Source organism: Pandoraea pulmonicola (genome assembly GCF_000815105.2).
Taxonomy (GTDB): Bacteria; Pseudomonadota; Gammaproteobacteria; order Burkholderiales; family Burkholderiaceae; genus Pandoraea; species Pandoraea pulmonicola.
On sequence record NZ_CP010310.2, the window covers coordinates 1,836,982 to 1,894,652 of the forward strand.

42 protein-coding genes and 1 pseudogene (2 of these 43 only partly in view) are annotated in these 57,671 nt (G+C 63.4%); 31 read left to right on the forward strand and 12 right to left on the reverse strand.

All coding sequences use genetic code 11. The features are described from left to right. The 14 genes from RO07_RS08025 to RO07_RS08090 all read left to right on the forward strand — a co-directional run. On the forward strand, nt 1–156 hold the 3' end of the coding sequence (locus RO07_RS08025; RefSeq protein WP_039414706.1) for a MurR/RpiR family transcriptional regulator. The gene continues 1,029 nt to the left of window position 1, outside the view; only the last 156 of its 1,185 coding nucleotides appear in the window; the start codon falls outside the window, past its left edge; its stop codon occupies nt 154–156. After that, complete coding sequence (locus tag RO07_RS08030) at nt 153–1,109, forward strand: isoaspartyl peptidase/L-asparaginase family protein (RefSeq protein WP_039409626.1); 957 nt, start codon at nt 153–155, stop codon at nt 1,107–1,109. Before RO07_RS08025 ends, RO07_RS08030 begins: the two co-directional genes overlap by 4 nt. A 78-nt stretch (nt 1,110–1,187) precedes the next feature. Continuing rightward, entirely contained in the window at nt 1,188–3,074 is a 1,887-nt protein-coding gene (locus RO07_RS08035) for a dipeptide ABC transporter ATP-binding protein (RefSeq protein WP_039409627.1), read from the forward strand. Between the two features lie 151 nt (nt 3,075–3,225). Beyond that, nucleotides 3,226–4,785 (forward strand): glutathione ABC transporter substrate-binding protein GsiB, encoded by a 1,560-nt coding sequence (gene gsiB / locus RO07_RS08040; protein WP_039409630.1) that lies wholly within the window; start codon nt 3,226–3,228, stop codon nt 4,783–4,785. Between the two features lie 118 nt (nt 4,786–4,903). Continuing rightward, complete coding sequence (gene gsiC, locus RO07_RS08045) at nt 4,904–5,824, forward strand: glutathione ABC transporter permease GsiC (protein WP_039414708.1); 921 nt, start codon at nt 4,904–4,906, stop codon at nt 5,822–5,824. 10 nt (nt 5,825–5,834) lie between these two features. Beyond that, nucleotides 5,835–6,743, forward strand: a complete 909-nt coding sequence (gene gsiD, locus RO07_RS08050) for a glutathione ABC transporter permease GsiD (RefSeq protein WP_039409632.1) — start codon at nt 5,835–5,837, stop codon at nt 6,741–6,743. 32 nt (nt 6,744–6,775) lie between these two features. Beyond that, a complete protein-coding gene (locus RO07_RS08055) occupies nt 6,776–7,909 on the forward strand; it encodes a DmpA family aminopeptidase (RefSeq protein ID WP_052267550.1) in 1,134 nt (377 codons plus the stop codon). A 25-nt stretch (nt 7,910–7,934) separates the two neighbouring features. Next, nucleotides 7,935–8,753, forward strand: a complete 819-nt coding sequence (locus RO07_RS08060; RefSeq protein WP_039409635.1) for a M55 family metallopeptidase — start codon at nt 7,935–7,937, stop codon at nt 8,751–8,753. Between the two features lie 348 nt (nt 8,754–9,101). Next, nucleotides 9,102–9,983 carry a DUF4118 domain-containing protein gene (locus tag RO07_RS08065; RefSeq protein ID WP_084072514.1) on the forward strand — a complete coding sequence of 294 codons (882 nt, stop codon included), beginning with the start codon at nt 9,102–9,104 and terminating at the stop codon, nt 9,981–9,983. Beyond that, nucleotides 9,983–10,858, forward strand: coding sequence for an alpha/beta hydrolase (locus tag RO07_RS08070; protein WP_039409637.1), 876 nt, complete (start codon nt 9,983–9,985; stop codon nt 10,856–10,858). The genes RO07_RS08065 and RO07_RS08070 overlap by 1 nt, the downstream gene beginning before the upstream one ends. Before the next feature lie 255 nt (nt 10,859–11,113). Next, on the forward strand, nt 11,114–12,310 hold the full coding sequence (locus tag RO07_RS08075) for an ABC transporter ATP-binding protein (protein ID WP_084072515.1): 1,197 nt from the start codon (nt 11,114–11,116) through the stop codon (nt 12,308–12,310). A 91-nt stretch (nt 12,311–12,401) separates the two neighbouring features. Then, nucleotides 12,402–13,724 carry an ABC transporter substrate-binding protein gene (locus tag RO07_RS08080; protein WP_039409640.1) on the forward strand — a complete coding sequence of 441 codons (1,323 nt, stop codon included), beginning with the start codon at nt 12,402–12,404 and terminating at the stop codon, nt 13,722–13,724. A 153-nt stretch (nt 13,725–13,877) separates the two neighbouring features. Continuing rightward, nucleotides 13,878–14,753 carry a carbohydrate ABC transporter permease gene (locus RO07_RS08085; RefSeq protein WP_039409643.1) on the forward strand — a complete coding sequence of 292 codons (876 nt, stop codon included), beginning with the start codon at nt 13,878–13,880 and terminating at the stop codon, nt 14,751–14,753. Further along, nucleotides 14,750–15,634: a carbohydrate ABC transporter permease gene (locus RO07_RS08090; RefSeq protein WP_237171400.1), complete on the forward strand. Its 885-nt coding sequence runs from the start codon at nt 14,750–14,752 to the stop codon at nt 15,632–15,634. The genes RO07_RS08085 and RO07_RS08090 overlap by 4 nt, the downstream gene beginning before the upstream one ends. A 179-nt stretch (nt 15,635–15,813) precedes the next feature. Here the strand turns inward: RO07_RS08090 and RO07_RS08095 are convergent, their stop codons facing one another. The 3 genes from RO07_RS08095 to rarD all read right to left on the reverse strand — a co-directional run bounded on the left by RO07_RS08095 (nt 15,814) and on the right by rarD (nt 17,785). Next, nucleotides 15,814–16,275 (reverse strand): universal stress protein, encoded by a 462-nt coding sequence (locus RO07_RS08095; RefSeq protein ID WP_039414722.1) that lies wholly within the window; start codon nt 16,273–16,275, stop codon nt 15,814–15,816. Between the two features lie 242 nt (nt 16,276–16,517). Next, nucleotides 16,518–16,772: a hypothetical protein gene (locus RO07_RS08100; RefSeq protein WP_052267120.1), complete on the reverse strand. Its 255-nt coding sequence runs from the start codon at nt 16,770–16,772 to the stop codon at nt 16,518–16,520. Nucleotides 16,773–16,900: 128 nt separating this feature from the next. Further along, nucleotides 16,901–17,785, reverse strand: coding sequence for an EamA family transporter RarD (rarD, locus tag RO07_RS08105; protein WP_418303706.1), 885 nt, complete (start codon nt 17,783–17,785; stop codon nt 16,901–16,903). A gap of 285 nt (nt 17,786–18,070) precedes the next feature. On the opposite strand from rarD, the gene hisN reads away from it, so the two are divergent. Beyond that, a complete protein-coding gene (gene hisN / locus RO07_RS08110) occupies nt 18,071–18,880 on the forward strand; it encodes a histidinol-phosphatase (RefSeq protein WP_039409646.1) in 810 nt (269 codons plus the stop codon). 78 nt (nt 18,881–18,958) lie between these two features. On the opposite strand, the gene RO07_RS08115 is transcribed toward hisN, so the two are convergent. Continuing rightward, entirely contained in the window at nt 18,959–20,290 is a 1,332-nt protein-coding gene (locus tag RO07_RS08115; RefSeq protein ID WP_039409649.1) for an MATE family efflux transporter, read from the reverse strand. Nucleotides 20,291–20,509: 219 nt separating this feature from the next. Here RO07_RS08115 and RO07_RS08120 point away from each other — a divergent pair, with 219 nt between their 5' ends. The 5 genes from RO07_RS08120 (at nt 20,510) to RO07_RS26765 (ending at nt 28,482) form a co-directional block, all read left to right on the forward strand. Continuing rightward, the gene (locus tag RO07_RS08120) at nt 20,510–20,890 is read left to right on the forward strand and encodes a YXWGXW repeat-containing protein (protein WP_160118055.1); all 381 of its coding nucleotides are present in this window, start codon (nt 20,510–20,512) and stop codon (nt 20,888–20,890) included. 643 nt (nt 20,891–21,533) lie between these two features. Next, nucleotides 21,534–23,222 carry an aspartate-alanine antiporter gene (gene aspT / locus RO07_RS08125; RefSeq protein ID WP_039409652.1) on the forward strand — a complete coding sequence of 563 codons (1,689 nt, stop codon included), beginning with the start codon at nt 21,534–21,536 and terminating at the stop codon, nt 23,220–23,222. Between the two features lie 69 nt (nt 23,223–23,291). Then, complete coding sequence (gene aspT, locus RO07_RS08130) at nt 23,292–24,977, forward strand: aspartate-alanine antiporter (protein WP_039409654.1); 1,686 nt, start codon at nt 23,292–23,294, stop codon at nt 24,975–24,977. A gap of 135 nt (nt 24,978–25,112) precedes the next feature. Then, a complete protein-coding gene (locus RO07_RS08135) occupies nt 25,113–26,726 on the forward strand; it encodes a bifunctional aspartate transaminase/aspartate 4-decarboxylase (RefSeq protein ID WP_039409656.1) in 1,614 nt (537 codons plus the stop codon). A 451-nt stretch (nt 26,727–27,177) separates the two neighbouring features. Next, nucleotides 27,178–28,482 (forward strand): ShlB/FhaC/HecB family hemolysin secretion/activation protein, encoded by a 1,305-nt coding sequence (locus RO07_RS26765; protein ID WP_147284530.1) that lies wholly within the window; start codon nt 27,178–27,180, stop codon nt 28,480–28,482. Here the strand turns inward: RO07_RS26765 and RO07_RS08145 are convergent. Next, nucleotides 28,466–29,005 carry an SLOG cluster 4 domain-containing protein gene (locus tag RO07_RS08145; RefSeq protein ID WP_039409662.1) on the reverse strand — a complete coding sequence of 180 codons (540 nt, stop codon included), beginning with the start codon at nt 29,003–29,005 and terminating at the stop codon, nt 28,466–28,468. The two genes, RO07_RS26765 and RO07_RS08145, sit on opposite strands and share 17 nt — an antisense overlap. A 330-nt stretch (nt 29,006–29,335) precedes the next feature. On the opposite strand from RO07_RS08145, the gene RO07_RS08150 reads away from it, so the two are divergent. Both RO07_RS08150 and RO07_RS08155 read left to right on the forward strand, forming a co-directional pair. Then, nucleotides 29,336–29,821 (forward strand): hypothetical protein, encoded by a 486-nt coding sequence (locus tag RO07_RS08150; RefSeq protein WP_052267124.1) that lies wholly within the window; start codon nt 29,336–29,338, stop codon nt 29,819–29,821. Between the two features lie 180 nt (nt 29,822–30,001). Beyond that, a complete protein-coding gene (locus RO07_RS08155) occupies nt 30,002–30,850 on the forward strand; it encodes an EamA family transporter (protein WP_039409666.1) in 849 nt (282 codons plus the stop codon). Between the two features lie 84 nt (nt 30,851–30,934). Here RO07_RS08155 and RO07_RS08160 read toward each other — a convergent pair whose 3' ends face one another. The 7 genes from RO07_RS08160 to RO07_RS08185 all read right to left on the reverse strand — a co-directional run bounded on the left by RO07_RS08160 (nt 30,935) and on the right by RO07_RS08185 (nt 39,634). Beyond that, nucleotides 30,935–31,168: a formate dehydrogenase subunit delta gene (locus RO07_RS08160; protein ID WP_039414735.1), complete on the reverse strand. Its 234-nt coding sequence runs from the start codon at nt 31,166–31,168 to the stop codon at nt 30,935–30,937. Between the two features lie 218 nt (nt 31,169–31,386). Continuing rightward, entirely contained in the window at nt 31,387–34,251 is a 2,865-nt protein-coding gene (gene fdhF, locus RO07_RS08165) for a formate dehydrogenase subunit alpha (protein WP_039409669.1), read from the reverse strand. 13 nt (nt 34,252–34,264) lie between these two features. Beyond that, nucleotides 34,265–35,863, reverse strand: a complete 1,599-nt coding sequence (locus tag RO07_RS08170) for a formate dehydrogenase beta subunit (RefSeq protein WP_052267125.1) — start codon at nt 35,861–35,863, stop codon at nt 34,265–34,267. Further along, on the reverse strand, nt 35,860–36,327 hold the full coding sequence (locus RO07_RS08175) for a formate dehydrogenase subunit gamma (protein ID WP_039409672.1): 468 nt from the start codon (nt 36,325–36,327) through the stop codon (nt 35,860–35,862). The genes RO07_RS08170 and RO07_RS08175 overlap by 4 nt, the downstream gene beginning before the upstream one ends. Before the next feature lie 670 nt (nt 36,328–36,997). After that, nucleotides 36,998–37,711: a GntR family transcriptional regulator gene (locus tag RO07_RS08180; RefSeq protein ID WP_039409675.1), complete on the reverse strand. Its 714-nt coding sequence runs from the start codon at nt 37,709–37,711 to the stop codon at nt 36,998–37,000. A gap of 29 nt (nt 37,712–37,740) precedes the next feature. Continuing rightward, nucleotides 37,741–37,959, reverse strand: a complete 219-nt coding sequence (locus RO07_RS25840) for a hypothetical protein (protein WP_039409678.1) — start codon at nt 37,957–37,959, stop codon at nt 37,741–37,743. 661 nt (nt 37,960–38,620) lie between these two features. Next, nucleotides 38,621–39,634: a 2-dehydropantoate 2-reductase gene (locus RO07_RS08185; RefSeq protein ID WP_039409680.1), complete on the reverse strand. Its 1,014-nt coding sequence runs from the start codon at nt 39,632–39,634 to the stop codon at nt 38,621–38,623. A 747-nt stretch (nt 39,635–40,381) separates the two neighbouring features. On the opposite strand from RO07_RS08185, the gene oxlT reads away from it, so the two are divergent. The 9 genes and pseudogenes from oxlT to RO07_RS08230 all read left to right on the forward strand — a co-directional run. Continuing rightward, the gene (oxlT, locus tag RO07_RS08190) at nt 40,382–41,713 is read left to right on the forward strand and encodes an oxalate/formate MFS antiporter (RefSeq protein ID WP_039409683.1); all 1,332 of its coding nucleotides are present in this window, start codon (nt 40,382–40,384) and stop codon (nt 41,711–41,713) included. Nucleotides 41,714–41,905: 192 nt separating this feature from the next. Further along, nucleotides 41,906–43,696, forward strand: a complete 1,791-nt coding sequence (gene oxc, locus RO07_RS08195) for an oxalyl-CoA decarboxylase (RefSeq protein WP_237171401.1) — start codon at nt 41,906–41,908, stop codon at nt 43,694–43,696. A 25-nt stretch (nt 43,697–43,721) separates the two neighbouring features. Beyond that, on the forward strand, nt 43,722–44,972 hold the full coding sequence (frc, locus tag RO07_RS08200; RefSeq protein WP_039409686.1) for a formyl-CoA transferase: 1,251 nt from the start codon (nt 43,722–43,724) through the stop codon (nt 44,970–44,972). 248 nt (nt 44,973–45,220) lie between these two features. After that, nucleotides 45,221–45,661, forward strand: coding sequence for a PAS domain-containing protein (locus RO07_RS08205; protein ID WP_039409689.1), 441 nt, complete (start codon nt 45,221–45,223; stop codon nt 45,659–45,661). A gap of 943 nt (nt 45,662–46,604) precedes the next feature. Continuing rightward, a complete protein-coding gene (locus RO07_RS08210) occupies nt 46,605–48,083 on the forward strand; it encodes a ShET2/EspL2 family type III secretion system effector toxin (protein ID WP_160118054.1) in 1,479 nt (492 codons plus the stop codon). A 49-nt stretch (nt 48,084–48,132) separates the two neighbouring features. Next, nucleotides 48,133–48,294: pseudogene (locus RO07_RS08215) on the forward strand (transposase); the annotation flags it as partial. Nucleotides 48,295–48,667: 373 nt separating this feature from the next. Beyond that, nucleotides 48,668–54,295, forward strand: coding sequence for an Ig-like domain-containing protein (locus RO07_RS08220; RefSeq protein ID WP_147284529.1), 5,628 nt, complete (start codon nt 48,668–48,670; stop codon nt 54,293–54,295). A 59-nt stretch (nt 54,296–54,354) separates the two neighbouring features. Further along, entirely contained in the window at nt 54,355–57,144 is a 2,790-nt protein-coding gene (locus tag RO07_RS25490; RefSeq protein ID WP_084072517.1) for an IPT/TIG domain-containing protein, read from the forward strand. Between the two features lie 182 nt (nt 57,145–57,326). Next, nucleotides 57,327–57,671: the 5' end (the start) of a trypsin-like serine peptidase gene (locus tag RO07_RS08230; protein ID WP_039409703.1), read on the forward strand. Its footprint extends 477 nt past the window's final position; 345 of the gene's 822 nt are visible here — the first part of the coding sequence; its start codon is at nt 57,327–57,329; the stop codon falls past the right edge of the window.

The window sequence follows — 57,671 nt, forward strand, 5'->3', positions numbered from 1 at the left end:
CCTGCTACAACGCCGGCAGCACTGAATAACGCGGCCGTTGCGGCGACTCCCGTTGCGCAAGGCACAACGAACCTGGGAGCACCCGCCACCCCGCGCCCCGCGCCGGGAAGTCAGGACCGAAAGGACAGAAAGGACAGAAAGGACAAAGCATCATGAGTCACCCCCAACGCGCGGTCATCGCCATCCACGGCGGCGCCGGTACGATCAGCCGCGACACGTCGCCGGAAGAGCTCAAGGCCTATCACGAAGCGCTGGCCGAGGTGCTGCGCGCCGGTCAGGCGGTGCTGGCGGCGGGTGGCTCGGCGCTTGACGCCGTGACGGAAGCGGTGCGTCTTCTCGAAGACTGCCCGCGTTTCAACGCCGGGCGCGGCGCGGTCTTCACCCACGAAGGCACGCATGAGCTCGATGCCGCCATCATGGATGGCACCACGCTCGACGCCGGCGCGATCGCCTGCGTGCACCGCCTGCGCAATCCGATTCTCGCTGCGCGCGCCGTGCTCGAACGCAGCCCGCACGTGCTGCTCGTGGGCGAGGGCGCGGAAGCTTTCGCTGCCGCCCACGGCGCGGCGCTGGTCGATCCCGACTACTTCTACACCGAAGCCCGCCACGCTCAGTGGCAGCGCGCGCTGTCCGAGGCCGCCGTCGCACTCGACCATGACTTTCCGCTCAGGAAGGAGCCGATCGATCCGGACACGAAGTTCGGCACGGTCGGCGCAGTGGCGTGCGACGTCCACGGCCACGTGGCGGCTGCCACGTCCACCGGCGGGATGACGAACAAGGCCGTCGGGCGCGTGGGGGACTCGCCGCTCATCGGCGCGGGCTGCTATGCCAACGATGCCACGGCTGCCGTGTCGGCCACGGGCACCGGCGAAGCATTCATTCGTGCGGTGGCCTGCTACGAGGTGGGCGCCCTGATGGCCTACGCCGGTCTGTCGCTGGCCGACGCCGCCGAGCGCGTGATCCGCGAGCGCCTGCCGCGCGTGCAGGGCCGGGGCGGGTTGATCGCCGTGGATGCGCAGGGCAACGTGGCGCTGCCGTTCAATACCGAAGGGATGTATCGCGGCGTGGCTCGCGTGGGCGAGACGCCCGTGACCGCCATCCACGAATGAGCACACGCGCGCTCGGGGCATTGGCCGGCAGCGCGCATCAGTACCGGATTCAGCAAGTGAAGATTAGCGAGGACAGGCGTGGCAGAGCGTAAGACAACCCCGACGATTTCGTTGCCCGACGAGCGTGTGCTCGCCGTGAGCGGCCTTACCGTGCAGTTCGCGACGTCCGAGCGCGTGGTCACGGCCGTGCGCGACCTGAGCTTCCATGTCGACCGTGGCGAAACGCTGGCCATCGTGGGCGAATCCGGCTCGGGCAAATCGGTGACCTCGCTCGCCGCGATGCGTCTGGTCGAGAACAGCGGCGGACGCATCACCCAGGGTTCGATGATCATGAGGCGCCGCAACGGCAAGCTGGTGGATCTCACGCGCGCGAGCGGCAGGACCATGCGAAGCATCCGCGGCGCGGACATGGCGATGATCTTCCAGGAGCCGATGACCTCGCTCAACCCGGTGTTCCCGGTGGGCGAGCAGATCGCCGAGTCGATTCGTCTGCACCAGGGCAAGGATGCCGCCGCCGCGCGCGCCGAAGCGCTGCGCATGCTCGAACTGGTGCGCATTCCCGAGGCGCGCCGCGTGCTTGGCCGCTTCCCGCATCAACTCTCGGGCGGGATGCGTCAGCGCGTGATGATTGCCATGGCGCTCTCTTGCAAGCCCGGCCTGCTGATCGCGGACGAGCCGACCACCGCCCTCGACGTGACGATTCAGGCGCAGATCCTGCAGTTGATCCGCGCACTGCAGGACGAAATGAAGATGGGCGTGGTGTTCATCACGCACGACATGGGCGTGGTCGCGGAAGTGGCCGATCGCGTGCTCGTGATGCACCGTGGCGACCAGATCGAGGAAGGCCCGTCGCGCGAAATCTTCGCCGCGCCGCGCGAGCGCTATACGCAGGCGCTGCTCTCGGCGGTGCCGCGTCTGGGCTCGATGCAGGGCACCGACTTGCCCGCGCGTTTCCCGCTGCTGCGCTACGACGCGCCGGCCGATGCCAAACCGATCCCCGAAACCCCGCAGCCGACCGTCAGGACCGACGCCGGTCCTATCCTGCGCGTGAAGGATCTCGTGGCGCGCTTCGACGTGCCCTCGGGCTTCCTCGGTCGCGTTAAGCAACGCGTGCATGCCGTCGAGCGCGTGAGCTTCGACCTGTACCCGGGCGAAACGCTCGGGCTGGTCGGCGAATCGGGCTGCGGCAAGTCGACGACGGGACGCGCGCTGCTGCGCCTCGTGGCGAGCCAGGGCGGCTCGATCGAATTCGGCGGCAAGCCGATTCACGATCTCGCGGGACGCGCGCTGCAGACGTTGCGTCGCGACATCCAGTTCATCTTCCAGGATCCGTTCGCGTCGCTCGATCCGCGTCTGACCGTCGGCTTCTCGATCATGGAGCCGCTGCTGGTACACGGCGTGGCGAGCGGCGCGGAGGCCGAGAAACGCGTGGCCGAACTGCTCGAACGCGTCGGTCTGCCGGCCGATTACGCGCAGCGTTATCCGCACGAATTCTCGGGCGGCCAGCGTCAGCGCATCGCGATCGCCCGCGCCCTGGCCTTGAAGCCCAAGGTCGTGATCGCCGACGAATCCGTCTCGGCGCTCGACGTTTCCGTGCAGGCGCAGATCATCAACTTGATGCTCGATCTGCAGAAGGAGTTCGGCATCGCGTTCCTGTTCATCTCGCACGACATGGCCGTAGTGGAGCGTATCAGCCATCGCGTGGCGGTGATGTATCTCGGCCAGATCGTCGAGATCGGGCCGCGCCGCGCGATCTTTGAGAACCCGCAGCACCCGTACACGAAGAAGCTGATGTCGGCGGTGCCGATTGCCGATCCGGCGCGCCGCCACGCCAGGCGCGAGCTGCTTACGGAGGAGATTCCGAGCCCGATTCGCGCGGTCGGCGACGAGCCGCAGGTGCAGCCGCTGGTGGAAGTCGGCGCAGGGCACTTCGTGGCGCGTCACCGCGTGGCGGGCGCTTACTGAGTTTGCTCCGGGGCCTCGCCCCGGATAGTTCGGTAGTTCCAGTAATTCAGGCAGTACCTCGTAGTTGTCGTGTCGTCAAAATTCCCCGCCAAGGGACGCAGTCATGTGACTCGCTCGCGGCGACCCCGTCAGACCAGAAGGAGAAAGACAGATGTCGAAAAACGCTTTGTTGAGCGCGCGCTGGAAAACCGCGTTTGCGTCCGCCGCCGTGGCCTGCGCCGTGCTCGGCGCCGCCCCGGCGTTTGCCGCCAAGGATGTCGTGATGGCCGTGCAATCGACCTTCACGACGATGGACCCGTACGATGCGAACGACACGCTGTCGCAAGCCGTCGCCAAGTCGTTCTACGAGGGCATGTTCGGTTTCGACAAGGACATGAAGCTCATCAACGTGCTGGCCGACAGCTACACGGTCTCGCCCGACGGCCTTGTCTACACGATCAAGCTCAAGTCCGGCGTGAAGTTCCAGGACGGCACGAACTTCGATGCGGCCGCCGTCAAGGCGAACTTCGACCGCGTGACCAATCCGGACAACAAGCTCAAGCGCTACAACCTGTACAAGGAAATCGCCAAGACGGAAGTGGTCGATCCGCATACGGTGAAGTTCACGCTCAAGGAGCCGTTCTCGCCGTTCATCAACACGCTGGCACACCCGTCGGCCGTGATCATCTCGCCCGAAGCGCTCAAGAAGTACGGCAAGGACATCGCCTCGCACCCGGTGGGCACGGGCCCGTTCGAGTTCGTCGAGTGGAACCGCACCGATTACGTCAAGGTGAAGAAGTTCGACGGCTACTGGAAGAAGGGCTATCCGAAGGTCGACACGATCACCTTCAAGCCGGTGGTCGACAACAACACGCGTGCGGCCGTCATGCAGACGGGCGAGGCGGGTTTCGCCTTCCCGGTGCCCTATGAGCAGGCCGATGGTCTGAAGGCCAGCGGCAAGGTCGACGTGATCGCCGGGCCGTCGATCATCCAGCGCTACGTCAGCTTCAACACGAAGCAGAAGCCGTTCGACGACGTGCGCGTGCGTCAGGCGATCAACTACGCCATCAACAAGGAAGCGCTCGTGAAGGTGGCCTTCGCCGGCTACGCCACCCCGGCCGACGGCGTGGTGCCCAAGGGCGTGGACTACGCGGCCAAGACCGGTCCGTGGCCGTACAACCCGGCCAAGGCGAAGGAACTGCTCAAGGAAGCCGGCTACCCGAACGGGTTCGAGACCACGCTGTGGTCGGCCTACACGTACACCACGGCGCAGAAGGTGATCCAGTTCGTGCAGCAGCAGTTGGCACAGGTCGGCATCAAGGCGCAGGTGCGTGCGCTCGAAGCCGGCCAGCGTGTCGAGCTGGTCGAGTCGGCGCCGGATCCCGACAAGGCCCCGGTGCGCATGTACTACGTGGGCTGGTCGTCGTCGACGGGCGAAGCCGACTGGGCGCTGCGCCCGCTGCTGTCCTCGGAATCGTTCCCGCCGAAGCTCTTCAACACCGCGTACTACAAGAACGAAGCCGTGGATGCGGACTTCAACAAGGCGCTGCTCACGACCGACCGCGCCGAGAAGACGAAGCTCTACACGGACGCTCAGCAGAAGATCTGGAACGATGCGCCGTGGGCGTTCCTCGTGACGGAAAAGCTGCTGTACGCGCGCAACAAGAACCTGTCGGGCGTGTACACGATGCCTGACGGTTCGTTCAACTTCACCGACATCTCGATGAAGTAAGCACCGCTGCACGGTGTGCAGTTCCCGCGCCGCCGCCATGAGGCGCGGCGCGGATCCCGGTGCGGCCCGATGGCCGTGCCGCAAGACTTGGTTTGGCAAGACGTTCGGCAAGATTGCGATGCTCACTTACTCTCTCAAACGCCTGCTCGGCCTGATCCCCACGTTGCTGATCGTGGCAGTGCTGGTGTTCGGCTTCGTGCACATGTTGCCGGGCGACCCCGCGCGTCTGGCCGCGGGGCCCCAGGCGGACGAGGCGACCGTGGCGCTGGTGCGTCAGGATCTCGGCCTCGACAAGCCGTTGCTCTCGCAGTTCACGCACTTCATCACGCATGCCGTGCGCGGCGACTTCGGACTGTCGATGCGCAGCAAGCAACCGGTCTCGGCGGAGATCGGCAGCCGCTTCATGCCCACGCTGTGGCTCACCGTGGTGAGCATGGTCTGGTCGGTGATCGTCGGCATGGCGCTCGGCGTGGCTTCGGCCGTGTGGCGCAACCAGTGGCCCGACCGGCTCGGCATGACGTTCGCGGTCTCGGGCATCTCGTTCCCGGCGTTCGCAATGGGCATGCTGCTCATGCAGGTCTTCTCGGTGCAGCTCGGCTGGCTGCCCACGATGGGCGCCGACTCCTGGAAGAGCTACATCCTGCCGTCGATCACGCTGGGCGCGGCAGTCGCCGCCGTGATGGCGCGCTTCACGCGTTCGGCCTTCGTCGAGGTGTTGCACGAGGACTTCGTGCGCACGGCGCGAGCGAAGGGGCTCAACGAAATGCGCGTGGTGTTCAAGCACGCACTGCGCAACGCCATGATTCCCGTCGTCACGATGATGGGGCTGCAATTCGGTTTTCTGCTCGGCGGCTCGATCGTCGTCGAGGTGGTGTTCAACTGGCCGGGCCTCGGGCGCCTGCTGGTCGATTCGGTCGAGATGCGCGACTATCCGGTGATTCAGGCGCTGGTGCTGTTGTTCTCGCTCGAGTTCATTCTGATCAACCTCGTGGTCGACGTGCTGTACGCCGTCATCAACCCGACCATTCGCTACAAGTGAGGCACGCACGATGAACGCGGGTCAACCCATCACGGCCGCCGCTGCGGCGGCCTCCGCCGGCAACCATCGCGTGCGCACGCCATGGCGCGAGTTCTGGCGCAAGTTCAAGAAGCAGCACATCGCCCTCGTCGCCGGGGTGTTCGTGCTGGCGCTGGTCGTCGTCGCGATCCTCGCGCCGCACCTCGTGCCGTTCGATCCGGAGAACTTCTTCGACTACGACGCCCTGAACGCCGGGCCGTCGGCGAAACACTGGTTCGGCGTCGATTCGCTCGGCCGCGACATCTTCAGCCGGGTGCTCGCCGGCACGCGCATTTCGCTGGCCGCCGGCTTCGGTTCGGTCGCGATCGGGGCGGTGATCGGCACCGTGCTCGGCCTGCTCGCGGGCTATTACGAAGGCTGGTGGGACCGCATCGTCATGCGCATTTCCGACGTGCTGTTCGCGTTCCCGGGCATTCTGCTGGCCATCGGTGTGGTGGCCGTGCTGGGCAACGGCATGGTCAACGTGATCGTGGCCGTGGCCATCTTCTCGATTCCGGCCTTCGCCCGGCTGGTGCGCGGCAACACGCTCGTGCTCAAGCACATGACGTATATCGAAGCGGCGCGCTCGATCGGCGCGTCGGACTGGACGATCATCATGCGGCACATCCTGCCAGGCACGGTTTCGTCGATTGTGGTGTACTTCTCCATGCGTATCGGGACGTCGATCATCACGGCCGCCAGCCTGTCGTTTCTCGGTCTGGGCGCGCAGCCGCCCACGCCGGAGTGGGGCGCCATGCTCAACGAGGCGCGCGCCGACATGGTCAACGCTCCGCATATCGCCATTTTCCCGAGCCTGGCCATCTTCCTGACCGTGCTCGCCTTCAACCTGCTGGGCGACGGCCTGCGCGACGCGCTCGATCCGAAACTCGACCGGCATTGATGGAACTGCCTGCTCTCGGGCAGACCCGCGACATGACGCCTACGTCGGACTCTCGTGAAGCCCTGTTCGGCGCCCCCTACGTAGGGCGGTTGCCCGCCGGGCCGCGTCACGCGATCTCCGACGTGCCCGGCGTGTACGTGGGCCACGCCACGCTGGCCGACGGTCCCGTACAGACCGGCGTGACGGTCGTATGTCCGACGCCGGCCGAGAGTGCCATGTCGGCGACGAACGGACAGGCCGTGCCCACCGGGCCGGCCGCCGACTGGGACCCGTTTCGCGCCAAGGTGCCGGCCGCCGCCGCCGTGATCAACGGCTTCGGCAAGAGCGTCGGTCTCATGCAGATCGACGAGCTGGGCGTCGTCGAGGCGCCCATCGCGCTCACCAACACGTTTTCCGTGAGCCACGTGGTGCTCGCCCAGTTGCGCGCGGCCATCGCGGCGAATCCCGAAATCGGACGCGCCAGCGCATCGCTCAATCCCGCCGTGTTCGAGTGCAACGACGGCTACCTCAACGACATGCAGGCGTTCGCCGTGAGCGAGGCGCATTACGCGCAGGCGCTCGCCGAGGCGTCGCCGGACTTCGCGCAGGGCGCCGTCGGCGCGGGACGCGGCATGTCGAGCTTCGGCCTCAAGGGCGGCATTGGCTCGGCGTCGCGGATCGTCGAGACGGCGGGGGCGACGTTTACCGTCGGGGTGCTGGTGCTGTCGAATTTCGGTCGACCGTCGCAACTGACCATTGCGGGACGCCACGTCGGGCCGGTGCTCGACGAGCGACTCGCGCAACCGGAGCAGAGCGCGGCGCCCGAGCGCGGCTCGATCATCATGCTGGTCGCCACCGACGCGCCGCTCGACGCGCGTCAGTTGCGCCGCGTCGCCACGCGCACCGGCGCGGGACTGGCGCGCACCGGCTCCGTCTACGGTCACGGCAGCGGCGACGTCGCGCTAGCCTTCACGACCGCCTACACGGTGTCCCACGACGCGCAGGGCCGCGTCGCGCCGGCGGCGCTCGTTCCCGACGCGCTGCTCGATCCCATTTTCCAGGCGACGGCCGACGCCACCGAGCAGGCGATCCTGCACGCGCTCTTCGCGGCCGAGTCCGTGTTGGGCCGCGACGCACACGTGCGCCGCGCGCTGGGCGACGTGTTGCCCGACTGGGCCGCGCTGTAAGCCTGTCACCGAACATACCGACATCATGCGAATCCTGATCTCCGCCGATATCGAAGGCGTGGCGGGCGTCTTCCACGCCGAACAGACCCGCGCCGGAAACGGCGAGTATGAACGTGCGCGTCGCTGGATGACGCGCGAAGCGAACGCGGCCGTCGAGGGGGCGTTCGCGGGCGGCGCCACCGAAGTGATGGTCAACGACTCGCACGGCGGCTTTCGCAATCTGCTGCCGGACGAACTCGACCCGCGTGCGCGCATCGTGCTGGGCAAGCCGCGCTATCTCGGCATGGTGTCGGGGGTGGAAGCCGGGTGCGATGCCGTCTTCATGATCGGCTACCACGGCAAGGCGCAGAGCGCGGGCATTCTCGCGCACACGATCAACAGCTTCGCCTTTGCGCGTGTGTGGCTGGGCGGCGTGGAGGCGGGCGAAGCCATGCTGTACGGGGCGCTCGCGGGCGAGCGCGGCGTGCCGGTGGTCATGGCCAGCGGCGACGACGTCTTCTGCGAGGAGACGCAACTGATCTTCCCGCACGCCCGCTTCGTGCAGACGAAGGCCGCCTGGGGGCAGGGTAGCGGCATGACGCTCAGTCCCAGCCAGTCGTGCGAGCTGATCCGCGAAGCCGCCGAGGCGTCGCTGGCGGATCCGCGCAAGTGGCATCCGTATGAGGTGCAGACGCCGGTGGAGGTGCGATTGCAGGCGCAGACGACGGCGCTGGCCGACCTGTTCTGCCAATGGCCGACGCTCGAGCGCGTGGATGGCGTGACGCTGCAGTACGAAGCGCCGAGCGTCGAGGCGGCCGTGCGCGTCCTGAATTGCCTGTCCGCCATGTCGTTCATGCTGCGCTGAGTGCAGGCTGCCGGTGCGCCGGTGAGCACCGGCACGGGATGGCAACCCGGGGATTCGACGAACCGGCATTTCGGAACGCCGCGTTTTCCTGGGGACTTACGATAACCCGTTGTATCCATGAGCACTTCAGGGTTTTGGGGCGCCGCGACAGCCACGCCGCCGGCTGGGCAGCCGCGTCAGCCTTGAATTCACCTTGCCATGTTGTTAAGAAGATACTGGGTCAGGGTTCGCCGGACCGGGAGGGCTGCGGGCGGCGTGCGATAATCCGTAATATTTCGTAATAGCTGCACCGTCCTCCAGACGGCAACCTCGGATTATTGAGCGCCGGCCAGTCCCCGGCGGGAAATCATGGAAATCAGAAACGCCCGACGTTGGGCGGAGCCCGGCGCGAAACGGTACGTCGGCGCGTTAATGGTGGTATTCGCTGCGTTCCTGCTTCGCAGCTTGATGCACCCGGTGCTGGACCATTCCATGCCGGGCGTGTTCTTCGCCTGTGCGGTCATCATCGTCGAGTTTGTCTGGGGCCTGGGGCCGGCGCTCATGGCGATGGTCATCAGCATTCCGATCTTCGATTTCTTCTTCGTGCCGCCGTTTCGCGATATCGCCATGGTCGACCGGCGCGACGTCATGATCGTGACCGGCTTCCTCTCGATCACCCCGCTCGCGGTCGTGCTGATCGAGCGGCTGCGCCGTGCGCAGTACCGCGCCGAGTTGATCGCCGAAGTCGCGCAGACGCGCTATGAAATGCTGCTGCGCGCCGAGAACGAGCGCATGGTGCTGTCCGATTCGGTACAACTCGGCAATGCGCTGATGACGTATCTGACGAAGCACCTCGATACCATTTTCTATCTGGCCAATCCGGCCACCCATTATGAGTTCGTCGACGAGCATTTCCGCCGGGCGACGGGCGTGACGCCCGAAGTCGTCAAGCGCGACGGGCTGCGCGCGTTGTTGCATCCCGAGGATGCCGCTCGTCTGGCCGGACTCTTCCGCGCGGACGGCGAGCGCCCGCAGCATGGCGCACACAACCTGCGCATGCGTACGCGCGAAGGCGGTTACGAGATGTTCCATTGCGAGTTGCAGTATTTCCGTGCGCACGTCGGCACCTATGCCATCCTGCGTTTGCATGCGGGACCGACGGTGCGCCCGGTCACGTCGCTGCATGCGCTCACGCCTGCGGCGAACGCACGTGAAGTCAGCGAGGCGCCGGTCGTCTCGGGTGGGGTTTGATGACAACGTTCCAGGAATCCATCTTCTACAAGGGCGGCTCGCACGCCGTGCTGCTGCTGCCGGGGCTGGCGAGCACGCCGCTCGAAATGCGTCCGGTGGCCAAGGCGCTGCATCGTGAGGGTTACACGGTCTGTGTGCCGCATATCGAAGGCTACGGGCTGGGAACGCCGTGCACGAACTGGCGTGCCTGGATTGCCGCCGCGCGCGCGAAGTACCGCGAACTGCGCGACACGCACGACACCGTGTCGGTGTGCGGCCTGAGCATGGGCGCGACGCTGAGCCTGGCCGTCGCACAGGAGGAACCGGACGTGACGGCGCTCTCGCTGCTGGCCGTCACGCTGGTGTACGACGGCTGGACCATCCCCTGGTATTACCCGCTCATCGATCTCGTCTACCACACGCCTTTCCGGAATCGCTATCGCTATCGGGAGAAGGCGCCGTTCGGTCTGAAGAACGAAGCACTGCGTGCGCGGGTGGCGAAATCGATGACGGAGCACGACGCCTCCGAGATCGGTGCGGCCTCGTTGCCGCTGGCGCATCTCTACAATGCGCGCCGTCTTGCGGCGCACGTGCGCGAGCAGCTCGATCGCGTGACGGCGGATTGCCTCATCGTGCATGCCGTGGATGACGACACGTCCAGCCCGCACAACGCGCGCCTGGTCTACAACGGGGTGTCGTCGGCAGTGAAGCAGAAGTGCCTGCTCGGCGAGAGTTATCACATCCTCACGATGGACAACGAACGCGAGACCGTTGCCGACGAGACGCGCCGCTTCTTCCGCGACGCCATCGCGCGCCACACCGGCGCGGCCACTTCCGAGACCCGCATCATCTCCAAGGCGCTGCTGCGCGCCAAACGCCGCCAGGCGGCTGCCTGAGGCTTGGCGCCCGGCGTCGCCTGGCGCACCGTCTTTTTCTCCAGCATCTCCAGTGGTACGCCTCCTCACGTACTTCCGCCGTCCCTCTGTTGCCCCCCGTTTCTCACCTGATGCGACCTCGGGCAGCCTGACACGACCGCGCCAGTATGAACATCGCGAGATGTCATCAAACTGCCATCGGTGGCCGGTTATGGTCGGGTTTTTCCGATTCAGCCGCTTGCGCTTATGGCGGGGCGGCGCTGCAGATCTCCGGCCATGTCATCGCTCGTCATCGATTCCGTCAGCAAGCAGTGGGGCGACACGCACGCGCTTGCCGATGTGAGTTTCTCCGCCGACGCCGGCTCGCTCGTCGTGTTGCTCGGCCCGTCGGGCTGCGGCAAGTCCACGTTGTTGCGCATGATCGCCGGACTCGAGATGCCGACGAGCGGCCGTATCTTCCTCGGCGGCACCGACGTGACCGGGCTGCCGCCCGCGCGTCGCAAGCTCTCGATGGTGTTCCAGTCGTACGCGCTGTTTCCGCATCTGTCGGTGCGCGAAAACCTGCTGTTCGGCCTGCGCGTGCGCGGCGAGCCGGCGCGCGACTATCCGCGGCGACTGGCGCGCGTCGCGTCGCTGCTCGGGCTCGAGCCTTATCTGGAGCGCAAGCCGTCGCAACTCTCGGGCGGCCAGCAGCAGCGCGTTGCGCTGGGTCGCGCCGTGATTGCCGAGACGTCGGTTTGCCTGATGGACGAACCGCTCTCGAACCTGGACGCGCAACTGCGCCAGGAGATGCGTCGCGAGATCCGTGCGCTGCAACAGCAACTCGGCATGACGCTCGTGTACGTCACGCACGATCAGACCGAGGCGATGAGCATGGCCGACCAGGTCGTGCTGCTGCGCAACGGTCGCATCGAACAATGCGGCGCACCGCACACCCTCTATGCCACGCCCGCCACGTCGTTTGCCGCGAGCTTCATCGGCACGCCGCCGATGCAGTTGCTGCGTCTGGTGCGGCATGGCGACGCTCTCGTCCCCGCGGGCCAGACCGGCCCGGCGCTCGCGAGCGCAGGCACGCGCGACACCGCGCTGCTTGGCCTGCGTCCCGAGCACGTCCGCGCGGTGCCGCCGACCTCCGTCGGCGCGGTGCTCGCCACGGTGAGTGCCGTCGAGTACCTGGGGGCCGACACCCTGGTGGCCTGCACGCTCGGCGATGCGGGGGAACTCGCCACGCGCGTGCCGGGGCATCGACCGTTCGCACCGGGCGAGGCCATCGGCCTGCAGTGGGACAGCAGCGACCAGCATCTCTTCGACGCGGCCTCCGGGTTGCGCCTGCCGACAGAGCCGGTGGCGGCCGATCCGATTGCGGCGTCGATCGCATCGGGCAGCAAGCTCGCGCCAACGCCAGAGCGCCGGCAGTACGGCGTGCCGGCGCTGCAGCCGATGGCCGCCGTCGCGCCCGAATCGCGCGCTTGAGCGGGGGGCGAGCCGCTCGTCGACCGGTCACGCAGTTCATACAGCTCACATAGCTCACACACCACCACGCTTACATGGGGAACCTAGCGACATGCGACGCACGATGATGAAAACGTTTGCGGCCGGTGCGGCCGCGCTGGCACTGAGCGGGCTGACGGGGCTCGCCGGCCTGACGGGCTCGGCGATGGCGCAGCAAAAGCCGGTCGAACTCACGTTCTACTATCCGGTGGCCGTGGGCGGCCCGGTGACCAGGATCATCAACGATCTGGTGGCGGACTTCGAGAAGGAGCATCCGGCCATCAAGGTCAAACCGGTCTATGCCGGCACCTACCAGGATTCCGTCGTCAAGGCGCTGACCGCCGCCAAGGCAGGCACGCCGCCGCAAGTCGCCGTGCTGGCTGCCGCCGACGTCTTCACGCTGATCGACGAAGACGCCGTGGTGCCCATCGACAGCATCGCCAACACGGCCGCCGACAAGCAGTGGCTCGACGGTTTCTACCCGGCGCTGATGATGAATTCGCGCATCAACGGGCATACGTGGGGGGTGCCGTTCCAGCGCTCGACCATCGTGATGTACTGGAACAAGGATCTGTTCCGCGAAGCCGGCCTCGACCCGGATCGCGCGCCCGCGAACTGGACCGAACTGGCCAGCTATGCGCAGAAGCTCACCAAGCGCGACGCCTCGGGCAACGTCACGCAGTGGGGCATCAAGGTGCCGTCCACGGGCTTCGGCTACTGGCTGTTCCAGGCGTTTACGACGCCCGCCGGCATTGAGCTGATGAATCCCGCGGGCAACAAGACGTTCCTGAATGCGCCGCAGGCGGTGGAGTCGCTGCAATTCTGGGTCGATCTCGCCACGAAGTACAAGGCCATGCCCACGGGCTCCATCGAGTGGGGCACCACGCCGAAGGACTTCCTCGAGAAGAAGGCGGCCATCATCTACACGACGACGGGCAACCTCACGAACATCCGCACCAATGCTACGTTCCCGTTCGGCGTGGGCAAGATGCCGACCAAGGTGCGCGGCGGCAGCCCGACCGGCGGCGGCAACTTCTACGTGTTCAAGAAGAGCACGCCGGAAGAAAAGCAGGCGGCCATGACGTTCATCAAGTGGGCCACCACGCCCGAACGTGCGGCGCAGTTCGGCATCGACACGGGCTACGTGGCGGTGACCCCCGCGGCCTGGGAAACGTCGGCGATGAGGCAGTACGTGCAGAAGGTGCCGGCCGCCGCCGTCGCGCGCGATCAACTCGGCAGCAGCGTGGCCGAGTTCTCCACGCACGACAACCAGCGCGTGACCAAGGCGCTCAACGACGCGCTCCAGGCGGCGCTGACCGGCACCAAGTCGCCGAAGCAGGCACTGGACGACGCGCAGCGCGAAGCGGACCGCATTTTGCGTCCCTACGCCCGTTAAGCGTCTTACGTTGCGCCTTATGTTGTGCCTCGCGATGGCGCCGATCATACTGGCCCGGCCCATCGCGCTCTGTCTTGCCGAAAGGCGGGGTCGGAATGCACCTGCCGCGACGCGGCGCGTTCCGGTCCCGAGTGTCGAATCGATGGACTATCAATGAATCGTTCCTCTTCCTCGTGGGTGCCCTGGCTGTTGCTGTTGCCGGCGCTGGTGCTGCTCATCGCGTTCACTCACTATCCCGCCGTGGCGACGCTGTGGCACAGCGCGTTCTCGAACGCGCGCGCCGGTGCGCCGTCCGTCTACGTCGGCGCCGAGAACTATCGGCTGCTCGTCGACGATCCGGTCTTCTGGCAGGCGTTGCGCAACAACGTGCTCTTCGCGCTCATCACCGTGCCGGTCGCGATCGTGCTGGCGATCGCCATGGCGTTGTGGGTACATCGTCAGGTGCCGGGCCGCGCGTTGCTGCGCCTGGCGTATTTCACGCCCGCGATTCTGCCGATGATTGCCGTGGCGAACATCTGGCTGTTTTTCTACACGCCGCAGTATGGCCTGATCGCACAGGTTTCGCAGGCTTTCGGCTGGGGGGATCACAACTGGCTGGGACAACCGGGCACGGCGCTCCCGGCGCTGATGGTCGTGACCGTCTGGAAGGAAGCCGGATTCTTCATGATCTTCTACCTGGCGGCGCTGCAACAGATATCGCCGACGCTCGCCGAAGCGGCGGCGCTCGAAGGCGCTTCGCGCTGGCAGTTCTTCCGCCGCGTGCAGTGGCCGCTGCTCATGCCCACGACGGTGTTCGTCGTCATCAATGCGCTCATCAATGCGTTCCGCCTCGTCGACCACATCGTGGTGATGACGCGCGGCGGGCCCGACAACGCGACGCAATTGCTGCTGTATTACATCTACCAGGTGGCGTTCAGCTTCTGGGATACCTCGTACGCGGCAGCGCTGACCGTGGTGCTGCTCACGCTGCTGGCCGTCGTGGCCTTCGTGAAATTCCGACTGCTCGACTCACGCACGCACTACCAATGACGATCTCCGCTCATCCGACCCCGGGCGCCGGGGCGTCCGTCGACAAACGCGCGGCGCGTGCCGCTTTCTCCGCCGCCGGACACTCGAGCGCGGTCGATGCCGCCGGTGCGTGGCTGCTCGGCCTGTTGTGGCTGCTGCCGCTGCTTTACGCCGTATGGAGCGCGTTCCATCCGTCGGCCTATGCCACGCGCTTTTCGTTGAGCGCGCCGCTCACGCTCGATAACTTCGTGCATGCGTGGCAGGCAGCACCGTTCGGACGCTATCTCGTCAATACCTTTGTCCTGGTGACGGTGATTCTCGCCGCCCAGATCGTGCTTGCGACGCTGGCGGCTTACGCCTTTGCTCGCTTCACGTTCCGCGGCAGCGAAGTGGCGTTCATGATCGTGCTGCTGCAACTGATGGTCATGCCCGACGTGCTCATCGTGGAGAACTACCGCACGATCGCGTGGATGGGGTTGCGCGACACGATTCTCGGCATTGCGCTGCCGTATTTCGCGTCGGCGTTCGGCATCTTCCTGCTGCGTCAGGCGTTCAAGACCGTGCCGAAGGAGCTCGACGATGCCGCGCGCGTGGAAGGCGCCAACGCGTGGCAGGTGCTGTGGCGCGTGTATGTACCGCTCGCGCGTCCGGTGTACGTGGCGTATGCGTTGGTGTCGATCAGTCACCACTGGAACAACTTCCTGTGGCCGCTCATCGTGACCAACTCGGTCGAGACGCGCCCGCTCACCGTCGGTCTGCAGGTATTTTCGTCGACCGATCAGGGCATCGACTGGTCGCTTATCACGGCGGCGACGCTCATGACCGCCGCGCCGTTGTTCATCGCGTTCCTGCTGTTCCAGCGGCAGTTCGTCCAGTCGTTCATGCGTGCGGGGATTCGCTGACGGAATCGCTGTGGTGTGGCGGTACGCCGCGTCGGCGCCTCACCGAAGGGGGCGCAAAGGCAAAACGGCACGCGTGGCGAGTGCCGTTTCGTTCAACGTCTGACGTAGAGACCCTTGCGACCGGCATGCCGGCCGCGTCCCGGACGTTCATCCGGTTTGGCGCGGGCTTCCCGTCCCAGTTATTTGTCCGCTGCCTTCACGAGCAGGATCGGCAGCGTCGTGATGCGCAACAGCGTTTCGGCGACGCTGCCGAGCAGCAGACGGTTCAGGCCGCGACGGCCGTGCGTGCCGAGCACGATCACGTCGGCGCTCCACTCCTGCGCGTCGCGCAGCACGGCATCGGCGATTTCGTCGGTGCCGGCTTCGAGCGAGATCATCTTCGTCTCGGCATCGACGCCGCGCTTCTTCAGATCGGCCTGCGCCTTGGCCAGAATCTCGCTGGTTTCCTTCTCGAACGATTCCTGGCTCTCCAGGGGAACGAAACCGCTGTAGGCGCCGGCGGCGTAGGCATTGGCGAGGGAGGGCACAACCGACACCAGGCGGATCTTGCCGTGGCTCAGTGCGACGAGCTTGACCGCTTCGTCGATGGCACGGTTCGACGGGGTGCTGCCGTCGATCGAAACCAGAATGCGTTCATACATGATGGCGTCCTCTTTGGGCTGGTAATGCGTAAGCGCGTGAATGCGCGCGCGCCGCGGCGTCATGCGTCGGATGCCGAGGGTTCCGCAAGCGGAGGTGGCAGGCGCGGCAATTCGTCGCGATGACTTGATTCTCGCACCGCGTGCGGCGCAAGTCATCCCGCGCAATGGCGGCAAATTGATCGCACGCAATAACGTATCGTAATGCCAACGGAGGACGGATGCACGCCAGGAGGGGGCGGGTATCAGTCCGCGTGGCAGGCAATCACGAGATTGGCAACGCCGCCGCTCACATCGCGCGTGAGCACGTCGTAGTTCTTCTGCGCACACTGGGTGCGTGCGCGCTGCTCGCAATCTCCCGCGATGGTGGCCGAGCACTGGATTTGCTGGGTCGGACGTCCATCGGAGGTGAACAGCGGGGCGGACGAGCCACAGGCGGACAGCGTGACGGTGAGAAGCCCCGAGGAAAGCAGAATGGCGATCTTGGCGAGATTTTTCATGGTAGTCGTCTTACAGGCTCACGCGAGTATAACGCGGCGTTGCGACAGTGCACGCGGGGTTGCCCAACCGCTCCACGGGCGTGGCGGATGCCTCGAATCTCCGGGGCGCCGGGGGGCCGCCAGCCGTTTCAGACGACGCCCGCGCCGTCGGGCGGGGGCGGCAGTTCGCCGGCGAGCCGCTGCCGGCGCAGTGTGCGCAGGCTGTCGAACACGATCAGCGCGACGCCGATCCAGATTGGGACATACGTCCATAGCCCGCTCTCGGTGAAGGGCTCCCCCAGCAGGAAGACGGAGACGGCAAAGAGCAGTACCGGTTCCACATAGCTCAGGATGCCGTACACGCCGATCGGCAGGATGCGCGCGGCGGCGAGCGTGCTGGCGAGGGCGCCGGCGCTGAGCAACCCGAGCGCGGGCAGCCAGAACCAGAAGCGGGGCTCGCCGGCGACCATGGCGTTTGCCGGCCATGCCTGCCACAGCACGACGGCGGCCACGGGCGTCATGGCGAGCAGTTCGAGGATGAAGCCGCTCAGTGCGTCGATGCGCAGCCGGCGGCGCAACATGAAGTAGGGCGGATAGCCGAACATGATCAGCGCCGTGACCCACGACAGTGCGCGTGTCGCCCAGAGTTCGTGGGCGACGCCCAGCGCCGCGGCGAGCACGGCTGCCGTCTGCAGTGGCGAGAGGCGTTCCTTGTACACCGTGCGTCCGGACAGCACCATGGTGAGCGGGAGCAGGAAGTAGCCGAGCGAGGCCTCGAGCATGCGTTGTTGCAGCGGCGCCCACATGAAGAGCCAGAGCTGAACGCCAAGCATCGCCGAGCAGAGCAGTACGGCGCCGAGCAGGGCGGGCCGATGCAGGACGTGGGAGAACGTACTGTTCAGCACGTTCCAGCGTCGCAGCACCGTCACGATGACGAGCGTGCCCGGCAGGGTAAGCAGGATGCGCCAGGCGAAAACATCCAGCCCGGAGAGGGGCGCCAACTGCGCAACGAGCGCGGGCATGATGGAAAACATGACCGACGCCGAGACGGATAGCATTACGCCGCGACCGGAAAGCATGGGTGTCCTGTGAGAGAAACGAAGCAACGCCACGGAGCGAAGGCGCCAGGCGCAGGCGTGCGCCCCGAAGGCAGGCCGCGAGCATAGCAAATTTGCACCAGATTCGGGCGGTGCGGGGCAATTTGTGGCGATTTACATCAGAATTTCGCACTGGACGCGTATCATCGTCATGCGCCGATTCGGGCGCCATCGGTTTTCGTGATTGCCACCCAAGGTGGCGCTTTTGCAGGAGTTTCGAGCATGTCGTCCGTCCCCGTTGTTGCCGCTGTGGCCGAGTACGCGGCGTTCGCCGCGTCGCTGGCCGATGCCGTCCGGCCGCTCTCGCTAGGCTGGTTCCGCCGCCGCCTGGCCGTCGACGACAAGGCCGACGAGAGCCCGGTCACGATCGCGGACCGCGAAGTCGAGACGGCGTTGCGCGAAGCCATTGCGGCGCGCTATCCGTCGCATGGCATCTGGGGCGAGGAGTTCGGCAAGCAGGGCGTGGACGCCGAGTTCGTCTGGTCGGTCGATCCGATCGACGGCACGCGCAGCTTCATCACGGGGCACCCGCTGTGGGGCACGTTGCTCGCCTTGCTGCACCACGGCCAGCCGATCGTCGGTGTGATCGACATCCCGGCCACCGGTGAGCGCTGGGTAGGCGTCAACGATGTGGCCCGCGGCGCGCGCGAGGCACGCTTCGGCAACGCGCCGTGCACGACCAGCCCCGTGACGGCGCTTGCGGATGCCACGGTGTACGCCACCTCGCCCGATATTTTCGATGCCGCCGAGTCCGTGCGCTTCGAGCGCCTGACGAAGGCCGTGAGCCGTCGCCGTTTCGGGGGGGATTGTTACGCCTACGGCTTGCTTGCGAGCGGCCACATCGAACTGGTGATGGAAGCCGGCCTGCAGACCTACGACTATCTCGCCGTCGCGCCGGTGGTCGAGGCGGCGGGGGGCGTGATCACCGACTGGGAGGGCAAGCCGCTCACGCTGAACTCGCAGGGGCGCGTGCTCGCCGCGGCCAACGCCGAGCTGCATGCCGCGGCGCTGGCGTGCATTCAGGACGCTTGAAGGGAAGCGGGGAGCGCGGGTGTTCGGTGAGCCAGGAGGCGACGCGGGCTCCAGTGGAGGCAGCCGCGTCCCGCTTCCTCACGCGATGCGATGGGGGATGCCGCGCCAGATTCGCGGCAGCAGCACGCCGAGCACGACGCCGCGCGTGGCGAGAAATCCCATGAGCGCTACCCACAGGCCATGATTGCCCCACGCGTCGAGCGTGAAGGGCATCACCGCGCCGAAGACCACCAGTCCGATCAGCGACGACACCAGCAGCTCACGCGTGCGCGTGGCGCCGATGAACACGCCGTCGAGCTGGAAGCACCATACGGCCACGATCGGCGAGAGCACCGCCCAAGGCAGGAATTCGCGAGCCGTCTCGCGCAGTATCGGTTGATCGGTGAGCGCGTCGATGATCGCGCCACCCGCCGCGGCATACACGAGCGCGAACGCCACGGCGCAGCCGAGCGCCCAACCGAGCGACAGTCGTATCGCGTGCAGCAACGCCTGACGCTGCCGCGCCCCCACGTAGGCGCCCACGAGCGCCTCGGCGGCGTGCGCGAAGCCGTCCAGGCCATAGGCCATGAACGTCTGGAAATTCAGGAGGAGTGCGTTGGCCGCGAGCGTCGTGTCGCCCAGCCGGGCGCCCACGCGCGCGAACCACGCGAAGGCGAGTTGCAGGAGCAGCGTGCGCAGGAAAATGTCGAGATTGAGCCGCAGCAGACGCCAGATCGCGCTTCGTTCGATCAGCGTGGCGAGACGCAGCGGCGGCAGGTCGGGGGTGCGTGCGGCCCAGAGCAGCCAGGCGCCGAGCGCGAAGCCGAGCACGTCGGCCAGGGCGGTAGCCGCCGCGATGCCGGCCACGCCCCAGTCGAAGCCTCGTACGAATACGAGCACGGCCACGATGTTGATCAGATTGATGAATACCTGCACGGTGAGGCCCTGCCGCACGCGCTGACACGCGAGCAGGTAGCCGAGCACGACGTAGTTGCCGAGCGCGAGCGGCGCCGCAAGAATGCGGATGCTCGCGTACTCGCGCCCCAGCGCCTGAACCTGTGCGCTGCCGCCCAGCCACGACACGCCCAGGGTGACCAGCGGTGCGTGGAAGAGCAGCAGGACGGCGCCGATGGCGAACGCCAGCGCCAGCGCGCGGGCGAGGGTATCGCGCAACTGGACCGCGTCACGCGCGCCGTAGGCCTGTGCCGCGAGCCCGGTCGTACCCATGCGCAGGAACGAGAAGCCCCAGAACAGCAGGTTCAACAGGAGCGCTCCGAGGGCGACGCCGCCGAGATAGGCGGGCCCCGGCAGATGGCCGGCGACCGCCGTATCGACGGCCGAGAGCAAGGGCTGGGTGAGATTGGCGAGCACGATCGGTACCGCCAGACGAAGCAATTGCCGGTGACCGGCGGCCGCAGGGGCAGGGTTCATGGATGAGAGGTGCGGCGGCCGGTCATGGCGGCGCCGTCGGTATCCGCACGCGGCGGCAGGTTGTGAGTGGGCCGATTATACGTCCCGGATGTCGCGATGGCGGACCGGCGGCGCCGCAGCGTGCGACAGGCCGCCGCCCAACTCGCCCTTGACGCCGACGAGCGCATGGGGCTCGGACGTACAATGCATGCCTTCCTCATCGTTTGCCAACGTTCGCGTATGTCCTTCCCGTCCTCCCCACGCTCGCGCTTCCCGACCCTGTTCATCGCACGTCGTCGTCATGCACTGGCCGCCTTGCTGTGTCTGGCGAGTCTGCCGGTGCTGGCCGATGTGACGCTGCAGCGCGGCCCTCCGCCGCCGCGCTACGAAGATCCGCCCGCCGCACCCAAAGGGCAATTCTGGGTGCCGGGCTACTGGCAGTGGAAGGACGGGCGCTACGAATGGGTCGACGGTCACATGGAACCGAAGCGCCCCGGCATGCGCTATACGCCGCCGCATTGGGACGAGACGGGCGACCACGAGTGGACGCTGCGTGACGGTTCGTGGGAGCGCAGCGAGTGGGGACCCGGCACGATCCATGAAATTCGGGCCCCGAAGTAAATATCGATCGAATGGTGCGCCGGCTGTTCGTCGATACGGTGTCGGCGCAACTCCTTGGATTAGTCAGTAGCCCGATACATGGAAATAGGAAACGGGAGTGACGCACCCAGGCAGGGCCCCGCTGCGTGAAACATGTTGACACTCTCGGAAGGTTGAACAACACTATGCCCACGCCACGTCGAGAGAACGTGGAATGATCGCAGATGACGTAATTTAAATTACTTGTATCGTGTAGTTGCGCGAAGTTTTGTGCGCGCGGTGTAAGTGTTCGGATGCGTTGGACGCGACAAAGCTGTACCGCCTGTGGCTTCTCGGGAGGAGGGGCGAAGTCGATTGTCGAGCTGTCTCAACATCTTGGGATCCGCTATGAGCACCGTATCCTTAGGCCCGAGTGCCACCATTGTTTCCCCGTCTTTGCCTACCCCCATTCAACCGCTCGGCAGGCACCTGCCGAGGCGGATAACGTAAGACCGGCGTTCACGGTCTGCGGTCTGCCTGAATCCCAAGTTTCGCCAACTGGACAGCATTCGTCGTCGCGACGTTCGGGGGGCGCTCGTCCTGCACCACCATCGGGCTGTCTTTCGTGAACGTTGTGCCGTGAGCGCGGTTGTCGACCGCCCATGACGTGCGCCTGGAGGCGTATATGCAGTGTTCGGTTCCTTTGTTCGACGCGGTGCCTCTGATTACCGTATTCGTGTGCGTGGTCCTGGGACAGTGGCTGGGACGTATCAAGCTCGGCCCCATCCAGCTCGGGGGCGTGTGCGGCGCGCTGCTCGTGGCGCTGCTTGTCGGGCAAACCGGCTGCATGGTGGAGGGCTCGCTCAAGGACTTCGCGTTCGCGCTCTTCATCTTCGCGATGGGTTTTTCCGCAGGGCCGCAGTTCGTGGAAAATCTCAACCTGCGCGGCTTGCGCTTCGGTGTGCTGTCGATCATCGAGGTGGTGTTCGTGTTCGCCATCGTGATGACCGCCGTGAAGGTGCTCGGTCTCGACGCCGGTACGGCCGGTGGCCTGGCGGCGGGTGCCGCGACGGAGTCGGCGATGGTGGGCACCGCCATCGAAGCGCTCAACCGGCTCGGCCTCGCGCCCGAGTCGTTCAAGGCGCTGCAAGCCAACGTGGTCACGGCCTACACGCTCACGTACGTGTTCGGCCTCATCACCATCGTCCTCTTCACCAACCTGCTCGCGCCGCGCCTGCTCGGCATCGATCTCAAGCAGGACAGCGCGCGCCTCGCTCGTGAAATGGAGGACGAAGACGGTTCGGAGATCGGCGCACCGGCGGCGCCGGATCTGGTCGGCCGCAGCTATCGGGTGGCGCAACCCGGGCTGACGGTGGCGGCGCTGGAAGCGGCTTTCGAGGGGCAGGTGGCGGTCGAGCGCGTGCGGCGCCGGTCGGCGTCGGTCGCGGTAGCGCAGACGCTTGCGCTCGAGCCGAACGACGAACTGCTGCTCGTCGGCCGTCGCGACGCCATGCTCAAGGCACACGCCCTTGTCGGCCCGGAGGTGGCGGGCACCGAGACGAACGAGATCGTGCTCGTCGAGCGCGACTTCGTCATGACCAACAGGCAGGCCGAGGGACGCACGGTGGCCGACCTGCGCCGTGAAGCGCCCGTCGAACTGCGTCACGGCGTGTTCGTGAAGTCGGTCAGGCGCATGGGCATGCAACTGCCCTCGCTCAACAAGATTCCGCTGCAGCGCGGCGACGTGGTCACGCTGCAGGGTTTGCAACGCGATGTCGACCGGGCGGGCGACGTGCTCGGCAAAGCGGTGGCCTACGGCAACAAGACGAGCCTCGTGTTCGTCGGCCTCGCGCTGATCGTCGGGCTGTGCATTGGCCATCTGTCGGCGCGTATCGGGGGTGTACCGATGACGCTCGGCTCCGGTGGCGGCGCACTGCTGTCGGGGCTGGCGAGCGGGTGGCTGCTCTCGCGCCGACCCACGTGGGGCACGTTTCCGCCCGCGGCTTACGAATTGCTCAAGGATCTCGGACTGGCTGTGTTCGTGGTGTGCGTCGGCCTCTCCGCGGGTCCGCAGGCCGCCGTGCTGCTGCGGGAGCACGGGCTGGCGTTGCCGGTCGTGGGCATTTGCGTATCGTTGATTCCGGCTTTGGTGTCGCTGTGGATCGGCCACAAGGTGCTGCGCATCGATGGCCCGATCCTCATCGGCGCGATCGCGGGGCAGCAGGCGAGCACGCCGGCGATCAGCGCCGTGGTGCAAACCGCGAACAGCGCCTTGCCGGTCGTCGGGTACACGGTGACCTACGCCCTGTCGAACGTGTTGCTGCCGCTCATGGGGCCGGCGGTGGTGTTCGTCGCTCATCAGTTTTCGCATTAGCCGTGCGTGGCGTGGGCAGGGCGTCTGTGCTGCCAGCCATCGCTTCTCCTTTTTGATGGAGGTTCTGCCGTGGAATTCGTGCATACCATTCTCAATCATGTCCCGGAGGTCGCGATCTTCCTGTCGCTCGCCCTCGGGTACGCGCTCGGGGCGATCAGGTTCGGCTCGTTCCAACTGGGCGGCGTCGGCGGCTCGCTGCTCGTAGCCGTGATCGTCTCGCAGCTCGGCATTTCCGTCGACGCCGGCGTGAAGAGCATCATGTTCGCGCTCTTCATCTACGCCGTGGGCTACGAGAGCGGCCCGCAGTTCTTCAGTTCGCTCTCGCGCAAGACGCTGCGCGAGATCGCGATGGCCGTATTCCTCGCGGCGTCGGGACTCGCCACGGTGCTCGTCTGCGCGAAGCTCTTCGGCTTCGATAAGGGGCTCGCGGCCGGCGTGGCCGGTGGGGGGCTCACGCAGTCGGCGATCATCGGCACGGCGGGCGACGCCATCGCCCGTCTCGGCCTGAGCGCCGACGAGGTCAAGCGGCTGCAGTCGGAGGTGGCCATCGGCTATGCCGTGACCTACATCTTCGGCAGCCTGGGCGCCATCATCGTGTGCGCGTCGCTCGTGCCGAAGCTCATGGGCCGCACGCTCAAGGACGACGCGAAGAAAGCCGAACTCGCGATGGCCGGCGGGCGCGTGGTGCTCGGCGCCGATCAGGTCGATTCGCTGCCCGCGCTGGTGGGCCGCGTCTATCGCGTGACGACGGGGGCAGGCAAGCGCGTCGCCGACATCGAGACGCAACTGACCGACGGCGTGACCATCGAGCGCCTGCGCCGCAACGGCAAGATCATCATCGCGTCCGACGACCTGGTGCTCGAAGCGGGCGACGACGTCATGCTCATCGGGCGCCGCGAAGCAGCCACCGACGCGTGGCGCCTGCTGGGCGACGAGCAGCGTCCGTCGCGCGATCTCGACATTGCGCTGCGTCTGCAGGATGTGGTGTTCGCCCGCAAGGGCGGCAACGGCAAGACGCTCGGCGAACTCAAGGCCAGCGTGGAGCGCGACGTGAAGCACGGCGTGTACATCGCGAAGATCACCCGCATGGGGCAACCCGTGCCCGTGCTCGACGATACCGTGGCGTATCACGGCGACGTCGTCACGCTGTACGGCGCCGACAGCGACGTGCAGCGCGCCGCGAAGGAAGCGGGCTACCCGCTCGCGTACTCGGTCAAGACCGATTACGTCTACATGGGCATCGGCATCGTCGTGGGGCTGCTCATCGGCTACATCGTGGTCAAGATCGGTGGCATTCCGCTCACGCTCGGCAGCGGCGGCGGCGCGCTGCTCGCCGGCCTGATCTTCGGCTGGTTGCGCGGCAAGCATCCGACCTTCGGCGCCATGCCGCTTGCGGCCAGCTCGCTGCTCAAGGAGCTCGGACTCGCCACTTTCGTGACCTGCGTGGGACTCTCGGCGGGCGCGCAGGCATGGCAGACGCTGCAGCAGAGCGGGATTTCGATCTTCGTCGCCGGCGTGATCGTGACCATCGTCCCGTTGCTGCTCACGTATGCGTTCGGACGTTATGTACTGCGCTACGACAACGTGGCCATCCTGGCCGGGGCGCTGTCCGGTTCGCGCAGCGCCAACCCCGCTTTCGGAGAAATTCTCGACAAGGCGGAGAGCAACGTGCCGACGGTGCCGTTCGCGATCACCTACGCCATCGCCAACGTGCTGCTCACGCTGCTCGGCCCACTGGTCGTCTCGTTCACGTAGTCCTCGTGGTGCGCCGGACGCGACCGGACGCGGCGCATTGCGCGGGATTTTTGGGGATTGAGGAATTCGTTCGATCGTCCGTCGTGACTTGCTTCGCAGACGGCGTCGTCATTGGTTGCACATGGAGAAATCGCTATGAAATTGAAGGAACTCGACGCACTCGCCAAACTCAGCCCGTTCGAATTCAAGGACACGCTGATCGAACTCGCACAGGAGAATGGCGCACAGCATTCGATGCTCAACGCCGGGCGCGGCAACCCCAACTTCCTTGCGCTTGAGCCGCGTCACGGCTTCTTTCAACTGGGCCTGTTCGCCCTTTCCGAAGCCTCGCGCCAGTTCACGTACATGCCCGAGAGCGTCGGCGGCATCCCGCCAGGCAAGGGGGTCGAAGCGCGTTGGCAGGATTTTGCGCGCGAGAATCAGCAAGCCCCGGGGGTGAAGTTCCTCGAGATGTCGATCTCGTACGTCCGCGACCAGATGGGCCTCAATGTCGAGGATTTCCTGACCGAGATGGTGCAGGGCATTCTCGGCTGCAACTATCCTGTGCCCGATCGCATGCTGCGCAACACCGAGAAGATCGCCGCGAAGTACCTGCGTCGCGAGATGGTCGGCCGCCATAGGTTCACCGGCAATTTCGACCTGTTTGCGGTCGAAGGCGGTACGGCCGCCATGACGTACCTCTTCAATACGCTCAAGACCAACCATCTGCTGGAGGCCGGCGATGCCATTGCGCTCGGCATGCCGATCTTCACGCCGTACATCGAAATCCCGGAACTGGTCGACTACCAGCTCCACGAGGTGAACCTGAACGCCGATCCCGCGCTGGGCTGGCAGTACTCGAAGAAGGAGCTCGACAAGCTGCTCGACCCGAAGATCAAGGCGTTCTTCCTCGTCAATCCGAGCAACCCGCCGTCGGTCAAGCTCGACGATGCGTCGCTGGATCATCTCGCGGGCATCGTCAGGAAGCGTCCCGATCTGATCATCCTTACCGACGACGTCTACGGCACTTTCGCCGACGACTTCCGCTCGCTGTTCGCCATCGCGCCGTACAACACCATCCTCGTGTACTCGTACTCCAAGTATTTCGGCGCGACCGGCTGGCGCCTCGGGGCGATTGCCACGCACGAGAAAAACGTGTTCGACGACAAGATCGCAAAGTTGCCCAAAGCGCAGCGCGAAGGGCTCAATGCGCGCTATTCGTCGATCACGACCGAACCGGAAAAACTCAAGTTCATCGACCGTCTGGTCGCCGACAGTCGCGCCGTGGCGCTGAATCACACCGCAGGTCTGTCCACGCCGCAGCAAGTGCAGATGGCGCTTTTCTCGCTGTTCTGCCTGATGGACGAGCCGGACGCCTACAAACACGCCGTGAAGCGCATCATCCGGCGTCGCAAGGCCGCGATGTATCGCGCGGCGGGGCTTACGGAGGCGACCGGGCCGAATACGGTGGACTACTACAACATCCTTGATCTGGAGGTGCTGGGCACACAGATCTACGGGAAGGGCTTCGTGGATTGGTTCATGAAGAACATCGACCCGTCGGAAGTGCTGTTCCGGCTGGCCAAGGAAAGCGGGGTGGTGCTGCTGCCGGGCCGTGGCTTCGGCACGCTGCATCCCTCGGGCCGCGTGTCGCTCGCCAACCTCAACGAGCCCGACTATATCCAGATAGGCTTCACGGTGCGCAAGCTCATGGACGAGTACAACGAGCGGTACCTTGCCGGCGGCCGCAAGAGCGGCAAGAAGAAGTAGGCGGAAATCCGCGACAGCCGAGACGGCGACACGGTGCCGCACGTTGAGAGAGCGGCATCGACTGTCCCCTCGAACGCCCCTCCACGGCGATCGATCGTTGCCCGGGAATCCGCTTCCCGGGCATTTTTTTGTGATGTGAAATCTGCGACGGGCGACGGATCTTCCTTGCGTCCGAAGTGTCAACGGATATCTGGAATCCCACGCTTGGCCGCGGCCAATAAAAATGCCCGCGCGAGGCGGGCAAAAATCACTACAGGGGAAGTCACGCAATAGGATCGCCAATCCATCGAAAGAGTTCCCCCGTTTCGTGATTGGCAGTGCGCGGGGCGATGGAAGTAAAATGTTGATTTGTCGCTACAACACCCTTCGTGCCGGAAGCGGCGCACAACGCCGCCGCAAGGTGTTCGCGTGGGGTGGCATTTTCGGGTGTCGAATGTCGGTAAAGCCGGTCGTGCGGAGTTGCCTTCTGCTGGCGGCGTGTCTGAACGCCGGGGCCCCGGCAGGCGTGCGCGCACAATCCCTGTTCTCGGATCCCAATCCGCCATGTTTCACCGAGCAGAACGCGGTGTCCTACGGTTTGTGGGACCGCGGGCTCTCGCCCCAGTATTTCGTTCCACCCCCTCCACCTCCTGCGCCGCCACAGCCGGCGGAGCAGGATCCGGGCGCCTCCGCCGATCCGATCGCACTCTTTGCCGGCGCTAATCCGGCGGTGGTCGCTGAAGCGGTCGATCGCGAGGCTTCGCAACGCGCGGCAGCCGCCGACGGCGCGGCCCTCCCTGCGAACACCGATGCGTTGCAAGCCGCGCCGAACCCCGACGCTCTCGCCAGCGCACCGGCCGCCGAGGCGCCGCCATCGCCACCCCTGCCCGCAGCGGACTTCGCCGTTTCGCCCGAGTTGAGCGCGGACGGCACCGCCATTTCCGCCGTGGACATCGACGCGGCCGCAGCGGCCTCGAACGCCGCGCCAAACGTGGCGCAGGCCGCGCCGGCTCCGGACGTCGCGCCGCCGAACGCCTTTCTTGCGCGCGCCTCGTGCCTGCGCGGCATGCCTCGTCACGAAAGTCTGGCCGATCGCAACATCCGCATGCTCATGCGTCGCGGTCTCGTGGTGCGCGACGAGAAACTGCCGTTTGTCGTCACGCGCAGCCGAACGCCGGGCGAGGGCGCGATCGGGTTGCAGGTGCTCAACGAGCAGCCGTATCAAGTCAACGTCGGAATGAACAACAGCGGCATGACGACCACCGGCAAGATGCAGGGCACGGCGAACCTGCTGATGAACAACCCGCTCGGCATGTCGGGCAAGTTCAATACCACGCTGAGTCAGGATCTGCAGAACGCCCGGCGCGACGCGACCAATCGCGACCTGATCGCCAACTACTCGGTGCCTATCGATGCCGACTGGACCGTCGGCATCACGGGCAAGACGAACGCGGCCACGGACCAGATCGCCGCGGGTACCACGCAGACACAGACGTTGCAGTGGCGCGTGCGGCGGGCGTTCGACTTCACGTCCAACGGTTCGACCGGGATCGAACTGCGCTACAACCGTAGCCGCACCGAGGATCCGAACGCGATTCACACCTACGACAGCTATGCCGAAGTGGGGCTGAGCCACACGCACTACCTGGGCACCTCGAAGCTCGATCTGTCGGTGATGCAGCGGCTCAACGCGCCTTGGATGCCCGCGTCGAGCGGCCCGCCCGGCTGGTCCTATCGCTTCCAGTCCATCGACGCGAAGCTCACCGTGCCGTTCTGACGAAGTCCATCACGGTGTCGAGAGACGCCGTTCTCACGAGCATCGCGGGCATCTGCGCGAAGTGCTCGACTTCCCCGAAAAGAATGACGGGCTTGCCGTAACGTACGGCGAGCCCGACTTCGTCACGGGTGCCGTGGCTGCCTGGCAGCGCCACGATGACGTCGCTCGACAGCACGTTGATGTGGTTGCGCGAGAGCGTGCCCGGCGGCGCATCCGGGAGATGGCGCGGCAACGGACTGACGATAGGCACTTCCACGAAGGGATTCGGATAGCCCGGCAAGGGGCGATAGGTTTCACGGTGCACGTCGCCGCTACTGCCGCCACTGTCGTTACCGCCGTCGACTGCCTCGGTCGGCACGATGCCGATGCTGCGCCCCGCACGCTGTGGTACGGCGCAGAAGGCTTCGCTCACGCTCGTCATCACGCCGCCTCCGCCGCCGGTGAGCAGGTGGAAGCCGCTCAGCGCGAGTGCGCGGCCCAGGGGCGCCGCCAGTTCGGCCCACGGCTGCTTGCCGGAACCCATGACGCCAACAGTCTTGATACGCGGAGGAGGGGAGGATGCGGTCATATCGGAAAGCAGGCGGGAGCGTTGCCGATGATAAACGAAATTGACCGAAATCGCGTCGGTGCATGGGGTGCCGCGGGCGGCGAAGGGCAAAAAAAACCCGCCGGGTCGGCGGGTGAGGAAGCAGGCCTCCCACGGGGAAGTGAAAGCCTGATCTCGCGAGGTGTTTGCGAGACCCGTGTAGTATCGTGATCCAGACGGCTGTTGGCTATGGGCTAAGTCCTAAAGTGCATGTAAGACGCTTTCCAATTCCGTTTCGCAACCTTTCTTACGCTCAGGGGCCCCCAGATGACCGAACCGACCGAAACCGTACCCGCCGGTGCGACCCAGATCGCCGCGATGCAGGCGTTGCGCTCCGCCTTGCTGGCGCAGCACAAGGAGCTGATCACCAACGACCGTCAGCAATACGAAGCAGTCTTCGGCCCGGTGCCGACAGGGCGCTTCGTCCAGTTGCTGACCGAAGATCCGTGGTTTCGCTGGCTTGATCCGCTCTCGCGATTGATCGTCGCCATCGACGAGTGGCTCGAGCAGACGCCGCCGCTCGCCGCCGCCGGCATCGCGCTGGCCGACATGGCCGCAACCCTGTTCCGGCATGCCGACGCCGAGTTCGGCGAGCGCTACCACCTGGCGTTGCAACAGGCGCCGGACGCCGTGCTCGGGCAGAGCCGGGTGGTCGCCGCACTGCGCGACGTGCCGCAATCCTCGTCGGATGCGTCGGCCGCACCGGTCAAGCAGGAGCCCGATGCGTCGGCAAATAAGTCAGGCGACGCTTGAGCAGGGAGGGCGTTGACCGTCAAGCCGAATATTTGTTCCTGACCTGTTCAATTTTTGGGCAATGCTCTTGACAGCCCCGGACTGCGAGGCGTTCGAGCGGACGATGACAGGTTATCCAGTGGGTTATCCACAAAGGGTGTGGACAACTTTCCGCACCCATCCCCCATTTCGATCGCTTTCATGACCACCACGCCCATCGTGCTGCTGGTGCTGCTTTCGGCACTGATGCACGCTACCTGGAACGCTTTTCTTCACGCCAGTCCCGACCGGGTGTGGCAAGTCGGCATGATGGCCGTGCCGCAACTGCTCGCGGCAATCGCCGGCATCGTGCTGCTGCCGTTGCCGCCCGTCGAGGTCTGGCCGCTCGTGCTGCTCTCGGCGTGTGCGCAGGTGGCTTACACGGCCGCGCTCATTCGGGCGTATCGGGTCGGGGAGTTCGGTCAGATCTATCCCATCGCGCGTGGAATCTCACCGTTGCTGATCTCGGGGGCGGCATTGCTGCTTGCCGGCGAATGGCCGACGTGGATGGCGACGGCGGGCATCGCCTGCATTTGCACGGGCATCCTCACGCTCGCGTTGCGCGGCCGGCGCCTGTCGGGAGACAGTGTGCCGGCCGCGCTGCTCACGGGCGTTTTCATCGCGGCTTATACGATCGTCGACGGCTTTGGCGTGCGTCTGTCCAACGGCAATGGCTTCGGCTATATCGCGTGGGCCTACCTGTTCGCGAGCGTGCCACTGGTGGGCGCGGTGTGGCGGCTGCGCGGCGGATGGCGCGGCATGTTTCTCGCCGAGCGGCGCCGCGTCACCCAGGCGTTGGGCGCGGGCATCGTCGCGCAATGCGCCTACGGCATGGTGGTCTTCGCGCTGCAGTTTCTGCCGATGGGCGTGGTCTCGGCGCTGCGCGAGTCGAGCGCCATTTTCGCCGTGCTGCTGGGTTGGCTGTTCCTGCGGGAAAAGCTCAACGCTCGCCGTCTGGTGGCATGCAGCCTCGTGGTGGGCGGCGCGGTGTTGATCAAGCTCGGCGCCTGAGCGGCGCGGGCGCGGCGTAAGACACGTCAGGCGCCGCGGCGGGGGGCGCTCGTCAAATGAACGTGTCACGCACGCCGACCGGCGTCAATTGCGCGGCCAGAGCTCGGCGCGATGCGCGGTGATGGCGGCGACGACGATCTCCCGCATGCCGTGGCCGTCCGTGGCTTCCAGATGCTCGAGAATCGTCATGCGCATGCGCGGCGCCCAGAAGCGGCGCAGATGTCCCGCAATGCTCTCCAGCGCTTCCTTACGGTCCGGCATCGTCTCGAAGAAGTCCCCGATCTGATTGGCCATCTTGACCAGATTGTCGGTGTCCATGATCTTTTCTGTCCCCTGTCGTGGTGCTTTGTCGGTGTGCTTCGATGGCTCGCGTGGCCAATCTCGCGTCCGCCGCACCGTCTGTTGGCAATCGACGATGAGGCCCGCCGGGCTGTTCGGCGCCGGACGCGGATTGTCCGTCGCATCGCACGCCGCACCCGCCTGATGCGCAGGGCGGCGCACGTGTTCCTCCTTTATTGCAGCTCGCTATCCGTGCATCAAGTCGTGCCGGCTTCGGCCGTGTTGTGCGCGTGGCCTAGCAGCGCTTCCTGCTGACGGTTGAAGTCCGAGTACTGGCGTTGCCATTCCGAAGGCTGCGCGACCGGCGTGACCTGCACGGCCGTTACCTTGTACTCGGGGCAGTTCGTTGCCCAGTCGGAGTTGTCGGTGGTGATCACGTTCGCGCCCGACTCCGGGAAGTGGAACGTGGTGTACACGACACCCGGCTGCACGCGCTCACTCACGATGGCGCGCAGTACCGTCTCGCCCGCGCGGCTCTCGATGCCGACCCAGTCGCCGTCCTTGATCCCGCGCTCCTCGGCATCGTGCGGATGGATCTCGAGCCGGTCCTCGCTGTGCCAGTGGACGTTGTCGGTGCGGCGCGTCTGGGCGCCGACGTTGTACTGCGACAAAATCCGTCCGGTCGTGAGGATGAGCGGGAAGCGGCGCGTGACCTTTTCGTCCGTCGGTACGTACTGCGTGATCAGGAACTTACCCTTGCCGCGCACGAACTCGTCGATGTGCATGACCGGCGTGCCTTCGGGCGCCGCTTCATTGCATGGCCACTGCACGCTGCCCATGCGGTCGAGCTTCTCGTAGCTCACGCCGGTGAACGTCGGCGTGAGGCGCGCGATCTCGTCCATGATCTCCGACGGGTGCGAGTAATTCATCTCGTAGCCCAGGCGCTTGGCCAACTGGATCGTCACTTCCCAGTCGGCGTAGCCCGCGCGCGGCGGCATGACCTGGCGCACGCGCGAGATGCGACGCTCGGCGTTGGTGAAGGTGCCGTCCTTTTCGAGGAACGACGACCCCGGCAACAGCACGTGCGCGTACTTGGCGGTCTCGTTCAGGAAGATGTCCTGCACCACGATGCACTCCATCTGCTCGAGCGCGTGCGTCACGTGCTGCGTATTCGGATCGGACTGAACGATGTCCTCACCCTGGCAGTACAGACCCATGAAGGTGCCCGCGAGCGCGGCGTCGAACATGTTCGGGATGCGCAGGCCCGGCTCCGGCTGCAGCGTCACGCCCCATTCGGCTTCGAACAGCGCGCGGGCGGTCGAGTCCGACACGTGGCGGTAGCCCGGCAGTTCGTGCGGGAACGCGCCCATATCGCACGAACCCTGCACGTTGTTCTGACCGCGCAGCGGGTTCACGCCCACGCCGTCGCGGCCGATGTTGCCGGTGAGCATGGCGAGATTGGCAATGCCGATGACCGTGGTCGAACCTTGCGCATGCTCGGTCACGCCGAGGCCGTAGTAGATCGCCGCGTTGCCGCCCGTCGCGAACAGGCGCGCCGCGCCGCGTACGAGGTGGGCGGGCACGCCGGTATGCGCTTCGCTGGCTTCCGGCGAGTTTTCGGCGCGGGTGATGAAGTCGCGCCACTCCCGGAATGCACGATCTTCGCAGCGCTCGGCGATGAACGCGTCGGCCATCAGCCCTTCGGTGACGATCACGTGTGCGAGTGCATTGATCATCGCCACGTTGGTGCCCGGGCGCAACTGCAGGTGATAGTCGGCGTTGATGTGCGGGCTCTTGACCAGATCGATGCGACGCGGATCGATCACGATCAGCTTCGCGCCCTGACGCAGACGCTTCTTCATGCGCGAGCCGAACACCGGATGCCCATCGGTCGGGTTCGCGCCCATCACCAGGATCACATCCGACTTTTCGATCGACTTGAACGTTTGCGTGCCGGCCGATTCACCCAGCGTGGCCTTCAGGCCGTAGCCCGTCGGCGAATGGCAAACGCGCGCGCAGGTGTCCACGTTGTTGTTGCCGAACGCGGCCCGCACGAGCTTCTGCACGAGGTAGTCCTCCTCGTTCGTGCAGCGCGAGGACACGAGCCCGCCGATCGAGTCGCGGCCATACTTGGCCTGAATGCGCTTGAACTCCGACGCCGCGTAGTCGAGCGCCTCGTCCCACGACACTTCCTGCCACGGGTCGGTGATCTTCTTGCGGATCTTCGGCGTGAGGATGCGGTCCTTGTGCGTGGCATAGCCCCAGGCGAAGCGTCCCTTCACGCAGGCGTGGCCTTCGTTGGCTTGCCCGTCCTTGTGGGGCACCATGCGCACGACTTCATTACCCTTCATCTCCGCCTTGAACGAGCAGCCCACGCCGCAATAGGCGCAGGTGGTGATCTTGGCGTGCTCGGCCTGGCCGAGATGGATCACGGACTTCTCCTGGAGCGTGGCCGTCGGGCATGCCGCGACGCATGCACCGCACGACACGCACTCGGAATCCATGAACGGCTGGTCCTGACCCGGCGAGACGCGGGCTTCGAAGCCGCGACCGGAGATCGTCAGCGCAAACGTGCCCTGCGTTTCCTCGCACGCGCGCACGCAGCGGTTGCAGACGATGCACTTGGAGGCGTCGTAGGTGAAGTACGGGTTCGACTCATCTTTCTCGCTGTCGAAGTGGTTCGCGCCATCGAAGCCGTAGCGCACTTCGCGCAGGCCCGTCACGCCGGCCATGTCCTGCAGTTCGCAGTCGCCGTTGGCCGCGCAGGTGAGGCAGTCGAGCGGGTGATCGGAGATGTAGAGCTCCATCACGCCCTTGCGCAGTTCCTGCAGCTTCGGCGTTTGCGTGCGCACCTTCATGCCGGGCTCGACCGGCGTCGTGCACGAGGCGGGGAAGCCGCGGCGGCCTTCGATCTCGACCAGGCAAAGACGGCACGAACCGAACGGCTCGAGCGAGTCGGTGGCGCACAGCTTGGGCACATTCACGCCGCTTTCGGCCGCGGCGCGCATGATCGACGTGCCCGCAGGCACGGTGATCTGTTCGCCGTCGATCTCCAGCGTGACTTCCTGCGCCGATTCGCGGCGCGGTGTGCCGTAGTCCTTCTCAAACATCGGATCCATCATGATGGGCGGTCTCCTAGGCGGCCTGGGTCGGCAGGTTCGACGGTTCGGCCGCGCCGAAGTCTTCGGGGAAATGGTTGAGCGCCGACAGCACGGGGTAGGGCGTCATGCCGCCCATCGCGCACAGCGAACCGGCGAGCATCGTGTCGCACAGGTCGCGCAGCAGCTTGATTTGCTTGGGACGGTCGCGTCCGTCGATGATCTTGTCCATCACTTCGACGCCGCGCGTCGAGCCGATGCGGCATGGCGTGCACTTGCCGCACGATTCGATGGTGCAGAACTCCATCGCATAGCGCGCGAGCCTGGCGAGGTCGACGGTGTCGTCATGCGCCACGATGCCGCCGTGGCCGAGCACGGCCCACAGCGCCGCGAAGGCCTCGTAATCGAGCGGCGTGTCCCATTGCGATTCCGGCAGATAGGAGCCGAGCGGGCCGCCGACCTGCACGGCGCGCAGCGGGCGGCCGGTGATGGCGCCGCCGCCATAGTCGTACAGGATCTCGCGCAGCGTCACGCCGAAGGCCTTTTCGATCAGGCCGCCGTGCTTGATGTTGCCCGCGAGCTGGATGGGCAGTGTGCCGCGCGAGCGGCCCATCCCGAAATTCTTGTAGAACTCGGCGCCGCGATCCATGATGATCGGCACCGAGGCGAGCGAAATCACGTTGTTGATGACCGTCGGCTGCCCGAAAAGCCCCTCGATGGCCGGCAGCGGCGGCTTGGCCCGCACCACGCCGCGCTTGCCTTCGAGACTCTCGAGCAACGCCGTTTCCTCGCCGCACACATACGCGCCCGCGGCCTTGCGCACTTCGAGGTGGAACGTCTTGTCGGAGCCGAGAATGTTCTTGCCGAGATAGCCGGCCTTGCGCGCGTTCGCGATGGCTTCGTTCAGTACGTCGATCGAGTGCGGGTATTCGCTGCGCACGTAGATATAGCCGCGCGTGGCGCCTACGGCGATTCCGGCGATCGTCATGCCTTCGACGAGCACGAGCGGATCGCCTTCCATCAGCATGCGGTCGGCGAACGTGCCCGAATCGCCTTCGTCGGCGTTGCACACGATGTACTTCTGCGCGGCCGGCGTGTTGAGCACCGTTTTCCACTTGATGCCGGTCGGGAATGCCGCGCCGCCGCGCCCGCGCAGGCCGGACTCGGTGACCTGGGCGACGATGGCCGCGCCGTCCATGCCGAGCGCGTTGCGCAGGCCGCGATAGCCGTCGTGCGCGACGTAGTCGTCGACCGAGACGGGGTCGGTGACGCCCACGCGGGCGAACGTCAGACGCTCCTGCTTCTTGAAATACGGAATCTCTTCGGTCAGGCCGAGCGCGAGCGGATGGTCGCCGCCGGCGGTGACGTTCGCGTCGAACAGGCTCGGGACGTCGTCCACGTCGACCGGACCGTACGCCACGCGGCCGGCGGGCGTGACGACTTCGAGCAGCGGTTCGAGCCACAGCATGCCGCGTGTGCCGTTGCGCACGAGCTCGATGTCGATGCCACGCTGCGCGGCTTGCGCGACGATGGCTTCGGCGACTTCATCGGCGCCCAGGGCGAGGGCGGCCGAGTCGCGCGGCAGGTAGAGCCGCACGGTGCCGGGCGTTTTGGCGGAGTGGGAGGCTTGGCTCATACGGCATCCTTGGCGCGGGCGACCAGGCGGTCGAATTTCTCGGGGGTGACGCGCGCGTGCAACTTGTCGTCGATGGTGATGGCGGGCGATGTGGCGCACTGGCCGAGGCAGTACACCGGCTCGAGGGCGACGTCGCCGCTGTGCGCATGCATCGCGCAGCCCAGCACGCGTTCCGCATGCGCGACAAGCGCGTCGGCGCCCATGCTCTGGCACGCCTCGGCGCGGCAGATCTGCACGACGTGGCGCGGCGGCGGAGCGGTGCGGAAGTGATGGTAGAACGTGATCACGCCATGGACTTCGGCGCGAGAGAGGTTGAGGGCGTCGGCGATGACGGGGACGGCTTCCGAGGGTACGTAGCCGAAGGCGTCCTGAACGTCGTGGAGGATCGGCAGCAGGGGGCCTTCCTGCGCCGAATGAGCGTCCAGAATCGCTTGCACCGTCGCGATGGAAAAAGCCTCGCGCATGGCTGTTGTCTCCTGTGCGGCGCACCGCGGGGACTGCGCGCCTGAGGGTATGGTTATGTGTTGTTCCTGCCCCAGGGGCGAGAGACCCATTTGTCACATTCGGCGACGCTGCTCGGGTCTAGCGATCAGCGCGGCGCCGGACGAGCGTGCGGCACATAGCCCCCACCATATGCCGCACGGGCTCGGTCTCCCGCCCCGTTGCTTACTTCGTCAACCGGCGAGCCGGGAAAGTCGGCTCGAATCCTGTTGTGCCCCATGCGTGTTTCTCGACGCCGGGCGGCGCTTCCCGCCTCCTGTCCGGCAGTCTGGTGGCGACTGCCGGGAGGGCGTTGAAGTCTCCGTATGTGAAACACGATATATGATATACGGTATACGTGCAATAGCCTGGCACATGGTTTGGCAGCCTCGTTTACCCGGATTTCGAGCGAAATACCGACGGATCCGGCCCGCGATGCACCCGTCAGCGGCAAGGCGTGGTGTGGGGGCGTCGCGCAGCGAGAGGCCGCGGCGTCGTTGCGACGCCTGGCGACAAGAGAGGGGGAGGGCTGCGCTCGGGGGGCGCTCAGATTCGAGGATGACGCGAGGGCCGGATAAGACAAAGGCCAGTGACACATCGATGTCACTGGCCTTTTCCGTAACGCGCGGCGTGGATACGCCGTGGGACAGCCAATTATTCGAGGAAGTCGCAGTGCTCTTCGACGAAGGCGGCCAGACCCAGTGTGTGATCGCGCGCCAGCTTTTCGGCGAGTTCCGTGTCACGCTTTTCCAGCGCGGTGATGATCTTCAGATGATCGACGATCGAGCGCGCGGCCCGGTCGTTCTGAGCGATCGTCACCTTGCGGATGGCGCGCACGTGAATGAACAGGTTCTTGATCGTATTGGCGATCGCTTGTGACCCACCAAGATTGATCAGCGCCTGGTGGAAGTCGATGTTCGCGTCGGAATACTCTTCGATGTGATCGGTCGGCGGCGCGTTGACGAATTCGTCGAACAGATGGCGCAGCTTGGCGATCTCTTCATCGCTCGCGTGCAGCGTGGCCAGGCGTGCGGACATCCCTTCGAGGGCGGCCCACATCTGGATCATCTCGACGATTTCACGCTTCGTCTTGCGGATGATGAAGATGCCCCGGCGCGGCACCGTGCGCAAAAAGCCTTCCTGTTCCAGCAGGGTCATGGCTTCGCGAATCGGTGTGCGCGAAACGCCAAGCACCTGGATGAGCTGACGCTCGTCCAGGCGAATTTCTTCCTTCTGGTTATAGATGTCGGCATCGGCGATGGCTTTTTTCAGCAGCGCATACGCCTGATTGCGAAAACTCGTGGTGGTGTCGATCGGCTCCAGCGCGAGCGGAGTCACGCGCGCCGGAGTTGGGGTGATCAGGGACATGCAATAGTCTCCTAGGTATTACGGCCCCTTCAGAGGCGCAATGCTTGCTGCCCCACGACGGTTGCCGGCTTGGTGACGAGTTTACCCGATTCGTTTGCCCGCGTGGTTTCCGCCAGATACGCGTAACGACCGTTCTTTTCGGCCTTTTCGAGCACCGAAGCGGGCAGGGCGACGAAGAGGTGAACCATCGCAACCCCGGCGGCCAGGGCAGAAGCAAGGGCAATCAAAGTAAGCGCAGCGACTAACATGGTGACACTCCTGATAAACGTTGACAGGTCGAAATGTGGGGGAGAACTTGCCTTGCATTGTATGTCGCGCCGCAACAAGTCTCAAGATATACCACATACCGAATATCAAAATTCATCATTTTTCGGGACGTTTTCTACGTCACCGTGGCGGTCGGCTACCCGGATTTGTCTCTTTTTCCGATAGTGTTGAGTCGATCGATGGTGGCGGTGAACCTCCTCGGATGTTCGTCCAGCTTGCATTGATGCGGTTTTCGGGACGCAGGGCTCGCGCGCGATTCGCGGCATGACCGGCGATGTCTTCGGGATGCTGCAAAAGCGGGTTATTGCGTTGCCGCGAAACCACACGGCTGGGAATACCTGCAGGCGATAGGCCCGCCGGGCTCTCCCGTAAAAACGACACGGCTCGCCGGCAAAAAATCGGCCGCGACCGGGAAATCCGGTGGCGGCGCGATCGGCGAGTGCATCGAGCGGCGGGGGGCTGGCGACTCAACGGGGGCGAGGTGAGCCGTCGCCCGTCCTTGTTCGTGCCGTCCAGTTCCGTCTATATATAGGGGCGCGGCGGTGGAGGCCCTCCGGCGCCCCACGCCTCGACGTCACGTACCGACGGCAACTCTTCGTCGTCGCCGTGACGATGCTTGATGCGCTTGCGACTCGGCAGCGCTTATGCCGCTTTCGCGAGCCGTTCCTGGGCAGCGGCCACCGCCTCGGGCTGCGTCATGAATTCGCGCTGCTTGACGAGGGCGAGCACGACGTCGAGCGTTGGCGTCGGCACGTTGGCGAGACGCCCCATCTCCTGCACGACCGAGACGAGCGGATCGATCTCCATGGCACGGCCGCGCTCGAGGTCTTGCAGCATTGAAGTCTTGTGCGCGCCTACGGCGCCCGCGCCGTTGATGCGGCGCTCGACATCCACGCGGAAATGCACGCCGAACTTGTCGCCGATGGCCTTGGCTTCGAGCATCATGGCGCGCGCGATGGCGCGTGTGCCCGGATCGCTGGCAATGATGTCGAGTGTGCCGTGCGTGAGGGCCGAGATCGGATTGAAGCAGAGGTTGCCCCACAGCTTGAGCCAGATCTCGTCGCGGATGTTCTCGCGAATCGGTGCGTCGAGCCCGCCCTCGATCATCAGCTTCGAGAGTTTCTCCACACGCTCCGTACGCTCGCCGCTGGCTTCGCCGAGCGGGAACTTGTTGCCGTAGACGTGTTGGATCACGCCCGGTGCAACGACTTCGGTGGCCGGATACACCACGCAACCGATGGCGCGCTCGGGGCCGAGCTCGCGCCATTGGCGGCCGTTCGGGTCGATGCTCTCGAGCGTGCTGCCTTCGAGCGCACCGCCGTGCTTGTAGAAGTACCAGTAGGGGATACCGTTCACGGCGGTGACCACGGCCGTGTCCGGCCCGAGCAGCGGCTGCATGGCATCGAGTACCGACGGAACCGAGTGCGCCTTGAGTGCAATGATCACGTAGTCCTGGGGACCGAGCTCGCGTGCATCGTCCGTGCAGCGCAATTGCGTGACGCGTTCCTCGCCGTCGATCAGCAGCTTGAGTCCGTTCTCGCGCATGGCGGCAAGATGCGGGCCGCGCGCCACCAGACTGACATCGGCTCCGGCGCGCGCAAGCTGCACGCCGAGATAGCCACCGATGGCGCCAGCGCCATAGATGCAAATCTTCATGAAGTCTCTCCCTCCAATGGTCAATCGAAACCTGGATCGTTATTTATTCTTTTAATATGAAATTTTGTATATAGTATATCACAAGAGGCTCAGCGCCAAGTATTCCCGGACCGAATGCCGTCATGGTTTCCCCGCAGCGCTGCGAAAAGCCTGCCTGGGATGTGTGAGCGCGACCGGCATGGGAGGTGGGGGAGAAACGCCGTAAGGGAAGCCCGCAAGCGAATTATTACGGTGTATTACAGCCGGGGATGGGAAGAGTAATTGGGAGTTTTTTGTGAATGAAGTTCACATAAATATCGTCTTGTGCTCGTTTCAAAAATTCCCAAGGAGCCCTATATAAAAGGCTGGAGCGCCTTGTCAGACAAGCTTCCCGGATCAGGTTAACTCCTTAGTGTTTTCGCATTGCGTTGTTGCCCCGCTCCGGCCTACAGTGGCGTTACTGTATCTAGCCGCCACTTAGGACAGTGCCTCGCGTGCCGCGGTCGCTTTCGCTGCAATGGACGAAAACGACTGTGGCACGCGAGGTGAGAAACGAGGAAAGCGATAAATTAGTGTTGACTTATATCTGATATATCGTATATTTCGTTCGGTATATTTGCGGGAAGGCAAGCTGTCCCGTGAACGTCAGAGAACAAGTCGACGAGGCGAAGACCTCGTAAAGCATACCCAGGGGGCGTAGACCCCATCCGGAAGGTGTTGTTGTTGTGAAGCTGCTAAACAACTGAGAACCGATGGAGGAGGTACATAGTGGAGACGACTAATCAACACGGTAAGCAATCCGTGTTCGCGAGCCCTTGGGTGCAGCTCGTGTTCGGCGTGATTTGCATGGCGATGATCGCCAACCTGCAGTACGGGTGGACGCTGTTCGTCAACCCGATCGATGAGAAGTATCACTGGGGCCGTACGGCCATTCAGGTGGCGTTCACGATTTTTGTCGTGACCGAGACTTGGCTGGTACCGATCGAAGGGTATCTGGTCGACAAGTTCGGCCCGCGTCCCGTCGTGGTCGGAGGCGGTTTGTTGTGCGGTGTCGCGTGGGTGCTCAATGCCTACGCGTCTTCGTTGCCGATGCTTTATTTCGCGGCGGCGGTGGGCGGGGTCGGCGCCGGTGCGGTGTATGGCACCTGCGTGGGCAATGCGCTGAAGTGGTTCCCGGATCGCCGCGGTCTTGCCGCGGGCCTCACCGCTGCCGGTTTCGGCGCCGGTTCGGCGCTGACCGTGGTGCCGATCGCCAACATGATCAAGTCGAGCGGCTACGAGAACACCTTCCTGACCTTCGGGTTGGGCCAGGGGATCATCGTGCTGTTGCTGGGTCTGGCGCTTGCCAACCCGCCGGCGTCGATCGAAGCGCTCAAGAAGCTGGCACCGGGCGCCATGCGCTACAACGCCAAGCCGACGGAAGTCATGCGCTCCCCCGTGTTCTGGCTGATGTATCTGATGTTCGTGCTGATGGCCGCCGGCGGCCTGATGGCAACGGCACAGCTCGGCCCGATCGCCAAGGACTACGGTCTCGATCAGGCGCCGGTCTCGATCCTCGGTCTGACGCTGCCTGCGCTCACCTTTGCACTGGCCATCGATCGTGTGCTCAACGGGGTGACGCGTCCGGTGTTCGGTTGGATCTCGGACAAGATCGGTCGCGAGAACACGATGTTCATCGCCTTCGCGATGGAAGCCGCAGGGATCTACGCACTGGCGAAATTCGGCCAGCACCCGGTGGCCTTCGTGATCCTGACTGGCCTGGTGTTCTTTGCGTGGGGCGAGATCTACAGCCTGTTCCCGGCGACCTGCGCCGACACGTATGGCTCGAAGTACGCCGCGACCAACGCGGGGATGCTCTACACCGCGAAGGGGACCGCCGCGCTGCTGGTGCCGTTCTCGAGTGTGATCACCACGTCGACGGGCAGCTGGCAGGCCGTGTTCATGATCGCCTGCGCCATGAACGCCTTCGCCGCCTTCCTCGCCTTGTTCGTCCTCAAGCCGATGCGTGCCCGCCTGGCACAGCGTTACGCCAACGACTACAAGGCGCAATCGAGCGACCCGATCGTGAAACCTGCGGATCTGACCCGCAGCACCACGTGAGGCGAACGCAAGCAAATGCAGGAAGCAGACTGGCTGGCTTGATTGGGAATGTTTGACCGGCGTGCAATCCGCGCCCCGACGGGGCCGGTTGCACGCCCGGGTGAGCAGGTAGAGAAGCAGTACGGGAATAACCCACTAATCGTCAGACAAGACGACGCAACACTGAAACCGGAAAAACTGGAGGAGAGAATTATGTCCATTGCGATGACCGTGCCAGTCGGCAAGGCGGAAAACGACACCGCGGGCGATACGCCCAAAGACAGCAGCCGACACGCGAACATCGTGTCCGAGGCAGAAACGACGGATGGTTTTCATCTGGTCATCGATGCCCTGAAAGCGAACGACATCGATACCATCTTTGGCCTGGTGGGGATTCCCATCACCGATCTGGCTCGTCTTGCGCAAGCCGAAGGCATGCGTTTCATCGGCTTTCGCCACGAACAACACGCCGGCAACGCCGCAGCCATTGCCGGCTACATGACGCAAAAGCCTGGCATTTGCCTGACGGTGTCCGCACCGGGCTTCCTGAACGGCCTGACCGCGCTCGCCAACGCTACGACCAACTGTTTTCCGATGATCCTTATCAGCGGATCGAGCGAGCGCGAAATCGTCGACCTGCAGCAGGGCGACTACGAAGAAATGGATCAGCTCAATGCGGCCAAGCCGTATTGCAAGGCGGCCTATCGTGTGCTGCACGCCGAAGACATCGGTGTGGGCGTGGCGCGCGCCATTCGGGCTGCCGTGTCGGGCCGTCCCGGGGGCGTCTATCTTGACCTGCCGGCCAAGCTGCTGGCGCAGACCATCGACGCGCAGAAGGCCAAGGACTCGCTCATCCGCGTGATCGACGCCGCACCGCGCCAGATTCCGGCGCCCGACGCCGTCAAGCGCGCGCTCGACGTGATCAAGGGAGCGAAGCGTCCGCTCGTGCTGCTCGGCAAGGGCGCCGCCTACGCGCAGGCCGACGCCGACATTCGCGCATTCATCGAGAAGACCGGCATTCCGTACCTGCCGATGTCGATGGCCAAGGGGCTGCTGCCCGACACGCATGAGCAATCGGCAGCCGCCGCACGCTCGTTCGTGCTGCAGGAAGCCGACGTGGTCGTGCTGATCGGCGCGCGCTTGAACTGGCTGCTCGCGCACGGCAAGGGCAAGACCTGGGGCTCGGCGCCGAAGAAGTTCGTGCAGATCGACATCTCGCCGACGGAAATCGACAGCAACGTGGCGATTGCCGCGCCGGTGATCGGCGACATCGGCTCGTGCGTCTCGGCGCTGCTCGCAGGCGTCGACGGCAATTGGAGCAAGCCGCCCGCGGAGTGGACCGGTGCGATCGCCGAACGCAAGAACAAGAATCTGGCGAAGATGGCCGCCACGCTCGCGCAGAATCCGTCGCCGATGAACTTCCACAGTGCACTCGGCGCCATTCGCGACGTGCTCAAGAAGCATCCCGACATCAACCTGGTGAATGAAGGCGCGAACACGCTGGACTACGCCCGCAGCATCATCGACCAGTACCAGCCGCGCAAGCGCTTCGACTCGGGGACGTGGGGCGTGATGGGCATCGGCATGGGCTTCGCCATCGGTGCGGCGGTCACCAGCGGCAAGCCGGTCGTGGCCATCGAGGGCGACAGCGCGTTCGGCTTCAGCGGCATGGAGCTGGAAACCATCTGCCGTTACGAACTGCCGGTCACCACCGTCATCTTCAACAACAACGGCGTATATCGCGGCACCGACGTCAACCCGACGGGCGGCAAGGACGTGGCGCCGACCGTGTTCGTCAAGGGCGCGCGCTACGACAAGATGATCGAAGCGTTCGGCGGCATTGGCTACAACGTCACCACGCCGGCCGAACTCACGAAGGCGCTGGAGGAATCCATCGCTGCGGGTAAGCCGGCGCTGATCAACGCTGTCATCGACGAATCGGCGGGTACCGAGAGCGGTCGTCTGACGAATCTGAATCCGCAAAGCGCGGCGATGAAAAAGTAATTCGAGTCAATCAAGGAGACACGACATGAGCAAACCTCTGGAAGGCATCAAGATCATCGACTTCACGCACGTGCAAGCCGGCCCCGCCTGTACTCAGCTGCTGGCATGGTTCGGTGCGGACGTGATCAAGGTGGAGCGCCCGGGTTCGGGCGACGTCACGCGCAACCAACTGCGCGACATCCCCGATGCCGATGCCTTGTACTTCACGATGCTCAACAGCAACAAGCGCTCGCTGACGCTCGATACGAAGACGCCGGAAGGCAAGGAAGTGCTCGAGAAGCTGGTGAAGGAATCGGACGTGCTCGTCGAGAACTTCGCCCCGGGCGCGCTCGACCGCATGGGTTTCACGTGGGAGCGCCTGAACGAGCTCAACCCGAAGCTGATCGTGGCATCGGTCAAGGGCTTCTCGGACGGTCACCACTACGACGACCTGAAGGTGTATGAGAACGTGGCGCAGTGTGCCGGCGGCGCCGCCTCGACGACCGGCTTCTGGGACGGTCCTCCGACCGTGTCGGCCGCAGCGCTGGGCGACAGCAATACCGGGATGCACCTGGCCATCGGCATTCTGACGGCGCTCATCGGCCGTGGCCAGACGGGCCGCGGTCAGAAGGTGGCCGTCTCGATGCAGGACTCGGTCATCAACCTGTGCCGTGTGAAGCTGCGCGATCAGCAGCGTCTGGACCGCATCGGCTACCTGGAAGAGTATCCGCAATACCCGCACGGCGAGTTCACCGACGTGGTGCCGCGCGGCGGCAACGCGGGCGGCGGCGGCCAGCCTGGCTGGGTGCTCAAGTGCAAGGGTTGGGAAACCGATCCGAACGCTTACATCTACTTCACGATTCAGGGCCACGCCTGGGAGCCGATCTGTCGCGCGCTGGGCAAGCCGGAGTGGATCGACGATCCGAACTACGCCACGCCGCAAGCCCGTCAACCGCACATCTTCGATATCTTCGCGACCATCGAAGAGTGGTTGGCCGACAAGACGAAGTACGAAGCGGTCGACATCCTGCGCAAGTTCGACATTCCGTGCGCGCCGGTGCTGTCGATGAAGGAAATCGCGAACGACCCGTCGCTGCGTGCTTCGGGCACGATCGTGGAAGTGCCGCACAAGCAACGCGGCTCGTACCTGACGGTGGGTAGCCCGATCAAGTTCTCGGGCCTGAAGCCGGAAATCACGGGCTCGCCGCTGCTGGGCGAACACACCGACGAGATCCTGTCCGAGCTGGGCTACAACAAGGAGCAGATCGCCAACCTGCACGCGTCGCGCTCGGTCTGATTTCCGGACCGGGCTGGACAGGCAGGTAACGCGCCCCGTGCATCGTCGCTTCCTTGCCGGAGTGACGGTGCGGGTGTGGTGCGTCCGGTGTTCGCGGGTGCGGCGCTCTGTGGAGCACGCACCCGTTTTTATTTTCGGGATCGCATGGCCTGTTAATTGATGTGCTTTATTTGCATGTTTTTCGGTCTGGATGCACGATAATGGACCGTCATGCCAATTGCATTCCCCACCATTATCCTGGAGACATCATGAGCGCATCCGTCGACGTCAATCAGTTGGTGCAGGTCGTGGGCGACGCCATCGTCGTTGCCGACCCGAACAACGTCATCACGCTGTGGAATTCGGGCGCCGAGAAGATGTTCGGTTTCTCGAGCGAAGAAGCACTCGGTCAGCCGCTGGACATCATCATTCCCGATCGGCTGCGTGCTCGTCATAACGAAGGCTATGCGAAGACCATGGCCACCGGGCAGACGAAGTACGGCAGCGATCTGCTCAAGGTGCCAGCCACGCACAAGGACGGGCGCGCGATGTCGATCGCGTTTACCGTGGCGCTGCTGCACGGCGCCACCGGCGAAGTGACCGGCATCGTGGCCGTGATTCGCGACGAGACCGCGCGCTTTCAGGAAGACCGCCAGTTGCGCAAGCGCCTGAACGAACTCGAAGCCAAGCTCGCCGCAACGGCGGGCTGACGGTCTCGCACACTTTCTCCATCGCTCTCGTTCCTCTCGTTCGGGCGCAGGTTGCGCCTCGAGCACGCCGCTTCTCGTTTGTTTTCATCGGATCGTTGTGCGACTTGACATCACATGCGGCGATGTTTTTATTTTTGTTGACATCGATATAAATTCCGCGTGCCGGATAATATGAAAACTCCTTCACAGGCTTCCCAATAGCCCAAATTTCATCGATTGATCATTAATTTAATATTCGTAAAAATTTCATAATTTGATCATTTGCGGCAAATATTCCAAAAATTAATATGCCGAATCGATATCAACGGAGATCACGGTAAATTCCGACGCCCGATGCCGGTGTTGCTCGCGGGATCCGTCCTGCGTTGGCGCAAACACCCGCAGCCCTCAGCGCTGTCGACACCAGCACGTGGCAACTGCAGCTTCTGGAGCAGCAACAACAGGCGCAGGAGCGTGCGGCCGCAATCAACGCCTCTGCCTTGCGCTCCGCGCTGCCGGCGGCGGATGGAAGAGAACTGGTTGACGTCAGCATCGCGTCGGGGCACATGCATTGTGCGTCGGTCCGTCCTTCCGCCGGGGATGAGTTGGCCGTGATCCCGACTTCCCTTTGTTACTGTTACAAGACGAATAAAATCATATGGGGCCGATTTCCCGTTTGGGCATGTATCTTGCCCGCTCTCTCCCGTTCCGCATCGCCTCGTTGTCGGGTCAGACTGGGTCCTCCCGGGCGGATGGCCGCGCTCCCCGAGAGGCGTTGAGAGACCAGGTGCGTGATGTGCGTCAGGTGCATCGGCCTCGTCTGTGGGACAGATTCGCAACGCACCGTGAAGTGTCCGGCCTCCCAGGCCATGGAAGCGCGCGGCTTCGTGAGCAGACGCTGCGCGAAGCAAGGGACGTGTATGACCTGTGCACGGACGCCTACAAGTCCCGGGGGAGCCGCAACATGTCGGCCGGCCTGCTCGATATCCTCGGGAAGGGCGCGGCGCCTGCCAGTGGGTGGATGGCTGCCGCAGAACTGGTCGAGGCAGGGTACCTCGATGTCAACGCGAAGGACGGCCGGGGAAACACGCTGCTGCAATTGGCGATCATGGACGGGGCGGCGCCGGCGCAACGACTGGCTACTACCCTTCTGCGCAGGGCGGACGTTGTGCTTGACGCGCCCGCTGCCGACGGGACCTCCCTGCTGGCTCTGGCACAGGCACATGGCAGTGCGAGCATGGTTGACCAGATCGAGCGCCGACTCGGGCTGGACACGAGCAAGCGTGGGCCATATTTTTCGGAGCGCCGGAATTGGCAAGTCAACTGGAATGGCGAGGTCAAGGTCGGCGCTCAACCGATCTGGTGCCGGCATCTGGCGATGTTGTGGGAGCAGCGTTTCATGCGCACGCACGGCAAGCTCGACTACCGGGATTTCAGCCCCGCCCGCCTCAAGACCGTGGCCGCCCCCCTGATTGACAACAACGAGGCCGCCTACCACGCGCGTCGCATGGGCGCGCAATGCCGGTTGGTCCCAGCCGACGCTTGGGGGGAGGTGATTGCGGACACGTTCCAGGCCATGGAGGCGAGCGGCGAGACAGGCCGCACGATCATGGTGGAAACGTTGAGTCACGCCATGGCGCTAGGGCTGAAAATCAAGGCGGATGAACGGGGCGGAAAGTCGTACGTGGTGCAGTTTTACGATCCGAACGTCACGGTGGCGCACGAGCGTTCGAGCGTGAGTGCTGCGCCCGGTGCGCACCTCGATCCGGCGGTTTTCCGCCAACTGACGGCAAGAGATTTTCTTTCCAAGGACGCCAGGGAAGAGTACGAGTTGGTCGGTCCGGGCGTGGCGGCGTTCCTGGGAAAACCGGTGCGCGGCGCGGCGCCGCGCCTTGACGGCGGACCGCGTCAGGTCGACGCGCAGACCATGCATCATCTTCTTCGCCTGAACTTGGCGGATGGCGTGCGTGCCTGTGCCGCATCGCTGTCGCGCGTCGATGCCCGCACCGGCCTGCGGATTCTGGCTGCGCGGCGGGAGGAAGGTGATGTGCCGGGCCTGTTGCTCGCGCTTCAGGAGGGGCATGCCGACGCGATCCAGGCTTATGGCGAACTTCTGATCCGGTGCGCGCCGAAATTTTCTCGCGAACAGATCAGGAATCTGCTTGAGGCGAAGACGGCAAGTGGTGTGCCGGGCTTGTTGCTCGCGCTCCAGGACGGCCGGGCTGACGCGATCGAGGCTTATGGCGAACTTCTGGTCCGGTTGGCGCCGCGACTCAGCGCTGACGATCTTGCACATCTGCTTGCGGCGGGAGCGAGCGATGGTTCGACGGGCTTGCAGCGTGCGCGGAAGAATGGCCACACTGACGCGATCCGCGTCTTTGACAGGGTCGTCGACGGAGTGGCTTCGCGCCTCGCGGCCCTGCGCTCAGAACGGCAAGGCTAGGGGCTGTTTACATTTGTCGAACAGGAAGCCCAGGCGTCGGTAAAGCCGCGTGCTGTACCGTAACCGGAACATCGTCGAACGATTCTTCAATCGCATCAAACATTTTCGTCGCGTCTCCACTCGTTACGACAAGCTTGCCGAGAACTTTCTCGCCTTTGCTTCGCTTGCCTGTGCCTTGTGGCTCGCTGGCGAGACTGTGAACAGACCCTAACCATTGTGATAGGTAAATCGCGTTTGCGAAGCGCCCGATGTTTACCTATCTTCAAAAACGTCGCTCAATCGATTAGTAGTTCTTATCGCTAACGACAGACTCCAGCATTGGCGTGATGTAATGCGGATCCTTGTATTCCCACAGGTAGTTCAAGAAAGTTCCTAGATCAAGACGGGGCTCAATGATGACGCATGCTCAAGGTGCGAGTGAGGACGACACTGTGCTGGAGGGGGGCGTAGCTAGTTATTTGGGGCCAGATCAAAGTGTTATGGGGCCTCGGATCTTGTCGACTGGCGCAGACGCCGCAAGCTTGGGGATCGTTCGCATTTTCGTGCCGTGGTCGGACGGCCGCACGGATGTGGTGTCAGGTGTCTTGATCGATCCGTGGTGGGTGGTGACGGTGGCTCACGCTGTGGATGCTGCCGCCCCACGGAGGGTAATGGGTGATAAGTCATTTGATGCGTCACAAATTGAGAGGCTAAGGGCATTTGCCCCGGACCCCCTATCAGATTCGGCGGCTCCCGTACTGGTGTTACCGGCATTTGATTACGCCGCGACGTCTTACCAGACGGCGGACGTGCCTCCCTATCTCGGCGATATAGTGGCTTTGCACTTATCGCGTCCTTTCTCGCCACCAGGAATGACATTTCCGAAGGTGTTGTGGCGTTTCTACACAGGGCTGGCGACGCCATTGTCGCGTTACGGGTACGGGCCGGTTTTCAACGAGCAGCTCTTTGGAGTCTCGACCAGGGATGACGGCTTCGCATCAAACCCCTACGATGGCTGGCAGGCCAGGGTGCAGGGGGGAGCCACGGATCCAGGGAATGCGGGGGCTCCTGTGTTTAATCTCGATGGCGCGGTGATCGGGATTGAACTTGGGTTCATTACCTCGAATCAATACACGTCGCTGTATCAGTCGTTTGGTCCCGGCGACCAGGGCACGGCGACGCTGGAGGGATATTTCGTCATACCACTAGCGTTGCCGACGAAGGTGGTATGGGGAGGAGGTAACTCGTTGGTCTGGAGCAATTACATCATTAACCACCCGGAGCAGGACTGGAGTGGTTTCGGTGGCGTAGGCGTGGCGGGATATCGGGTGTTCTATAAGCACGCTTCGGACGGGGACTCATGGGCACGGGCGATCACCAAAGATGTCCCGGGCATGACCACCCAACTTGCCAGGCTGGATGTGAATCCGTCTGATACGACATTATGGAAATTCACGGTATTGCCATTGGCATGGACGGATGCTTCGCATACCACCACGTCTGTGATGGGAGCGAAAAGTCAGACGGAGCAGTATCCGCCGGATGGCGACCGGGGAGGATGCACAGCGTGGGGAACGTTTGCGTATGCATTTCCCTACGCATTGAACCTGAGTAGCGCAAGTGCCAATGGTGTGGTGCTGTCATGGGCGCCGACGTCATACATTGAAGGCCACCCGGATATCTCCGGGTACCAGATATTCCTGAAACCCGCCTCGGACGGAGAGGCCTGGACGAACGCCATAACGGCATGGGCGGACCCTGGCGCAACCTCCACGATTTTGTCCCCGCTGAACGCGGATGAGTGGACGGTCACGATCCTGCCGATGGTTGGTGACACGATCCTCGGCGCTGGACCTGATGGGCTCCCTTTTCCTGGCGCCCAATCCAATATGTCGGTCCGATACGCACCGCCCCAGGTGGTCGGCCAGTATCCGAACAGTGCTGGCCAGGCGTTCATACCGCTGGACGGCGCCGGTTCGATTTCGGCACGCTTCGCGAATTCGGACATCGGCACCACATATCAATGGGAGTATTCGGCGACGCCAGAGGGGGCGTACAGCAGTGATCGAGATTGGTCTCACACCAACGGAGGCACTCACCCGACCCTGTGGTTCGGAGGCTTGGCCGCTCCTGGTGGGCAGGCCCAGACTTCGGATACGGGCTGGTATCGGCTGAAGGCGACGAACGGATTGGGCGCCAGCTATTCTCAACCGGTCCATGTGGTCATCGATACCTCAGACGTACCCATACTGGTGGATCAGTCCCCTGCGGCCGGACAAGAAATCTTGCAAATTGACTCGCTTCCTCAGAATAGCAATTCCCACATAAATCAAATTGCCATGGTGCGGTTTAGTGGCATGCAGAAGGAGAACAACCCCGCTTATGAGTGGCAGACCTCATCCAGTCGATATGAAGGGTATACGACCATGGGGGGGATCCCGCCGCTGCAAGACTGGTTCAATATATTGCTGCTAGTGGGCCTGGGCCCATTATGGGTTCGGTGTAAGGCGAGTAATAGCAAGGGCTCTGCATACTCGGAACCCTTCTTGGTAGTCCCTCAGAAGAAGTCCTCCGGCGTACAACGTTGTCAGCATCCGGGCCCATTTGCGCAAGTGATCGCCCCATTACAGCGCAACAGTGCGAACGCTTTCCTGTATTCGGCCTATATAACGAGCTATGCGGCTACTGACTTGATTTATCCACCCGGCGTGTATTGGAGTCGAAGCGATACATTGACGGGTACGTTGAGCCAGGGCGGTGAATGGACATCACATGTCTATTCAAATGATTCGCTGCTCGGATTTTTGGGTGATGGATACTCAGGGATCACCGGAGCATATGCGTTTTTTGCAAATGACGGCTACGGGTATTTCCCACCGATGTATGTGGTGGCGGTCGATGGAGACGGTTCTCCACGGGTGCTGGGTGGTTCGGCCACCGCAGGGCAAGTGAGAGGTCGTGCGGGCCGCGTAGGAACAGCGCAGGTCGTTTGGGTGTTCTCGAATATGTACGGCGTGGCCAGTGGCTACGCATTGGTCCCCCAATATCCGACCCCAGGGGATTCCAATACTGTTGTTCAAAGCGCTGGCGGATTTGTGTTGACGTCGATCGGCGTATCCGGAACTCCGGCACGGGTCGGTGATTCGCGTATTTACGTGCTTCAGGCAAAAAATGTATACGGTACCGCTGCATCCGATACGAATCTGTTGCCGCTGCAAGTGACCATTGATCCAGAGGGGGTCACCAATTGGGGCGCATCGAACATGACCTCGATTGGGTTGACGGATGTGGGGTCGAGTGGGACGTTGATAATTGATGCGTCGAACGGCATCAACACGCCGTCAAGCGTGCGCGCGACGGGTACATTTATCCGAGTCATTACCTTGCCAAACGGGCTCGCGCTGGATTCGACGAAACCGTTCACCTGGGATCCGTGGGATGGCGGCGGCGGAGAGCCGCTGGCAACCGTGGACGGGACAGGCACGATAGTGACTTGGGGAGGTTTGTCCTACGGGGGCTTGGTCGAAGTCACAGACGACGGCACGACGATCACATTGCAATTGATCATTCCTGACAGCGAACAGGACAACTGGTCAGGCACTTACGACTATTCGCGGGCGAAACCGATCAGTATTCCGGTGGTGATCCTCTCGGACGCTGTATGGGGGCAAGCCGTGACGGTGCAATGGTCGGTGTCGGACGGTACGCTTTCGACTGACCCAGGTAATTTCACGCTGTGGTATTACCTTGGAGGTGCGCCGGAACTGACCAGCCAGGCACCGGTTGGCGGAGACACGGTGGTGGCAATCACCGGCTCAGCGGGCGCATTGGCGATCACGGCCCATTTCGACACCGATCGAAGTGGCGATACGTTTCAATGGGAACGTGCTTCATCGTCAGACGGCCCATGGTCGCCCGATATGGTCTCGCCCAGCATAACGGGGCAGAACACCCGCGTCCTCACCTTCGGTGGAGTCTCGACATTTGATCAGGGATGGTATCGACTCACCGCGACCAGTTGGACAGACGAGGTCGGCTATTCCACACCCATACGCGTGTCGACCAACCCCAGAACGGGATGGCAAAGCAATCCGCAATTCCTGTCCCAGGTCCCTGCGGGCAACACCAGCATTGAGATTGGCTTGGGCAGCGTAGGGGATGTGTCGATCAGTGCTTTTCCACAAGCCGCAGGCGCGGGGTCATTGCAATGGGAGTGGTCCTTTGATGGCGCCTCAGGGTCGTTCAATTCCAGTTCGCACGATTGGTCCCGTACCACAGGTCAGAATTCGACGACACTGACGTTCGGGGTGGCGGGGGACAACGGCGGCGTCATGGTCGCGGACTTCGGGTGGTACCGCCTGGCCTGGAACACCGGCACCGCTGCCGGCACTGTTTATTCGAATCCGGTGCAGTTGATTCCGGACATGGACTCGCAAGGGACGCTGGGCTTTGTCAGCCCGCAAGCCATGTATTACCAAGGCACGGATCCGATTCCCGTATTTGGAATGGCTTCCGAAAACGCCGTCACCGTCACGGTGAATGGCGGCGATTATGCTTTCTGTGGGGTAGAGGATGGGTTCTGGGAGGCCGACGCCTTCAATCGAGACGGTCAATACGAAATGGTCGCCACCCAGGAGAGCATCGGCGCGCAAGCGTTTGGAGACAGCGCGCCCGCGCGGGTGTTGTTCAGCCGCGGTAGCGCGCCGCCCCCACAGTCGGTGGCAGCACCAGTATTCACCTCACCACAAGCCAATGGGAACTATGCAGATCCCGTATCGATTACCGGCACTGGCTTATCAGGCGCGCTGATCCTGCTCACTGTCAATGGCGCAGCCTGGCAAACCCTTGCTGTGGTGGATGGTAAATGGGACGCAGGGTCGCTGGACTGGACGGGAGAAATTACGCTGACGGCGACTCAGGTGTTTGCCAATGTGTACAGCTCGCCAGCAACCGTGACGTATGTTTTGCTGCCAGACCCCGTATTCACCTGCCCGCTATCGGGAGCCATGTACTACTACAACAGCGACAACGAGGGTTCCGGCGTTGCCATGACCGGTACAGGGGCGCCGGGGGCAACCGTGACGGTTACCTACCAAGGAAAAACACAAGGCGCTCCAGCGACTGTGGATAAGAATGGCAGATGGCATGCCGGCACATTCTCTCCCCCTGTCCCGCCCCCGCTGGATTTGTCGTACACCTTGAATGCGAGCCAAACCCTGGACAGTCATACCAGCCAGCCGGTGTCGGTGACCTTCTTTCTTGTCGCGCTGCTCCCCCCCGGCTTTACCTCGCCCGTCCAAATGCCTCCCGATTTTATATATGAGAACTCGATCGCGGTCAGGGGCAATGGTCTCGGCGGCGCTCAAATCATGCTTACCCTGAATGGGGAACCGTGGGGAGCGGACGAGAATCCGGATGGAGTCTCGATAGGCAATAACACAGCCTGGGATGCCGGCGTTTTCTGGCCTGAAGATGCCACTGATTATCCTCCATCCGGAAATGCGCAGTACGCCTGGGTGTTGCAGGCGACAGAGATCGCCACCAATCCTGATGGCAGTCAAGTCATAGGTCCTTCATCAAATCCAGTGTTTTTTAACTGCAGCATGGTGGTCCCTCCCATCCTGGATATGCCGACAGTGGTGTTTCCAAAGACAGGCGTTCAATACACAGGGGGTAATGGCCCGATTTGGTACCAGGGTGGCGCGGGAATCCCGGTGGTGGGTGGAGGGTTCACCGGTGGAACGGTGACGGTCACGGTGGATGGCAGCGTGTGGAAGGAGAATGTCCCGATCAAAGACGGGATGTGGAACGCGGGCACCTGGAATAAAGCCGGACACCACGACATGATGGTTACCCAAAGCGTTGGAAACGAGACCAGTGCGCCAGCCACCCTGTCGTTCGATTACGAGCCTGCTCCAGGCGGGTTACCCGACAATCTCACCATCATTCAGCCTAAGGATAGTGAGAATTTCGGCACCGCTACAGGGCTTATATATGGTCGTGGAGTTGAGGAGGGGGCACGCCTCGTTACTGTCACGCTCAATGGCGACTATTGGCAGACTGCACCTATCAGTGCACTTGCCGATGTATTAGGGGGAGGTGGTCCTCCGTTGTTGCAATGGATGGTTGATGGTGAGTTGGCCAAGCCGGGGATCTGGGTACTGGGTGTGACGCAAACCGTTGATGACAAAACCAGTGCTCCCACTTATGTCGCCTTCTCCATTGAAAACTAGCCGCCCACCTAGGATGAAAAGCCGGGGGAACCTCACTACTGTATCGAGAGGAGCGTGTGATGATCAGCAAGAAAACTGAACGCATCGGCTCAGGGGGAGTTGGTCAGTCGGAGTCCTTTGCGTCGATTTCATATGTATGCCCCGCAGCGGGACTGAATAATGAAAACAACACCGTCATCATTGGCGGTGTGGGTTTGGACGGCATAACGTCCGTAAATTTCGGCTCGCAATCCTGTGCGGTCGTCCGTAGTGCAAGAGACGGTACTAGGCTCACCGTAACCGTGAGACCAGACAATAAGCAAAGCGGCAAGGTCACAGTGACGGCAGGATCTGCATCTGTTCCAAACGCCTATGATTTCGTGCGCCCTGTGGTCGGGTATCGGGTATTTGTAAAGAAATCCACAGATGGTGATACCTGGGAGAATGCGAAATACGGCAAATTTCAGGAGTCTGTACCGGGACAGACGTCATATTCCATACGCTTGGTCGACGATGAGGACGAGTCCCTGCTTCCCTGGGAAACTGACGATACCAATACGGTATACAAGGTGACAGTGTGCGCGATGCTGGACAAGTCAAAGATTATACTTTTGGATCCTGATCCCAAAGTGGCAACTCGGAGCGATCACCAATATCCGCTACCGGGCGACCGGGGTAGTGTTGCCTGGTTGACAGGACAGATCATCATGCCCTCCAGCATCCGGATTACCTCGTCCCAAGAGAATTCCAGCCTGACGTTGTTGTGGCTTCCTGCTAAGAATCTCTACGTCCGTGGATTCTTGTTCTCGCATCGGTACCGGATCTTCCGAAAGCCTGTCAACGCAACAACGTGGACAAAATACAAAGATGTATCGAATGAAGCCGCGATTGTCGAGACACTAGATGGGTTTGATGAAACGGAATTTTTAGTGACCCCAATAGGCGAGGACCACTGGAACCACGACAGCGTTGTGTATTTTGGCGCGCCGAACGGAATGGCATTGCCTAACAATCAGAGCAACCAAATGCTCGCGTATGGGCTGCCAAAGCTGGTGGATCAGTTTCCGAAATCGTACGGCCAAGCATTTGTTCTGTATGGCTCGATTGGGTCGATGTCGATTTCCGCGTTCTTCGAGTATATGGGGAACGCCTCATCAACGGGTAATACAAATTATGTTTGGCAGATTAACACCGACGAAAACGCTGATCCAACGAAATGGAGTGATCTGCGATTGTCGAACGTGACGGGAGAACGTACATCCGTGCTGACGTTTGGAGCTGCGAATCAGCCGGTCGATAGCTCTAACGCGGGTTGGTACCGCGTGAAAGCTAGAAACAAAGCAGTATCTTCTCGTGTTGATGGTGTTTTTTCGACCCCAGTGCGAGTGTATGTCGGAGTAGGCGGTGCGAAACCCACACCTGCATTGATTAGCCAGTCATATACTGCGGGACAGACAGTGTACGTTGAGCCTGAGACGAATGAACAAGGATTTGTATCGACTCTATTCAACAACGATTCTGGAGCAGGATATTTGTGGGAATACTCTGCTAAATCTCCAACTGGCCCCTATGAGCACTCCGAATTTAATCCTGGTGCATGGAGAGATATTGGGGGATACAGGACTCGGACAATGTGGTTTGGGGAAGGTTTTACAAGAAGCGCGGGCACTACCGATTCTGGCTGGTATCGACTTAAGATGATCGCGAACGGCCATGATGCATTTTCCGACCCCGTGTATATAAAAGTTGGTGACGGTGGAAACAGCCGTTTAGCAGCCTCCGCAACCGATGAGCATGTCGTGTCACAGTATCCGATGGGGGGAGACGAAATTATCGTCCCCTGGGATGCAAGAAGCGCTGAGACCTGGGTAGGGATTTCAGCCTATCCCCCGATGGTATGGCAGCCTGAGCAAAAGTTGGAGTACACCTATACCCTGACATGGGAGAAGTCTGCGGACGGCCTGACAGGATGGACGAATCTCTGTGATTCTAAACGGAGCAAAGAGTCTTTCCCGCAAGATAAGGATGTCAGTAACAGAAATTCCACCCTGCTACGGTTCACGCCCGACAGAAGCGAAGCAACCTTCTCTCAATATAAGGACCGCGTTAGTGGTTGGTACCGGCTTCGAGCTGTCCCGAGAAATCGGGCTGTAGGCATGACCGCGGCGCTCACTGGAGGCGGAAAAACCAAGCTTGAGATTTTGTCGAAGCCAGTGCAGGTGACGGTGGTGGAGTCCGGTCAGGGCCGGCCTGCGTTATTGAACCAGTCGGAGGGTATATTTGCCGCTGAGACGGGAAGTGTCGGTGCCGTGTCGATCGGGGCTTATTTTTCGAACATGGGTGGGGTCGGTAACGGTTATCGTTGGCAACGAGCGCCGGATAGCGGCACACCGCCATCACAAACCTCCAGCGACTGGAAGGACACTATCCCAGCACCAAGAACCATTATCGGGCTGGGCACGCCAACATTGACCTTTGGCATTTCGGGGGCAGGTGCGCAGGTGGCGAGTACTGGCTGGTACCGGCTCATCGCTGACAATCAGTACGACGTCGAGGTTTTCAGTGACCCGATCCGCCTCATTATCCAAGACACTTCGAAGTTCGGGCAACCGTCGGTTGGCATCATTGGACCGCGTCAAGGATCAGTCAAGGGCGGCACGTTAGTCAGCGTCAAAGGGAAAAACCTGGTGGGTGCCTCTGTGGTCACATTCGGGGGAGTGGCGGGATGGAATGTCGTCGTGGCCAGAAGCGCCGCGGATGGTAGTAGTGACGAACTGACGGTCATAACGCCGGCTCATGCTGCCGGTACCGTGAACCTATTCATCAAGACGCCAGGCGGCTCAGTCACCAAAGCATTCACCTTCACTTGACGCCGCAGGATGGGCCGGGAAATAGTGGCCGAGCAAGCACGTCAGTGATTCAGGCGTGCCCGGTAGATGAGGATGCGCATGCCCCACGAGCCTCTCCGCGTCGGGCGACTTTGACTTGAGCGTACGCGTGATCGCCGCGGCCGATCCACAACAACGCGCTGATGATGAGAGGTTCTCCAAAAATGACGATCTACGACAAGATGATGCATGAGCCCGTTGCCCCCAACGTATTGATTGACAGTGAGCCCGTTCCTCCCTATATCAACGCAAGGCCATGGACAATACGGCTGATGGTTTACGAAGACTTATTCATTCCCCGAAGGCTAGCCAGTAGCGGCACAGGCTTTGTGGCGAGCCAGGACTGGGTAATAACCGCGGCCCATGTCTTGGAGCCGGGAGATTCGGTGCGGCGCACGGCGATGTTTCTGTATGAAGACACTGCCGACACTGCAGGCAGAGTCAGTGACGGGGGGTTTTGGTTCGACGAAATTGTTCTCGGCGACGGTGATGTTGCCGCACTGCATGTA

Bases quoted from the DNA above. Each gene is read 5' to 3' on its own strand.
- RO07_RS08055 (WP_052267550.1), top strand. From the start codon at position 6,776: ATGACGCCTACGTCGGACTCTCGTGAAGCCCTGTTCGGCGCCCCCTAC.
- RO07_RS25840 (WP_039409678.1), bottom strand. From the start codon at position 37,959: ATGTTAGTCGCTGCGCTTACTTTGATTGCCCTTGCTTCTGCCCTGGCC.
- hisN (WP_039409646.1), top strand. From the start codon at position 18,071: ATGTCGTCCGTCCCCGTTGTTGCCGCTGTGGCCGAGTACGCGGCGTTC.
- RO07_RS08090 (WP_237171400.1), top strand. From the start codon at position 14,750: ATGACGATCTCCGCTCATCCGACCCCGGGCGCCGGGGCGTCCGTCGAC.
- RO07_RS08210 (WP_160118054.1), top strand. From the start codon at position 46,605: ATGTCGGCCGGCCTGCTCGATATCCTCGGGAAGGGCGCGGCGCCTGCC.
- gsiD (WP_039409632.1), top strand. From the start codon at position 5,835: ATGAACGCGGGTCAACCCATCACGGCCGCCGCTGCGGCGGCCTCCGCC.
- gsiB (WP_039409630.1), top strand. From the start codon at position 3,226: ATGTCGAAAAACGCTTTGTTGAGCGCGCGCTGGAAAACCGCGTTTGCG.
- RO07_RS08095 (WP_039414722.1), bottom strand. From the start codon at position 16,275: ATGTATGAACGCATTCTGGTTTCGATCGACGGCAGCACCCCGTCGAAC.
- aspT (WP_039409652.1), top strand. From the start codon at position 21,534: ATGCAGTGTTCGGTTCCTTTGTTCGACGCGGTGCCTCTGATTACCGTA.
- fdhF (WP_039409669.1), bottom strand. From the start codon at position 34,251: ATGATGGATCCGATGTTTGAGAAGGACTACGGCACACCGCGCCGCGAA.
- RO07_RS08170 (WP_052267125.1), bottom strand. From the start codon at position 35,863: ATGAGCCAAGCCTCCCACTCCGCCAAAACGCCCGGCACCGTGCGGCTC.
- RO07_RS08145 (WP_039409662.1), bottom strand. From the start codon at position 29,005: ATGGGTTCCGGCAAGCAGCCGTGGGCCGAACTGGCGGCGCCCCTGGGC.
- RO07_RS08160 (WP_039414735.1), bottom strand. From the start codon at position 31,168: ATGGACACCGACAATCTGGTCAAGATGGCCAATCAGATCGGGGACTTC.
- oxc (WP_237171401.1), top strand. From the start codon at position 41,906: ATGTCCATTGCGATGACCGTGCCAGTCGGCAAGGCGGAAAACGACACC.
- RO07_RS08080 (WP_039409640.1), top strand. From the start codon at position 12,402: ATGCGACGCACGATGATGAAAACGTTTGCGGCCGGTGCGGCCGCGCTG.
- RO07_RS08075 (WP_084072515.1), top strand. From the start codon at position 11,114: ATGTCATCGCTCGTCATCGATTCCGTCAGCAAGCAGTGGGGCGACACG.
- RO07_RS08100 (WP_052267120.1), bottom strand. From the start codon at position 16,772: ATGAAAAATCTCGCCAAGATCGCCATTCTGCTTTCCTCGGGGCTTCTC.
- RO07_RS08175 (WP_039409672.1), bottom strand. From the start codon at position 36,327: ATGCGCGAGGCTTTTTCCATCGCGACGGTGCAAGCGATTCTGGACGCT.
- RO07_RS08030 (WP_039409626.1), top strand. From the start codon at position 153: ATGAGTCACCCCCAACGCGCGGTCATCGCCATCCACGGCGGCGCCGGT.
- RO07_RS08065 (WP_084072514.1), top strand. From the start codon at position 9,102: ATGGAAATCAGAAACGCCCGACGTTGGGCGGAGCCCGGCGCGAAACGG.
- RO07_RS08180 (WP_039409675.1), bottom strand. From the start codon at position 37,711: ATGTCCCTGATCACCCCAACTCCGGCGCGCGTGACTCCGCTCGCGCTG.
- RO07_RS08150 (WP_052267124.1), top strand. From the start codon at position 29,336: ATGACCGAACCGACCGAAACCGTACCCGCCGGTGCGACCCAGATCGCC.
- RO07_RS08070 (WP_039409637.1), top strand. From the start codon at position 9,983: ATGACAACGTTCCAGGAATCCATCTTCTACAAGGGCGGCTCGCACGCC.
- gsiC (WP_039414708.1), top strand. From the start codon at position 4,904: ATGCTCACTTACTCTCTCAAACGCCTGCTCGGCCTGATCCCCACGTTG.
- RO07_RS08135 (WP_039409656.1), top strand. From the start codon at position 25,113: ATGAAATTGAAGGAACTCGACGCACTCGCCAAACTCAGCCCGTTCGAA.
- RO07_RS08085 (WP_039409643.1), top strand. From the start codon at position 13,878: ATGAATCGTTCCTCTTCCTCGTGGGTGCCCTGGCTGTTGCTGTTGCCG.
- RO07_RS25490 (WP_084072517.1), top strand. From the start codon at position 54,355: ATGATCAGCAAGAAAACTGAACGCATCGGCTCAGGGGGAGTTGGTCAG.
- frc (WP_039409686.1), top strand. From the start codon at position 43,722: ATGAGCAAACCTCTGGAAGGCATCAAGATCATCGACTTCACGCACGTG.
- RO07_RS08185 (WP_039409680.1), bottom strand. From the start codon at position 39,634: ATGAAGATTTGCATCTATGGCGCTGGCGCCATCGGTGGCTATCTCGGC.
- rarD (WP_418303706.1), bottom strand. From the start codon at position 17,785: ATGTTTTCCATCATGCCCGCGCTCGTTGCGCAGTTGGCGCCCCTCTCC.
- RO07_RS08115 (WP_039409649.1), bottom strand. From the start codon at position 20,290: ATGAACCCTGCCCCTGCGGCCGCCGGTCACCGGCAATTGCTTCGTCTG.
- RO07_RS08155 (WP_039409666.1), top strand. From the start codon at position 30,002: ATGACCACCACGCCCATCGTGCTGCTGGTGCTGCTTTCGGCACTGATG.
- RO07_RS08120 (WP_160118055.1), top strand. From the start codon at position 20,510: ATGTCCTTCCCGTCCTCCCCACGCTCGCGCTTCCCGACCCTGTTCATC.
- RO07_RS08205 (WP_039409689.1), top strand. From the start codon at position 45,221: ATGAGCGCATCCGTCGACGTCAATCAGTTGGTGCAGGTCGTGGGCGAC.
- RO07_RS08060 (WP_039409635.1), top strand. From the start codon at position 7,935: ATGCGAATCCTGATCTCCGCCGATATCGAAGGCGTGGCGGGCGTCTTC.